At 72.8% G+C, this 57,311-nt stretch carries 43 protein-coding genes and 6 pseudogenes (2 of these 49 cut by a window edge); 18 read left to right on the plus strand and 31 right to left on the minus strand.

The genetic code is table 11. The annotated features are described in order from the left end of the window. On the minus strand, nt 1–789 hold the 5' portion of the coding sequence (locus tag ACZ7N4_RS26230; protein WP_471362090.1) for a CapA family protein. It extends 360 nt beyond the left edge of the window; only the first 789 of its 1,149 coding nucleotides appear in the window; it begins with the start codon at nt 787–789; the stop codon falls past the left edge of the window. Nucleotides 790–1,006: 217 nt separating this feature from the next. Between ACZ7N4_RS26230 and ACZ7N4_RS26235 the strand changes: the two genes are divergently transcribed. From ACZ7N4_RS26235 to ACZ7N4_RS26245, 3 genes are all read left to right on the plus strand, one after another. Further along, on the plus strand, nt 1,007–1,555 hold the full coding sequence (locus ACZ7N4_RS26235; RefSeq protein WP_471362092.1) for a sigma-70 family RNA polymerase sigma factor: 549 nt from the start codon (nt 1,007–1,009) through the stop codon (nt 1,553–1,555). Nucleotides 1,556–1,695: 140 nt separating this feature from the next. Beyond that, nucleotides 1,696–2,208, plus strand: coding sequence for a hypothetical protein (locus tag ACZ7N4_RS26240; protein WP_471362095.1), 513 nt, complete (start codon nt 1,696–1,698; stop codon nt 2,206–2,208). Between the two features lie 219 nt (nt 2,209–2,427). After that, nucleotides 2,428–3,081 carry a zf-HC2 domain-containing protein gene (locus tag ACZ7N4_RS26245; RefSeq protein WP_471362098.1) on the plus strand — a complete coding sequence of 218 codons (654 nt, stop codon included), beginning with the start codon at nt 2,428–2,430 and terminating at the stop codon, nt 3,079–3,081. A gap of 15 nt (nt 3,082–3,096) precedes the next feature. Here ACZ7N4_RS26245 and ACZ7N4_RS26250 read toward each other — a convergent pair whose 3' ends face one another. From ACZ7N4_RS26250 to ACZ7N4_RS26260, 3 genes are read right to left on the minus strand one after another with little or no spacing between them, the layout of a single operon-like run. Then, a complete protein-coding gene (locus ACZ7N4_RS26250; RefSeq protein ID WP_471362101.1) occupies nt 3,097–3,960 on the minus strand; it encodes an Fpg/Nei family DNA glycosylase in 864 nt (287 codons plus the stop codon). 57 nt (nt 3,961–4,017) lie between these two features. Next, nucleotides 4,018–6,087, minus strand: coding sequence for a SpoIIE family protein phosphatase (locus ACZ7N4_RS26255; RefSeq protein ID WP_471362104.1), 2,070 nt, complete (start codon nt 6,085–6,087; stop codon nt 4,018–4,020). Nucleotides 6,088–6,115: 28 nt separating this feature from the next. Beyond that, entirely contained in the window at nt 6,116–7,441 is a 1,326-nt protein-coding gene (locus ACZ7N4_RS26260) for a DUF6777 domain-containing protein (protein WP_471362107.1), read from the minus strand. Nucleotides 7,442–7,567: 126 nt separating this feature from the next. On the opposite strand from ACZ7N4_RS26260, the gene ACZ7N4_RS26265 reads away from it, so the two are divergent. Then, entirely contained in the window at nt 7,568–8,989 is a 1,422-nt protein-coding gene (locus ACZ7N4_RS26265) for a lipase maturation factor family protein (RefSeq protein ID WP_471362110.1), read from the plus strand. On the opposite strand, the pseudogene ACZ7N4_RS26270 reads toward ACZ7N4_RS26265, so the two are convergent. Beyond that, nucleotides 8,977–9,815, minus strand: a pseudogene (locus tag ACZ7N4_RS26270) (amidohydrolase family protein). The gene ACZ7N4_RS26265 and the pseudogene ACZ7N4_RS26270 sit on opposite strands and share 13 nt — an antisense overlap. Nucleotides 9,816–9,828: 13 nt before the next feature. Then, a pseudogene (locus ACZ7N4_RS26275) lies at nt 9,829–10,095 on the minus strand (aldo/keto reductase); the annotation flags it as partial. Between the two features lie 2 nt (nt 10,096–10,097). Between ACZ7N4_RS26275 and ACZ7N4_RS26280 the strand changes: the two are divergent. Next, nucleotides 10,098–10,346: pseudogene (locus ACZ7N4_RS26280) on the plus strand (FCD domain-containing protein); the annotation flags it as partial. Here the strand turns inward: ACZ7N4_RS26280 and ACZ7N4_RS26285 are convergent. Genes ACZ7N4_RS26285 through ACZ7N4_RS26310 form a run of 6 tightly spaced genes read right to left on the minus strand, consistent with a single transcriptional unit; the run spans nt 10,343 to nt 19,828 of the window. Then, a complete protein-coding gene (locus ACZ7N4_RS26285) occupies nt 10,343–13,369 on the minus strand; it encodes an alpha-mannosidase (RefSeq protein WP_471362113.1) in 3,027 nt (1,008 codons plus the stop codon). The pseudogene ACZ7N4_RS26280 and the gene ACZ7N4_RS26285 sit on opposite strands and share 4 nt — an antisense overlap. After that, the gene (locus tag ACZ7N4_RS26290) at nt 13,362–15,473 is read right to left on the minus strand and encodes an endo-beta-N-acetylglucosaminidase (RefSeq protein WP_471362116.1); all 2,112 of its coding nucleotides are present in this window, start codon (nt 15,471–15,473) and stop codon (nt 13,362–13,364) included. Before ACZ7N4_RS26290 ends, ACZ7N4_RS26285 begins: the two co-directional genes overlap by 8 nt. Beyond that, a complete protein-coding gene (locus ACZ7N4_RS26295; RefSeq protein ID WP_471362119.1) occupies nt 15,470–16,726 on the minus strand; it encodes a glycoside hydrolase 5 family protein in 1,257 nt (418 codons plus the stop codon). The genes ACZ7N4_RS26290 and ACZ7N4_RS26295 overlap by 4 nt, the downstream gene beginning before the upstream one ends. 26 nt (nt 16,727–16,752) lie before the next feature. Then, the gene (locus ACZ7N4_RS26300; RefSeq protein WP_471362122.1) at nt 16,753–17,658 is read right to left on the minus strand and encodes a carbohydrate ABC transporter permease; all 906 of its coding nucleotides are present in this window, start codon (nt 17,656–17,658) and stop codon (nt 16,753–16,755) included. After that, complete coding sequence (locus ACZ7N4_RS26305) at nt 17,655–18,542, minus strand: carbohydrate ABC transporter permease (RefSeq protein WP_471362125.1); 888 nt, start codon at nt 18,540–18,542, stop codon at nt 17,655–17,657. The genes ACZ7N4_RS26300 and ACZ7N4_RS26305 overlap by 4 nt, the downstream gene beginning before the upstream one ends. A gap of 5 nt (nt 18,543–18,547) precedes the next feature. After that, nucleotides 18,548–19,828, minus strand: a complete 1,281-nt coding sequence (locus tag ACZ7N4_RS26310) for an ABC transporter substrate-binding protein (RefSeq protein ID WP_471362128.1) — start codon at nt 19,826–19,828, stop codon at nt 18,548–18,550. 256 nt (nt 19,829–20,084) lie between these two features. Here ACZ7N4_RS26310 and ACZ7N4_RS26315 point away from each other — a divergent pair, with 256 nt between their 5' ends. Both ACZ7N4_RS26315 and ACZ7N4_RS26320 read left to right on the plus strand, forming a co-directional pair. Continuing rightward, nucleotides 20,085–21,155 carry a LacI family DNA-binding transcriptional regulator gene (locus ACZ7N4_RS26315; RefSeq protein ID WP_471362131.1) on the plus strand — a complete coding sequence of 357 codons (1,071 nt, stop codon included), beginning with the start codon at nt 20,085–20,087 and terminating at the stop codon, nt 21,153–21,155. 129 nt (nt 21,156–21,284) lie between these two features. After that, nucleotides 21,285–22,637: an amidase gene (locus ACZ7N4_RS26320; RefSeq protein WP_471362134.1), complete on the plus strand. Its 1,353-nt coding sequence runs from the start codon at nt 21,285–21,287 to the stop codon at nt 22,635–22,637. Between the two features lie 228 nt (nt 22,638–22,865). Here the strand turns inward: ACZ7N4_RS26320 and ACZ7N4_RS26325 are convergent, their stop codons facing one another. Continuing rightward, nucleotides 22,866–23,039: a hypothetical protein gene (locus tag ACZ7N4_RS26325; RefSeq protein WP_471362136.1), complete on the minus strand. Its 174-nt coding sequence runs from the start codon at nt 23,037–23,039 to the stop codon at nt 22,866–22,868. A 453-nt stretch (nt 23,040–23,492) separates the two neighbouring features. On the opposite strand from ACZ7N4_RS26325, the gene ACZ7N4_RS26330 reads away from it, so the two are divergent. Beyond that, nucleotides 23,493–23,888 (plus strand): hypothetical protein, encoded by a 396-nt coding sequence (locus ACZ7N4_RS26330; protein WP_471362139.1) that lies wholly within the window; start codon nt 23,493–23,495, stop codon nt 23,886–23,888. Between the two features lie 95 nt (nt 23,889–23,983). Here the strand turns inward: ACZ7N4_RS26330 and ACZ7N4_RS26335 are convergent, their stop codons facing one another. From ACZ7N4_RS26335 to ACZ7N4_RS26360, 6 genes are all read right to left on the minus strand, one after another. Further along, nucleotides 23,984–25,501, minus strand: coding sequence for an SDR family NAD(P)-dependent oxidoreductase (locus tag ACZ7N4_RS26335; protein ID WP_471362142.1), 1,518 nt, complete (start codon nt 25,499–25,501; stop codon nt 23,984–23,986). A gap of 496 nt (nt 25,502–25,997) precedes the next feature. Beyond that, entirely contained in the window at nt 25,998–27,329 is a 1,332-nt protein-coding gene (locus ACZ7N4_RS26340) for a wax ester/triacylglycerol synthase family O-acyltransferase (RefSeq protein WP_471362144.1), read from the minus strand. A gap of 147 nt (nt 27,330–27,476) precedes the next feature. Then, nucleotides 27,477–29,798 carry a GH92 family glycosyl hydrolase gene (locus ACZ7N4_RS26345; RefSeq protein WP_471362147.1) on the minus strand — a complete coding sequence of 774 codons (2,322 nt, stop codon included), beginning with the start codon at nt 29,796–29,798 and terminating at the stop codon, nt 27,477–27,479. Nucleotides 29,799–30,012: 214 nt separating this feature from the next. Then, on the minus strand, nt 30,013–31,233 hold the full coding sequence (gene glgC, locus ACZ7N4_RS26350; protein ID WP_471362149.1) for a glucose-1-phosphate adenylyltransferase: 1,221 nt from the start codon (nt 31,231–31,233) through the stop codon (nt 30,013–30,015). Between the two features lie 51 nt (nt 31,234–31,284). Further along, the gene (glgA, locus tag ACZ7N4_RS26355; protein ID WP_471362151.1) at nt 31,285–32,436 is read right to left on the minus strand and encodes a glycogen synthase; all 1,152 of its coding nucleotides are present in this window, start codon (nt 32,434–32,436) and stop codon (nt 31,285–31,287) included. A gap of 40 nt (nt 32,437–32,476) precedes the next feature. Further along, nucleotides 32,477–33,241 carry a (2Fe-2S)-binding protein gene (locus ACZ7N4_RS26360; RefSeq protein WP_471362154.1) on the minus strand — a complete coding sequence of 255 codons (765 nt, stop codon included), beginning with the start codon at nt 33,239–33,241 and terminating at the stop codon, nt 32,477–32,479. Between the two features lie 228 nt (nt 33,242–33,469). Here ACZ7N4_RS26360 and ACZ7N4_RS26365 point away from each other — a divergent pair, with 228 nt between their 5' ends. Beyond that, a complete protein-coding gene (locus tag ACZ7N4_RS26365) occupies nt 33,470–34,774 on the plus strand; it encodes a DMT family transporter (RefSeq protein ID WP_471362157.1) in 1,305 nt (434 codons plus the stop codon). A gap of 27 nt (nt 34,775–34,801) precedes the next feature. Here ACZ7N4_RS26365 and ACZ7N4_RS26370 read toward each other — a convergent pair whose 3' ends face one another. Next, entirely contained in the window at nt 34,802–35,956 is a 1,155-nt protein-coding gene (locus ACZ7N4_RS26370) for a transglycosylase family protein (protein WP_471362160.1), read from the minus strand. 272 nt (nt 35,957–36,228) lie between these two features. Here ACZ7N4_RS26370 and gndA point away from each other — a divergent pair, with 272 nt between their 5' ends. Next, a complete protein-coding gene (gene gndA, locus ACZ7N4_RS26375; RefSeq protein ID WP_471362163.1) occupies nt 36,229–37,668 on the plus strand; it encodes an NADP-dependent phosphogluconate dehydrogenase in 1,440 nt (479 codons plus the stop codon). Between the two features lie 1,012 nt (nt 37,669–38,680). Here the strand turns inward: gndA and ACZ7N4_RS26380 are convergent. From ACZ7N4_RS26380 to ACZ7N4_RS26400, 5 genes are all read right to left on the minus strand, one after another. After that, a complete protein-coding gene (locus ACZ7N4_RS26380; protein WP_471362166.1) occupies nt 38,681–39,025 on the minus strand; it encodes a GNAT family N-acetyltransferase in 345 nt (114 codons plus the stop codon). Nucleotides 39,026–39,074: 49 nt separating this feature from the next. Then, nucleotides 39,075–39,494, minus strand: coding sequence for an aspartate 1-decarboxylase (panD, locus tag ACZ7N4_RS26385; protein ID WP_014676382.1), 420 nt, complete (start codon nt 39,492–39,494; stop codon nt 39,075–39,077). A 691-nt stretch (nt 39,495–40,185) separates the two neighbouring features. After that, complete coding sequence (locus tag ACZ7N4_RS26390) at nt 40,186–40,428, minus strand: DUF5302 domain-containing protein (protein WP_471362169.1); 243 nt, start codon at nt 40,426–40,428, stop codon at nt 40,186–40,188. A gap of 211 nt (nt 40,429–40,639) precedes the next feature. Beyond that, entirely contained in the window at nt 40,640–42,055 is a 1,416-nt protein-coding gene (locus tag ACZ7N4_RS26395) for a DEAD/DEAH box helicase (RefSeq protein ID WP_471362172.1), read from the minus strand. Between the two features lie 351 nt (nt 42,056–42,406). Further along, entirely contained in the window at nt 42,407–43,504 is a 1,098-nt protein-coding gene (locus ACZ7N4_RS26400; RefSeq protein WP_471362174.1) for a metalloprotease, read from the minus strand. A 1,190-nt stretch (nt 43,505–44,694) separates the two neighbouring features. On the opposite strand from ACZ7N4_RS26400, the gene ACZ7N4_RS26405 reads away from it, so the two are divergent. Further along, nucleotides 44,695–45,144: a phage holin family protein gene (locus ACZ7N4_RS26405; protein ID WP_471362176.1), complete on the plus strand. Its 450-nt coding sequence runs from the start codon at nt 44,695–44,697 to the stop codon at nt 45,142–45,144. A 238-nt stretch (nt 45,145–45,382) separates the two neighbouring features. Here ACZ7N4_RS26405 and ACZ7N4_RS26410 read toward each other — a convergent pair whose 3' ends face one another. From ACZ7N4_RS26410 to ACZ7N4_RS26425, 4 genes and pseudogenes are all read right to left on the minus strand, one after another. Beyond that, the gene (locus tag ACZ7N4_RS26410; RefSeq protein ID WP_471362179.1) at nt 45,383–45,916 is read right to left on the minus strand and encodes a MarR family winged helix-turn-helix transcriptional regulator; all 534 of its coding nucleotides are present in this window, start codon (nt 45,914–45,916) and stop codon (nt 45,383–45,385) included. 201 nt (nt 45,917–46,117) lie between these two features. Continuing rightward, nucleotides 46,118–47,131 carry a YihY/virulence factor BrkB family protein gene (locus ACZ7N4_RS26415; RefSeq protein WP_471362182.1) on the minus strand — a complete coding sequence of 338 codons (1,014 nt, stop codon included), beginning with the start codon at nt 47,129–47,131 and terminating at the stop codon, nt 46,118–46,120. Nucleotides 47,132–47,787: 656 nt separating this feature from the next. Beyond that, nucleotides 47,788–48,357 (minus strand): annotated as a pseudogene (locus tag ACZ7N4_RS26420) (enolase C-terminal domain-like protein); the annotation flags it as partial. A gap of 355 nt (nt 48,358–48,712) precedes the next feature. Then, nucleotides 48,713–49,501 (minus strand): annotated as a pseudogene (locus tag ACZ7N4_RS26425) (SigB/SigF/SigG family RNA polymerase sigma factor); the annotation flags it as partial. A 291-nt stretch (nt 49,502–49,792) separates the two neighbouring features. Here ACZ7N4_RS26425 and ACZ7N4_RS26430 point away from each other — a divergent pair. The 5 genes from ACZ7N4_RS26430 (at nt 49,793) to ACZ7N4_RS26450 (ending at nt 53,465) form a co-directional block, all read left to right on the plus strand. Beyond that, entirely contained in the window at nt 49,793–50,164 is a 372-nt protein-coding gene (locus ACZ7N4_RS26430) for a sensory rhodopsin transducer (protein WP_471362185.1), read from the plus strand. A 97-nt stretch (nt 50,165–50,261) separates the two neighbouring features. After that, entirely contained in the window at nt 50,262–50,783 is a 522-nt protein-coding gene (locus ACZ7N4_RS26435) for an HPP family protein (protein ID WP_471362188.1), read from the plus strand. 102 nt (nt 50,784–50,885) lie between these two features. Further along, nucleotides 50,886–51,095 (plus strand): hypothetical protein, encoded by a 210-nt coding sequence (locus ACZ7N4_RS26440; protein ID WP_471362191.1) that lies wholly within the window; start codon nt 50,886–50,888, stop codon nt 51,093–51,095. Then, nucleotides 51,092–51,457, plus strand: a complete 366-nt coding sequence (locus ACZ7N4_RS26445; RefSeq protein WP_471362193.1) for a hypothetical protein — start codon at nt 51,092–51,094, stop codon at nt 51,455–51,457. Before ACZ7N4_RS26440 ends, ACZ7N4_RS26445 begins: the two co-directional genes overlap by 4 nt. A gap of 226 nt (nt 51,458–51,683) precedes the next feature. Continuing rightward, nucleotides 51,684–53,465, plus strand: coding sequence for a glycoside hydrolase family 15 protein (locus tag ACZ7N4_RS26450; RefSeq protein ID WP_471362196.1), 1,782 nt, complete (start codon nt 51,684–51,686; stop codon nt 53,463–53,465). Between the two features lie 331 nt (nt 53,466–53,796). Here ACZ7N4_RS26450 and ACZ7N4_RS26455 read toward each other — a convergent pair. Then, nucleotides 53,797–53,978, minus strand: a pseudogene (locus tag ACZ7N4_RS26455) (thiamine pyrophosphate-binding protein); the annotation flags it as partial. A 244-nt stretch (nt 53,979–54,222) separates the two neighbouring features. Here ACZ7N4_RS26455 and ctaD point away from each other — a divergent pair. Both ctaD and ctaF read left to right on the plus strand, forming a co-directional pair. Further along, nucleotides 54,223–55,941 carry an aa3-type cytochrome oxidase subunit I gene (gene ctaD, locus ACZ7N4_RS26460; RefSeq protein WP_471362198.1) on the plus strand — a complete coding sequence of 573 codons (1,719 nt, stop codon included), beginning with the start codon at nt 54,223–54,225 and terminating at the stop codon, nt 55,939–55,941. After that, nucleotides 55,938–56,330 (plus strand): aa3-type cytochrome oxidase subunit IV, encoded by a 393-nt coding sequence (gene ctaF / locus ACZ7N4_RS26465; protein ID WP_471362201.1) that lies wholly within the window; start codon nt 55,938–55,940, stop codon nt 56,328–56,330. The genes ctaD and ctaF overlap by 4 nt, the downstream gene beginning before the upstream one ends. A gap of 144 nt (nt 56,331–56,474) precedes the next feature. On the opposite strand, the gene qcrB is transcribed toward ctaF, so the two are convergent. Then, a protein-coding gene (gene qcrB / locus ACZ7N4_RS26470; protein WP_471362203.1) for a cytochrome bc1 complex cytochrome b subunit crosses the window boundary here: on the minus strand, nt 56,475–57,311 show its 3' portion. The gene runs 786 nt beyond the window's last position; only the last 837 of its 1,623 coding nucleotides appear in the window; its start codon lies beyond the right edge, outside the window — the gene reads right to left on this strand; the stop codon is at nt 56,475–56,477.

Raw genomic sequence — 57,311 nt, forward strand, 5'->3', positions numbered from 1 at the left:
GATCAGGTCGATGTCCCGGTGGCCGTCGGCGGCGGAGGCGGTGAGCCGCCGGGCGAGGGAGAGCTGGAGCCGGTCGGGCTCGTCCTGCCACTCCGTGCCCCAGTGCACCGAGAGCACGACCACGTCGGCGCCGGCCTTCCGGGCGGCGCGGGCGTCGGCGATCATCCGGTCGGCGTCGATGAGGCCGACCGCCCAGGGCTGCCCGGGCGGCATCGGGTTGCCGTTGGTGCCGAAGGTGTACGACAGGTGGGCGACCCTGGCCGAGCCGGCCCGCAGCATCGTGACCGTGTGGGCCTCCGCCTCGCTGCGGGCGGTACCGGCGTGCCGGAGGCCGGCCCGGTCCATGGCGTCGAGGGTGCGCCGGATGCCGGCGGCGCCGTCGTCGAGGGCGTGGTTGGAGGCGGTGGAGCAGCCGTCGTAGCCGGTGGCGGCGAGACCGTCGGCGATCTGCGGCGGGGACTTGAAGACGGGGTAGCCGGCGTAGTCACCGTCGGCGCCGTAGACGGTCTCCATGTGACACAGCGCCAGGTCCGCTCCGGAGACGGCCGGTTGGACGCCGGCCAGCATGGGACGGAAGTCGTGGCCGCCGCCGTCGGCGTCGTAGGCGGCCCGTTCGATGACGGAGGTGTGCGGCAGGACGTCCCCGGATGCGACGAGGGTGAAGCCGCGGGCCGCGGTGGGCCCGGAGTCTCCCTGGGCGCCGGAGTCCCGGTGCTGGTTCTGGCAGGCCGCCCCGGCCGCGAGGACGGCGGTCAGGGCCAGGGCCACCTGCTGTCTGCGTCCGATCATCAACTCACCCCAGGATTGTCGTATATACAGACGAAGCCGTGACGGGCATATGGGTATGAAGCTGATGAACCGGATAAACAGACCGGGTGGGGTCATTAGCCCGTCCGGTGCCTTTCCGTCCCGCTCGGCCGACCGTTCGCCGACGCGATCGACCGTCCGTCGCAGGGCCGGGACCGCCCTCTGTCCACCAACCGGGCCCCTGCGCTGCGATACGGCCATGACGGCCGGAACCACACTCACCCACCGGGCGACGACCGCCGAGCACGAGCTGGCCGCGCTCCAGCGCGAGCACGGCGGATTCCTGTTCGCCCTGCTGTTCAGGCTCTGCGACGGAGACCGGCAGCGCGCCGAGGACCTCGTGCAGGAGACCCTGGTGCGTGCCTGGCAGCATCCGGAGGCGCTGCACGCGGACGACTTCGACTCCGTTCGGCCCTGGCTGCTCACCGTGGCCCGGCGGCTCGCCATCGACGCCCGGCGAGCCCGGCAGGCACGGCCGCCCGAGACCGGCGACGAGGTCCCCGAGAACGCGCGGGTGACCGCCGACCACGCCGAACGGGCCGCGGCGATGCTCGACGTCCGGGAGGCTGTGAAGACACTCACGCCGGAACACCGTGACGTCCTGGTGCTCGTGTACTTCCTCGGGGCCAGTGTGGCGGAAGCGGCGCAGACCCTGGGGATCCCACCCGGTACCGTGAAGTCCCGCGCGTACTACGCGCTGCGCGCCCTGCGCCGGGTCCTCCCGGGGTACGCGGCCGACCTGCGGTGAAACCGGAGCCCTGGCAAAGCCTTCGCAAAGCGCCTTGCTGCGGACCCCGTTCGGCAATGGGCTGTCCTCATGCGCTCCGGTCGGGGGCCGGGTCCGGGGTTCGGGCGACGCGCAGGTACCGGAGGAAGGGCAGGAAGGGCATGCTGCACAGAGGTCACGACAGCACGGACGGCACCGACGGCGATGAACTGGCCGTCCCGATGGCCTGGTTGTACGCCGAGTACATCGCCGACGAGCTGCTGCGCACCGGCGATCTGATGCCGCCGACGTCCTTCGAGTTCCGGGCCGGCCGTGACGCGCTGGCGCTGACCGTCTTCCTGTCCGACACCGACGGGGAGCTGTCCGGCATCCGGGTGATCTCCCAGTTGGAGCACTGGCTGTCCCTGACCGCCTACGACCAGCCGTGGCGGGACTGGGTGCGCGAGCGGATGGCCGAGCTGACGGACCGGGCGGCCCGCTCCGGCGCCCCCGGCCCCGACCTTGCGCTGGCGCAGGACGCCTGGCGGTGGCTGGAGGAGACCGAGCTGCTCGCCCCGGACCTGGACGCGGTGCCCGGCGGCGGGGCGCTCGGGGAGGACGACGGGCCGAAGGTGTGGACCCCGGCGTGGCGGCTCGGCCTGCCCCTCGGCCATCTCGCGATCCACCTCTTCTGAACGTTCCGGACCCCGTCGGCCGCACACCGGACCCACGCTTCAGGACGTCCCGGCCCACGGCTTTCCGAAAGTCCGGGAATTCACACCAATCCGCGGGCCGGGCCGCTCCGAATCTCCTGACCGTGATTCTGCGCGCGGCTTGAGTGATTCGGCGGCCGGCTGCGTACGGGTGGGAGCAAGGAGTAACCCTTCCCCCACCCTTCGGCACGAGGATTCGGCATGAGGTCCCTGGAAAGGCATCGCGACGTCGGCGCGTACGCGCTCGGCGTGCTGGACGAGGCGGAGGCCTTCCGCTTCGAGGACCACCTCATGGAGTGCCCCCGGTGCGCGGCACACGTGACCGAGTTCGGGCCCACGACCCGGCAGTTGATGCTGTACCGCCGGGCCACGCCGCGTTTCGTGCACCCCATGGCACAGCCCGGTTCCCGGCTGCTGGACCGGCTGCTCGGCGACCTGGCGCACCGGCGGCGGGCGCGGCGCCGTCGGCTGCTGTACGGCCTGGCCGCCTCGGTGGTCCTGGCCGTGGCCGGTCCCGGGATCGTGGCCTTCGCCGGCCATGGGGAGCAGGCCGCCCGGGTCACGGCGGCGACCGATCCGCAGACCGGGGTGTGGGCGCGGGTCACCTCCGCCGACCAGGACTGGGGCAGCGATCTGCGGCTGGAGGTCAAGGACGGCTCCGGGGCCCACACCTGCCGGCTGGTCGCGGTCGGCCGCGACGGCACGGAACAGGTCGTCGCGGGCTGGACCAACCCCGGCGAGGGCTCCCGGCCCACCACCACGATGGGCGCCGCCGCGATGCACCCGGACCAGATCGCCCGCTACGAGGTCCGCACGGCGGAGGGGAAACTGCTGGTCACCGTAGGGTCACGGTGACGGCCCGGGCCGGGCTCACTTCAGCAGGCGGGACAGTCTGCGGTCGGCCAGGGGCTTGCCGCCCGTCTGGCAGGTCGGGCAGTACTGGAGCGAGGAGTCGCTGAAGGACACCTCCCGGACGGTGTCGCCGCACACCGGGCAGGGTTCGCCGGTGCGGCCGTGGACGCGCAGGCCGGTCTTCTTCTCCGCCTTCAGCCGGCCGGCCGCCACCCCCCGGGACCGCTCGACCGCCTCGGTCAGCGTGTCGCGCAGCGCCGTGTACAGCCGGTGCGTCTCCTCCGGGGTCAGGGAGGCGGCGAGTTTGAACGGGGACATCTTCGCGGCGTGCAGGATCTCGTCACTGTAGGCGTTGCCGACGCCCGCGATCAGCGACTGGTCGCGCAGGGCGCCCTTCAGCTGCCGCCGTTCCTCCCGGAGCAGGGCGGCGAAGCGGTCCTCGTCGAAGTCGGCGGCGAGCGGGTCGGGACCGAGGCGGGCGACGCCCGGGACCTCGCGCGGGTCCCGGACCACGTACACCGCGAGGCGTTTCTGGGTGCCGGCCTCGGTCAGGTCGAAGCCCTCGCCGGTATCCAGCGCCACGCGCAGCGCCAGCGGGCCCTTGCCCGGCTTGGGCGGGCCGTCCGGCAGCCGGTCCCTCCACTGGAGCCAGCCCGCGCGGGCCAGGTGGGTCACCAGATGCAGGCCGGTGTCCGTCGCGACGTCCAGGAACTTGCCGTGCCGGCGCACGGCCGTGACCCCGGCGCCCTCGACGGCGGTGACCGGGGGGTCGTAGGTCTTCAGGACGCTGACGGCGACCGGCAGCACCCGCACCAGCCGCCGTCCGACCAGGTGCTCGGTGAGGAAGTCCGTCAGCGCTTCTACCTCGGGCAGTTCCGGCATACGTCCAGAGTGCCATCCGGCACCGACAACGCCCCGCGGTCCCGCCCGGACCGGTGACTACGGCAGCCGGAACTCGCACCACACCGCCTTGCCGCCGCCGCGGGCCTCCACGCCCCAGACGTCGGCGAGCCGGTCCACGAGGAACAGTCCGCGGCCGGAGACGCCGTCCTCCCCGGCCTCCCGGCGGCGCGGCAGGGCGCTGGAGGAGTCCTCGACCTCGATGCGCAGCCGGCGGTCGCTGCCGACCAGGGACCGCAGGGTGACGATCGCGGAGCCCTCGGTGTGCAGCAGCGCGTTGGTGATCAGTTCGTCGGCGGCCAGCTCGATCTCGTCGGCGCGGTCACGGGCGCCCCAGGCGCGGACCGCGGCGCGGATCATGTGCCGGGCCTGGGTGAGCGCCTCGGGATCGCCGGGCGCGACGTGCTGCCGGAGCCGGCCGGCGGCGCGCGCGGTGCCGGGGGCGCTCCGGCGCAGCAGGAGGAGGGCCACGTCGTCGTCGCCGCCCTGTTCCTCGGACCGCTGGATCAGCAGGTCGGCGAGCTCGCACACCTCGTCGGGGCCGTCCGCGATGAGCGCGGCGAGGCCGCTCATGCCGTCGTCGAGATCGGTGCCGGGCTGTTCGACGAGGCCGTCGGTGCACAGCAGCAGGGTGTGCCCGGGGTCGAGTTCGAGGGTGGCGACCGGGTACTCCAGCCGGCCGAACTCGGCGGACAGGCCGAGCGGCAGCCCGCCCTCGACGGGGACCCGGACGCAGCCGCCGTCGCCGTGCCGGACCAGCGGGTCGATGTGCCCGGCGCGGACCATCTGCACGACCCCGGTGGACAGGTCGGCCTCCGCGTACAGGCAGGTGGCGAACCGGTCGGTGTCGAGTTCGTGCAGGAAGACCGAGGCGCGGGCCATCACGGTGGCCGGGGTGTGGCCCTCGGCGGCGTAGGCGCGCAGCACGATCCGCAGCTGGCCCATGACGGCCGCCGCGTGCGTGTCGTGGCCCTGCACGTCCCCGATGACCGCGCCGACCCGGCCCCCGGGCAGCGGGATCAGGTCGTACCAGTCGCCGCCGATGTCCCGGCCGAGGGCCGCCGAGCGGTAGCGGACCGCGACGTCGGCACCGCGGACCCGGGGGATGGTGCGGGGCAGCATGGCCTGCTGGAGGCCCTGGGCGAGGTCTTTGTCCTGCTCGTAGAGCATGGCCCGCATGAGGCTCTGCGCGATGGTGCTGCCCAGCGCGACCAGGACGGCGCGCTCCTCGGCGGAGAACCCGCGCCGGTCGTCGTAGAGCAGGCCCATCGCGCCGATCGGGCGGGCCTGGGCGATCAGGGGCAGATAGGCGGCCGAGGTGATGTGCAGGTCGGTGATGTGCGGCCAGAGGATCGGGTAGTCCCCGGCGAACTCCTCCGGGGACTCGATGAACCGCGGGGTGAGCGTGCGGACGACCTCGCTCATCGGGTACGGCTCGTCGATCCGGGTGATGCCGGTGCCGGGGACGGAGGCAGCCGCGGGCCCCTCGGCCACCATCCGGATCCGGCCCGCCTCCACGAGGCCCATCACCAGGCTGGCCGCGCCCAGATGGCGGACGCCGTGGGTGTCCTTGAGGACGTCGATGACGTCCTGGACGCTGCGGGCGTGGGCGAGGGCGGCGGAGATCACCTGGACGACACCGGTCTGCTGCCGGAAGGCCTGGTCCTGGGCGGCCCGCAGGCTGCGGGCCGAACCGTCGGCGAGTTCCTCGGTGGCGTCGCGGACGATGCCGACGACCCGGCGCGGACGGCCGGTGTCGTCACGCCGGATGTAGCCCTGGGTGTGTGTCCAGCGCATGGTGCCGTCACGGCAGCGGATGCGGAAGTAGGCGCCGTAGTTCTCGCTGCCGTCCTTGATCGCCCCGGCGATCACCGCGTCGAGCCGGGCGGCCTCCGGCGGCGGCACCCGGACGGCCAGGGTCTCGGGGCGCCCGTCGTATTCCTCGGGCCGCAGGTCGAACACCTCGAAGGCCTGGGCGTCCATGTGGAAGAGACCGGCGTCCAGGTCCCAGTCGAAGCTGCCCATGCGGTTGAGCGCGAGGATCGGGTCCGGGTGTGCGGGCCAGTCCTCCGGGAGGGACAGGGCGGCGCTCGCTCCCTGATGGGCCATGCGCCCCAGATTGCCAGGATCCGGCCGATTATTCGACCTGATCGGCGAGCCGGTCCGCGAGGGCTGTCCCGGCGGCTGTCCCAGGGGGTGTTCCGGCGGCTGTCGCGGTGGTCGTCCCGGCGGCTGTCCCGGGGGCGGCGAGCACGGTGCCGGCCGGACCCGTGCGGGTCGCGGCGGTGCCGGTCGGACCGGTGCCGGCAGGGCGGGTGCCGGTCGGGCCGGGGGTGGTGGCGGAGCCGGCGGGGGGCGGGTCGGCCGGGAGCGGGCCGGTGCCGTCGGAGAGGTCCGGGAGACCGGGCGGCCCGAACTCGTCGGTGGGGCCCAGGGACGGGCCGGGAGGGAGATCGAGCGCGGGGTCGGGGAGCAGCGGCTGTGGGGTGGTCGTGGTGGCGCCGTCCGCGAGGCCGGTGACGCGGTCGGTGGGAGCAGCCGGGCGGTCCGGTGCGCTGGGGGACGGAGGGGTGCCGGCCCGGTCCGGGGAGACGGGCGGTGTGCTCTCCCCCGGGCGGGCGGCGGTCGGGCCGGTGGTGGCCGGGGTGGTCGTGGCCGGGCGGGTGGTGGCCGGGGTGGCGGTGGCCCAGGCCGGCGGCGGCACGACCCGGTCCCGGCGCACGTCGGGGCCGATCCGGCGCTCGATCCAGGTGCGCCGGGCGGCGTCGACCAGGGTGATGCTGGTGACGGGCCGGGGCGCCGGGGTCACCACGACCACCTGGTTCGGCCGGTAGCCGGCCCACGGGGTACCGCGGGCGCCCGCCCCGCCGCGGGTCGGCGCGGGCGGCTCCAGCGGGTTGCCGCAGGCGCAGCGGACCCGGGGCAGACCCCGGTCGTCCACCAGGACGGCGGTCCCGGCCTGCAGCACGGCCTGGTAGCGGGCCGCCCGGCCGTCGCGGTAGCCGTGGCTGGTGACACGGGTGTCGGCGCCGAGCACGACCGGGGTCAGGCCGCGCACATAGCCGGGGAGCGCCGAGCGGGGGACGCCGGCCGCCTGGGCGAAGGCCTCGGCCCTGGCCTCGTCCGCCGCCAGGTACCGCACGTGCTTCTCGACGTCGCAGCCGGCGACGCGGGGGGTGCCCCGGTACAGGCCGGGTGTCGCGCCGGACAGGCTGCGGGTCGCGCGCAGGGGCGCCTCGACGTCACCGGGCTGGACCCGGGCGGTACTCCGGGGGGATCCGGTCCGGGATGCGCCGGTGTCCGTGGGTTCGGTGAAGGGCTCGGGCCCTCGCTCGCCGGCGGCCTGCAGCCAGACCAGCTCCCCCGTCCTGGTCTGCTTGACGCCCGAGCCGGCGCAGCCCGCGGCCGGCAGCGCCAGGATGAGCGCGCAGGCCGTGGGGATGGATCGGGTGGGTATCCGCACCGCACACTCCGCATCACTGTGGGTGATTACGCCCTATTGTTGGCATTGCCCTGCTTCGCCTGGCAACTCGGGGAACGTCGTGAGGACAGCCGCGCCGGTGTACCCGCACAGGAGGCACGCACAGCCGTGGACTGGTTCACCGCACCCGACTACTGGCTGAGCCGGCTGGTACTGCAGCGGGCTCTGGCGGCCGTGTACCTGGTCGCGTTCCTGACGGCGGCCCTGCAGTTCCGGGCCCTGCTGGGCGAGCGCGGGATGCTGCCGATCCCCCGCTTCACCGCCCGGGTGCGCTTCCGGCGCGCGCCGAGCCTGTTCCACCTGCACTACTCCGACCGCTTCTTCGCGGGCTGCGCCTGGACCGGCTGCGCGGTGTCGGCGGCCCTGCTGGCCGGGGCGGACTCCGCGCTGCCGCTGTGGGCGGGCGTCCTGCTGTGGCTGGTGCCGTGGGCGCTGTACCTGTCGATCGTCAACGTGGGCCAGACGTGGTACGCGTTCGGCTGGGAGTCGCTGCTGCTGGAGACCGGGTTCCTGGCCGCGTTCCTCGGCAACGACGAGGTGGCGCCGCCGGTCGTCGTGCTGTTCCTGCTGCGCTGGGTCCTGTTCCGGGTGGAGTTCGGGGCCGGGCTGATCAAGCTGCGCGGTGACGCCTGCTGGCGGAAGCTGACCTGCCTCGACTACCACCACGAGACCCAGCCGATGCCGGGGCCGCTGAGCTGGTTCTTCCACCGTCTGCCGAGGCCGCTGCACCGGGTGGAGGTGGCCGCCAACCACGTCACCCAGCTGGCCGTGCCGGTGCTGCTGTTCGCCCCGCAGCCGATCGCCTCGGCCGCCGCCGCCCTGATGATCGTCACCCAGCTGTGGCTGGTGCTCTCCGGCAACTTCTCCTGGCTGAACTGGATCACCATCGTGCTGGCCCTGTCCGCGCTCCGGCTGCCGGCGACCGCGCCGCCGGTACGGGCGGTCCCGCTGTGGTACGAGGTGCTGGTGCTCGCGGTCGCCGCGCTGCTGGTCTTCCTGAGCTACCGCCCGGTGGCGAACATGGTCTCCCGCCGCCAGGTGATGAACCGCTCCTTCGACCCGCTGCACCTGGTGAACACCTACGGCGCGTTCGGCAGCGTCAGCCGGGTCCGTTACGAGGTGGTGGTCGAGGGCACGCTGGACGACACCCCGCGCGCGGACTCAGACTGGCGGGAGTACGCGTTCAAGGGCAAGCCCGGTGATCCCCGGCACTGGCCGCGCCAGTTCGCCCCCTACCACCTGCGTCTGGACTGGCTGATGTGGTTCGCCGCGCTGTCGCCCGGCTATGCGGGGGAATGGTTCGGGGCCCTGGTGGAGCGCCTGCTGGAGAACGACCGGGACACGCTCAGGCTGCTGCGCGGCTCCCCGTTCCCGCCGGACACCCCGCCCCGCTACGTCCGGGCCCGGCTGTTCCGGTACCGGTACACGAGCCTGCGGGAGCTGCGGGAGACGGGGGCGTGCTGGGACCGGACGTTCGTACGGGAGTACCTGCCGCCGACACGGCTGGCGGGGGCGGCTCAGAGGCCGTAGAAGCGGGCCGCGGTGATCTCGAACAGCGCGGTGCGCTCGGCCGGCCCGAGCGCCGAGGTCGGCTCCCGTGCGACGTCGTGCACCCGCGCGTAGGTGGCGGCCGCCGTGCGCACGGGCCAGTCGGAGCCGAACATCAGGCGGTCGGGGCCGAAGGCCTCCAGGGCGGCGTCGGTGTACGGGCGGAGGCCGTCGGCCGTCCAGGAGGCGGGGGCGGCCTCGGTGACCAGGCCGGAGAGTGTGGCGACGGTGTCGGGGAGGGCGGCGAGGGCACGCAGGCCGGCGGCCCAGGGCTCCCGGTCCCCGGAGGCGATGGGAGGCTTGCCCAGGTGGTCCAGGACGAAGGTGAGCCGGGGCAGCGCCGCGGCCGCCTCCGCGCAGGCCGGCGGCTGGTGGGGCAGGACCACGAGGTCGTAGACCAGACCGGCGTCGCCACCGCGGCCAGGCCGCGCAGGACGTCGGGGCGCAGCAGCCACTCCGGATCGGGTTCCCCCTGCACCTGGTGGCGGACGCCCTTGAGGAAGGAACCGCCGGGGAGCGTGCGCAGCCGGGCGAGTTCGTCGGCGATGTCGGGCCGGGTGAGGTCGGTCCAGCCGACGACGCCGGCGACCAGGCCGTGCCCGGCGGCGAGGGCGAGGAGCTCGGGGGTCTCCTCGGGGACGGTGACGGTCCGGACGAGGACGGTACGGTCCACCCCTGCGGCCCGGGCCTCCGGTTCCAGGTCGGCGAGGGCGAAGTTCCGTCGCAGCGGGGTGAGTCCGGGTCCGCGGATCCAGTCCTGGTCGCGGACGGCGAGGTCCCCGACGTGATGGTGGGTGTCCACGGTCACGGCGGTGCGCCCCTCATGACGGTTCCCTCGGGGGCAGCAGGCCGGACTCGCGCAGTTCCCGCCAGAGCGTTTCCGGGACCGTCGCCTCGAACTGGTCGGCGCAGTCATGGACTTCGGCGGCGGAACGGGCGCCGGCCAGGACGCTCGCCACGGCCGGGTGGGCCTGGCAGAAGGCCAGGGCGGCGGCGCGCAGGGTGGTGCCGTGGCGTTCGGCGGCTGCCTCGATGCGCAGGGCGCGGTCGAGCAACTCCTGCGGAGCTCGCGTGTAGTCGTACGTCGACCGGCCGCGAGATCGCGTCCGCCGCCGGCAACGAGACCATGGCCGCCCTCCTGGACGGCCTGTCCTCGCGCACCTTCCGCGCCCGGGTCCGGCGCGGCGGCCAGGAAGAGGGGGCCTTCGCCCGCACCCGCCGTGAGCACACCGCCATCCACCGCGCCCTCGCCGCCCGCGACCCGGAGGCGGCGCGGGCGGCGGCAGCGGCCCATGTGGCCGAGGTGGAGCAGTGGCTGCGGACCCGGCCGAGCGGTTAGCGCCGGTCTCGCCGCAGCCGCAGCGTCATCAGCTCGAACGGCCGCAGCCGTACGCCGATGCGCTCCCCCTCGGCCCGTGGTGCCGGGGCGTCCTGCAGGGGGCGTTCCAGCAGGTCGGTCACGGTGACGCCGGCGACCGGGAAGCCGGCCGTCAGCGTGGCCCGGGCCCGGCCGCCGTGGGCCTCGTGGAAGCGGACGACCACGTCCCCGCTGCCGTCGTCGGCGAGTTTCACGGCCGTGACCACGACGGCGTCGTGGTCGACGGCGACCAGCGGGGCGACCTCCTGGGCGCCGGTCGTGTGCCGTTCCGGCAGGTTGATCCGCCAGCCCTCGCGGACCGCGTCGGCGAGGGCGGCGCCGGGGAGCAGGGCGTGCCGGAACCGGTGGACGCCCTGGTCGGTCTCGGGGTCGGGGAAACGCGGGGCGCGCAGCAGGGAGACCCGGACCGTCGTGGTCGTACCGTGGTCGCCGTCGGCCCGGACCGTGCGGGTGACGTCGTGGCCGTAGGTGGAGTCGTTGACGACCGCGACGCCCCAGCCGGGTTCCTCCAGGTGGACGAAGCGGTGGTTGCAGGCCTCGAACTTGGCCGCCTCCCATGAGGTGTTGGTGTGGGTGGGGCGGAAGACGTGCCCGAACTGGGTTTCGGACGCGTACCGTTCGGCGTGCAGGTCGAACGGGAAGACCAGTTTCAGGAACTTCTCCGTCTCGTGCCAGTCGACCTCCGTGTCGATGAGCAGCCGTCGTTCGCCGGGCGGCAGGGACAGCAGCTGGGTGACCCGGGAGGAGCCGAAGGCCCGGACGACCCGCACCGAGGCGCCGTCCTCGCCGGCCGTGACCGACTCGGCGCCGGTGAGGTCGGTGACGGTGTTGCGGTAGAAGGAGTCGACGTCCCAGGCGTCCCACATGTTCGGGAAGTCCGGGTGGAGCTGGAGGAGGTTCGCGGCCCGGCCGGGGGCGATCGTCTCGCGGTCGGCGGCGGGGTCGTAGGCGGAGACGACCAGGCCGCGGACGTCGACGGTGATCCGCAGCAGGCCGTTGTCCAGCGTGAACCCGCCGTCCTCGCGGGCGGCGAGCGTGGTGGCACCGGCCGCGGCCGGGGTGGCGGCGCCGCCGGCCGGGACGCCGTGGCGGACGTGCGGGGCCGCGTTGAAGGCCAGCGGGGTCGTGCCCGCGCCGGCGAGCGCGCGCTGCGCGGCCTCGGTGATCGCGGTCAGTTCGGCGGCCACCCGCTCGTACGTCGCCCGCGCCTCCCGGTGCACCCAGGCGATGGAGGAGCCGGGCAGGATGTCGTGGAACTGGTGGAGCAGCACCGTCTTCCAGATCCGGTCCAGCTCCTCGTACGGGTAGGGGAATCCGGTGCGTACCGCGGCGGTGGCCGCCCACAGCTCGGCCTCGCGCAGCAGGTGTTCGCTGCGCCGGTTGCCCTGCTTGGTCTTCGCCTGGTTGGTGAGGGTGGCGCGGTGCAGTTCGAGGTACAGCTCGCCCACCCAGACGGGGGGTTCGGGGTACTCGGCTTCGGCCTTCTCGAAGAACGCGCGCGGTGGTTCCCAGGTGACGGTGGGCGAGCCCTCCAGGTCGCGCAGCCGGGCCGCCTTGGCGACCATCTCGCGAGTGGTGCCGCCGCCCCCGTCGCCCCAGCCGGTGGGCGCGAGGGAGTGCCGGGCCCGGCCCTTGTCCTTGAAGTTGCGGGCCGCGTGGGCGAGTTCGCCGGCCTTCATGGAGCAGTTGTAGGTGTCGACGGGCGGGAAGTGGGTGAGGATGCGGGTGCCGTCGATGCCCTCCCAGTGGAAGGTGTGGTGCGGGAACGTGTTCGTCTGCGACCAGGAGATCTTCTGCGTCAGCAGCCACTTGGAGCCGGCCGCCTTGATGATCTGTGGCAGACCCGCGGCGAAGCCGAAGGTGTCCGGCAGCCAGGCCTCCTCGTTCTCGACGCCGAACTCGTCCAGGAAGAACCGCTTTCCGTGCACGAACTGCCGGGCCATCGCCTCCGAGCCGGGCATGTTGGTGTCCGACTCCACCCACATCCCGCCGGCCGGTACGAACCGCCCTTCCGCGACGGCCTTCTTCACCCGCGCCCACACCTCGGGCCGGTGTTCCTTCACCCAGGCCCACTGCTGCGCCTGGGACATGGCGAACACGAACTCCGGTTCGTCCTCGATGAGCGCGGTCATGTTGGACGTCGTCCGGGCCACCTTGCGCACGGTCTCGCGCAGCGGCCACAGCCAGGCCGAGTCGATGTGCGCGTGCCCGACCGCGCTGATCCGGTGGGCGGACGGCACGGCGGGCGCGGACAGCACGCCGGTCAGCCGCTGCCGGGCCCGGTCGGCCGTGCCGTTGACGTCCTGGAGGTCGACGGCGTCCAGGGCGCGTTCGACCGCGCGCAGGATGTCGTGCCGGCGCGCGGAGTCCACGGGCAGCTCGGCCATCAGCTCGCCCAGTACCTCCAGGTCCAGCACGAGCTGCCACACGGTGTCGTCGAGGACGGCGAGGTCCATGCGGGTGAGCGTGTACTGCGGTTCCTGGCCGGCGGTGTCCTTGTCGCCGAGCGGGGTGGGCCGGAAGGGGTGGTAGTCCAGGATGACCGGGTTGGAGGCGGCCTCGATGTGCAGCCGCACCTCCTCGCCGCCCGCGACGGGCGCGCCGATGCGGACCCACTGGTTGCGCGGGTTGAGGCCCTTCACCGGGGTGCCGTCGGGCCGGTAGACCAGGCCCTCGCACTGGAAACCGGGCATGTTCTCGTCGAAGCCCAGGTCCAGCAGCGCCTCGACGGTCCGCCCGGCCCACGCCTCGGGCACGGTCCCGGTCACCCGGAACCAGCTGGTGCCCCAGGGAGCACCCCACCGGGCGCCCACCTCGATCGGCTCGGGCTCGGCGGCGAGCCCCTCCGCGACCGGGACGGGCTCGCCGGGCGCGTGCCACACCGCTGCCCGGAGCGGCACGGACTCGGGGTACACGGCAGGGCGGATACGTTCGTCGAGGACGCGCCGGAGGCGGGCTTCCACCAGAGTGCGGTCGTCATGCATGCGGGGTGCTCCCTGCGGGTCCGGGTGATGACCAGGGGTGGGTGACGGTGGCGGGGGACGACGCGTTGTAGAGCTCCCCCACGGCGCGCACTTCGAACCGTGCGGCGCTCTCGCCCTGTTCGGGCCGGAGGCCGGCGACGCGGTACGCGCGCTGGCCGGTGGCGCCGAGGAAGCGGCGGGTGCCGTCGGGGAGGAGGCGGTGGAGGGTGTAGTGGCGGACGGGGCCGGGGGCGGCGGTCCAGGCGAGGCGGAGGTCGCCGCCGTCGGCGGCCGTGACGCGGGCGCCGGAGGGTGCGGCGGGCGCGGTCGGGGTGCCGTCGGGGCGGACGGCGAGGCCGCCCAGCCGCCAGCGGACCGGGCCGCCCCGGGCCGCGGTGAGCCGGACGCCGAGGGCGCGGAGGGTGCCGGACAGCCCTGTGAGCGGGACGGTCACCGTCTGCCAGCCGTTGACCGACCGCACCCGGGTGCCGCTGCCGACCGAACGCACCGCGCTGCCGCTGTGGACCGAGTTCACAGCGAGATACGTGTACGGCGGTGGCGTCCCCGGCGTACGCGGTTCGGCCGTCGCCACCGCCAGTTCGACGTTCACCTCCCCAGCGTCGCCCCGGAACGTCAGGTCGACAACGGTGTTCACACCGATCGGCAGCCGGGTCGCGTACACGTCCAGCACCGCCGGTTGATCGAGTTCACCCGCCACCAGCACACTGCTTCCGCCCCGCCAGGCGTCGGCGAAGTCGAAGGAGACGACCGGCCGCTCCCCCGCCGTCCGCACCACCCACCGCCGCGACGGCAGCCGGTCCTGGAGCCCGAGGTGGCTCCAGGGGGTCCCGGATGCGACGGCCCCCTCCTCGTACCACCGCAGCCCGTGCCCGGTGTTGAACACGCTCGCGAACGGCACCGAGGTCACGGTCGACCGGTCCGCCACGGACACCGCCGGTGCCCGCCACGGATCGCCAGGGTCGGGCCGCGACGGGTCCAGTGACCGACCGGTCCAGAACAGGTCGTCGGCGGCGTGGAAGTCCTCGGGGGCGCGCCGGTCGGCGGGCAGGTGGTCGCGGGTCCACTCGGGCCGGTAGAAGCCGATCGAGGTGACGTGCGGCGTGCCCGCCGGCACGATCGCGTCCCAGTCCACATACGTGCCGGACCCGTTCGACTCCACGTCGACACCGGCCCACAGCTCGTACCGGCTGCGCCCCAGCCGGTCCGCTTTCGTGCCGGACGAGGCGAGGGTGGCCGCGCTCCACCGGAAGTCCACGAACATGTCGTCGGCGGTCCGGAAGAACGCCTGGTTCTGGCTGTTCAGGGCACCCTGCCAGCCGACCGTGCCGTTCACGGTCATCGCGTCGTACCAGGTCACCCGCTGTCCCCTGGCCGCAGCCAGGGACTTCAGCTCCTTGACGAAGCCCAGCACGGCCGTGCCCAGCGCGGTGTTCCCGCCGCCGGTCTCCGCGTTCAGGAACCAGCCGTCGAAGCCGTACGCCGCCGCGACGGCGACGAGTTGCGCGGCGAGCGGATGGCGCCCGGTGGCGTCCTTCTGCACGAGGTCCCGCGTCCACCGCAGCTGTCCGCCGTAGGCCGCCGGCGGCAGGAAGACGTTCCCCAGGACGGGCACGCCGTGCCGGTGGGCGGCGTCCACGATCGGCGCGTTCGGCGCGAGGATCAGGCCCTCGCCGGCCGAGCCGCCCCAGAAGACCAGCTCGTCCAGGTAGGCCCAGTGGGTGAGGGCGTAGGTGTCGGCGGTGGCCGAGCCCTGGGAGGGGTTGCCCGCGGTCGGCCCGAAGGAGACGAGCGCCTGGACGCGGGCCTGCCCGGAGCGGGCGGTGGTGTTGGCGGGGGTCGGGATGAAGCGGGGGGCGAGCGGCACGGTCGCGGCGTTGAAGGCGAGGTCGGGGTCGTCGGCCGGGCGCCAGCTCTTGAGGCTGCGCCAGGTGATGCCGGGGCCGGGGCTGCCGGCGGGCAGTGTGTCCGGGTACCAGTAGGAGGCGAACGGCGGGGTCGCCGCGGTGGCGCGCGGGGCCGCGGCCGCGGGCGGTACGGAGGTCAGGGCGGGGGTGAGGACGGTGGCGCCGGCGGCGATCAGGACGGTGCGTCTGGTGGGGTTCACGAGCGGGTGCCTCCTTGGGGAGTGGGGAGTACCTGGTCGGGAGTGACGACGTCGGTGATGCCGCGCGCGGCGAGGTGGTCCTTGTCGTCGGCGCGCGTGTCGAGCACGGTGGTGGGGCGGGCACCGTCGGCGACGAGCCGGAAGAAGGCGTCGAACACGTCCCCGCCGGGCGCGCAGCGGGAGCGGTGCGCGGGCTCGGCGGGTACGACGAGGGCCGTGCCGCGCGCCGCGGGGGCGCGGTGGGTCCGGCGGGCCGCGTCGGCCAGGACCCGGGCGATGTCCTTGGCCCGCCGGTCGTTGGTCAGCAGGCCGAGGGAGTATTCCAGTGGGGGGAAGTCGGCGAGGGTGCGGGGGACGTCGTGGGAGCACCACCAGGTGACGCCCCACAGGTCCGGGCAGTCCAGGGCGTTCTCGACGGTCGCCTCGGCGAACGCGGCGGCGTGCTCGGCGGGCACCAGGGGCGCGGGGGCGCCGACCTCCTGGAGCCACACCGGCCGGTGCGGTTCGTCCGCCCAGGCCTTGCTCAGCTCGACCAGGTAGGCGGCGTGGTGCTCGGTGGGCACGGAGGTGCGGCCGTGGCGCTGGGCGGTGCCGTTGAACACCCAGGAGTGCACCGCGGTGAGGTCGCCGAGCCGTGCGGAGTGGCGCGGGGTGAAGGGCTGGTCGTCCTGGTACCAGGCGGCGTCGTACGAGGCGTGGAGGTGGAGCCGGCCGGGGGCGCCCTCGGCGCAGGCGGCGAGCATCCGGGTGAGCCAGCGCTCGGCCTGTTCGGCGGTGATCCGGTCGGGGTCGGGGTGGGGGCCGGCGGCGAACTGGTTGACCTCGTTGCCCACGGTCATGCCGAGGAATCCCGGCCGGTCGGCGAGGGCGGCGGCGAGGGTGCGCAGATAGGCGGCCTGGCCGGCGGTGACGTCGGGATCGGTGAAGAGGTTGCGGCGGTGCCAGGTGCGGGTCCAGGCGGGCAGGAAGTCGAAGCTGCTCACGTGCCCCTGGAGTCCGTCGACGTTGACGTCCAGACCGCGTTCGGCGGCCGCGTCGGCGAGGGCCACGAGCTGGTCGACGGCGCGGGGTCGGATCAGGGTGCGGTTGGGCTGGAAGTAGGGCCACAGCGGGAAGACCCGGATGTGGTCGAGGCCGAGCGCGGCGATCGCGTCGAGGTCGGCGCGTACGGAGTCGAGGTCGAAGTCGAGCCAGTGGTGGAACCACCCTTCGCTGGGCGTGTAGTTGACGCCGAAGCGCACGGCAGGAGGCATGCGGTGTCCTAGCAGTCGGGGGAGGTTCAGCCCTTGACCGCGCCCTCGCCGACGCCGCGGAAGAAGTACCGCTGGAGGCAGGCGAAGAGGGCGATGAGCGGCGCCACGGCGATCACGGTGCCGGCGGCGACGAGTCGTTCGTCGTTGGCGAACGTGCCGTGCAGGTAGTTGAGGCCGATGGTCAGGGTGAACCTGGACGGGTCGCTGAGCACGATCAGCGGCCACAGGAAGTCGTCCCAGGCGCCCATGAAGGCGAAGATCGCGACGACGGCGAGGGTGCCCTTCACCGACGGCAGGGCGATGCGCCGGAACCGCTGCCAGACGTCGGCGCCGTCGATGTAGGCCGCCTCCTCGATCTCGTAGGGCAGGTTGCGGAAGGCGTTGCGCATCAGCAGCACGTTCATGGCGCCGACGGCGCCGGGCAGGACGACACCGATCAGCGTGTTGTTGAGGCCGAGTTCGCGCATGGTGGTGAACTGGGCGATGACGATGCCCTCGACGGGCACGAGCATCGCCAGCACGAAGACGAGGGTGGCCGCGCCCCGGCCGCGGTAGCGCAGCCGGGCCAGGGCGTACCCGGCGAGCGCCGAACCGACGCAGTTGGTCACGACGTTGGCGGTGGCGACCTTCAGGGAGTTCAGGGCGTAGTCCCAGACCGGGACGGTGTCGGCGACCCGGGCGTAGTTGTGCAGGGTGGGGTGGCCGGGCAGGAAGCGGGGCGGGGAGCCGTAGATGTCCTCGGTGGGTCCCTTGAGGGAGGTGGACAGCTGCCAGAGGAACGGGCCGATGGCCAGGGCGAGGACGGCGAGGAGCAGCAGGTAGCGCCAGAGCAGTTCGCCGGCCCGGATCCGGTGGCCGTGTTCGTCGGTGACGCGCGGTTCACGGGCCTCGGTGGCCGGCCGCTCGGGCCGTGCCTTCTCCAGGACGCTCACGACTCCTCCCCGCGGTCGGCGCGGAGCACGAGCAGCATCAGGGCGACGGTGACGGCGAACACGACGACGGAGAGGGCGGAGGCGTAGCCGACCCGGCCGGTGAGGCCGGTGCCGGTGCGCTGGACGAGCATGACGAGGGTGGTGTCCTCGCCGGCCGGGCCGCCGCTCGGGCCGGCCATCAGGTACACCTCGGAGAACACCTTGAAGGCGGCGACGGACGACAGCGCGGCGACCAGGACCATGGTGGAGCGCACGGCGGGCACGGTGACCGAGAGGAAGCGGCGCACCGGTCCGGCGCCGTCCACGGCCGCGGCCTCGTACAGTTCGCGCGGCACGTTCGCCAGCGCGGCCAGGTAGATGATCATGTAGTAGCCGAGGCCCTTCCACACCGTGACCGCCATGGCGCTGAGCAGGAGCAGCCACTGGTCGCTGAGGAACCCGATGCGGCCGATCCCGATGGTCTCCAGCAGGGAGTTGACCAGCCCGCGTTCGTCCAGCAGCCACACCCAGATCAGCCCCACCACGACGATGGAGGCGACGACCGGGGTGTAGAACGCGGAGCGGAAGAAGGTGATCCCGGGGATGTTCTTCTGCACCAGCAGGGCGAGCAGCAGTGGCAGCAGGACCAGGGCCGGGACGACGCCCAGGATGTACAGCGCACTGTTGCGCAGGCCGGTCCAGAACATGTCGTCGTGCAGCAGTTCGCGGTAGTTGGCGAGGCCCACGAAGCGGCCGGGGAGGAGGGTGCGGCGGTCGGTGAGGGAGTTCACCAGGGTGGAGACGAACGGGTAGAGCACGAAGGCGCCGGTGACCAGCAGGCCGGGTGCGGCGAACAGCCAGGGGCTGTGCGGGAGCTGGCGTCTGATGCGCGGGGGCGCGGCCATCGCGGTCAGCCCTGCCGGAGCAGCCGGTCGGCGGCGTCGACAGCGTTGTCGAGGGCTTCCTTGGGGCTCTCCTTGCCCTGGAGCGCCTTGGCGACCTCGTTGCGCAGCGCGGTCTTCATCTGCTCGCTGAACAGCACGGGCGTGTAGTTGACGGCGTTCTTCAGGGACTTGGCGGCGGCGACGCGCACCCGCGTCTCGTCGGTGCCGTCCTCCTTGGTGAAGTACGGGTCGTCGAGGGAGCCGGCGGTGCTGGGGAAGATGGCGACCTTCTTCGCGAAGGACATCTGGTTCCGCGCGTCGGTGACGAAGTGGGCGAAGGCGACGGCGGCCGGGGTGTGCTTCGTGCGGGAGTTGACCATCACGCCCATGACGTACATGTTGACGTGCCCGGTGCTGGTGATCTGGTCGGTGATGCCGATGTTCCGGTACAGGCTCGGTGCGTTCTTCTTGAAGTTGCCGAGGTCCAGGGCGCTGCCGGGGTTCATGGCGACGGCGCCGGTGAGGAACTTCTTGCCGGCGGACTCCCCCGTGGCGGTGAGCGCCTGCGGGTCGAGGGCCTTGGCGTCGTACAACTGCTTGTACCTGCTGAGCAGTTCGACCCCTTTGGCATCGTTGAAGGTGAAGCCGGTGCCCTGTTCGTTCATGAGCGGGACGCCGTAGCGGCCGAAGTCCTCGATGGTGGGCACGTTGGCGAGGGTGGCGATCTTGCCGTGGCTCCTGTCGGCCATGCGCAGGGCGTCGGCGAAGAGTTCGTCGTACGTCCTCGGCGGCTGCTCCGGGTCGAGTCCGGCCTTCCTGAACAGCTCCTTGTTGTAGAAGAGCGGGCCGGTGTTGAGGTACCAGGGGAAGGCGTAGGTGCCCTTCATGCCCGGTATCCGGTGGCCGGCCCAAGCGCCCCGCAGGTACTCCGACTTGTACTCGTCGCCGGCCTTGTCGAGGTCGAGGGCAAGGCCGGCCGCGGCGAGCGGGGCGACGAGGTCCGGGGAGACGTTGACGACGTCGGGGAGGGTGCCGCCGGCCGCGTCGGCGCTGAGCTTGTCCGGGTAGCCCTCGGCGGGCTGGTCGACCCACTTCACGTGCGTACCCGGGTACTTGTTCTCGAAGTCGGCGATCAGGTCCTCGAAGTAGGACTTGAAGTTCGCGCGCAGGTTCCAGGTCTGGAAGGTGATGTCGCCCTCCACCTTGCCGGAGGCGTCGGTCGAGCCGCCGTCGTCACCGCCCGAACCGCAGGCGCTCAGCGGCAGGACGAGGGCGACGGCAGCGGCGACGAGGGCTGTGCGGGGCATGGGCACGGTGACACGGCTCCCTTGCGGTGTCGGGCGGCGAGTGGCGTCGAAGACCTTGCCCGCGGCCTTCCCGGGAAGTCAATGGATGCGTCGAGCTAAAGAATTACCGCACTTCATTAGTGCAGGTCAGAGATGGATTAACGGAAACTTGCCGCGTTGCACTAATGCGCTTTAGGGTCTTGACACTCAAGCGCATTAGCTCAATCGCTCCAGTTGCGAGAGCGTCAGCGCCGTCTGCTCCCGGAGGGGGAGAAACGTGCCGACCAAACGGTCCCCGGCCCGCCGGCCCACCATGAAGGACATCGCCCGGCGTGCCGGAGTCTCCGAGAGCGCCGTGTCCTTCGCGCTCAACGACCGCCCCGGCGTCTCCGAGGCCACGCGCGCCCGGGTCCGCCGGGTCGCCGACCAGCTCGGCTGGCGTCCCAGCACGGCGGCCCGCGCGCTGTCCGGAGAGGGCGCGGCGACGGTCGGCTTCGTCCTGGCCCGCCCCGCGCACACACTGGGCGTGGACTCCTTCTTCCTCCAGCTCGTCTCCGGCATCCAGGAGGTTCTGGCCGACCGGCACCTCGGCCTCCTCTTCCAGGTGGCCGGGGACGTGGCCGACGAGTGCGCGGTGTACCGGCGCTGGTGGGCGGAGCACCGGGTGGACGGGGTCCTGGTGGCCGACCCCCGCGCCGAGGACCCCCGGCCCGACCTGCTGGACGAACTCGGTCTGCCCGCCGTGGTGATCGGCGGCGCGCCCGACGTGCGCCACCCCGGCCTGTCCACGGTCTGGGCGGACGACGCGGGTGCGATGGCCTCCGTCGTGGACGAGCTGACCGCGCTCGGCCACCGGCGGATCGTCCACATCGCGGGCCTCCCCGACCTGGCCCACACCCGGCGCCGCATCGCCACGCTGCGCGCGGAGGCGGAGCGGCGCGGGCTGACCGAGGTCCACTCGCTGACCACGGACTACTCCGACGCGGAGGGCGCCGCGGTGACCCTCCGGGTGCTCGGCGGCTCACCGCCGCCGACGGCCCTCATCTACGACAACGACGTGATGGCCGTGGCCGGCGTGGCCGCCGCGACCGACTTGGGCTTCCGTGTCCCGCGGGACGTGTCGGTGGTCTCCTGGGAGGACTCGGCGCTGTGCCGCATGGTCACCCCGCGCCTGTCCGCCCTGTCCCGCGACAGCGCCGAGTTCGGCCGCACGGCGGCCCGGGAGCTACTGGCCCTGCTGGACGGCAGCCCGGCCCGGTCGGTGGGGGTGCCGGTGCCACGGCTGACGGGGCGGGGCAGCACGGGGGCGGCGGTACCGTCCGACGGCGGGAAGGCGCGGGGCGCGTGAGGGAGCGACGGCGGCTCCCGGCGTACCGCGGCTCCTCGACGTACCGCGGACGCCTCTCGACGTACCGCCTCCGACCGGGCACAGTTCTCCTACCCCTCTTCCGTACCGATGAGTAACGAGGAGCGTCACGTGAGCAGCTGGGTCGGCCGGAGTGCCGTCGAGATCGCCGCCGCCGTCCGCGAGAAGCGGGTCACGCCCCGGGAGGTGGTGGCCGGGCACCTCGCGCGGATCGAACGGCTCGACGGCCGGATCGGTGCCTTCCGGAAGGTCCGGGCCGAGGCGGCCCTGGCCGAGGCCGACGCCCTTGCCTCGCGTGCGGATCTGTCCGAACTGCCGTTCGCGGGCGTTCCGTTGGCGGTCAAGGACAACCTGGCGGTGCGCGGTGAGGCGCACCGCAACGGCTCCGCCGCCACCCCGGACGCCCCGGCCGCCGAGGACCATGTGACCGTGGCCCGGCTGCGGGCGGCCGGCGCGGTGGTCGTCGGGCTGACGAACGTGCCCGAGCTGTGCGTCTTCGGCACCACCGAGGGCCCGTACGGCACCGCCCGCAATCCGTGGGACCTCTCGCGCACGGCGGGCGGCTCCTCCGGCGGCAGCGCGGCGGCCGTCGCCGCGGGCCTGGTACCGCTCGCGCTCGGCAACGACGGCATGGGCTCGCTGCGCATCCCGGCCGCCAACTGCGGGCTCGTCACCCTGAAGCCGGGGCACGGAGTGGTACCCGCGGGGATCGGCAACGGCGACTGGTTCGGCATGTCGGAGAACGGACCCCTGGCCACCACGGTCGAGGATCTGCGGCTGATGCTGGCGGTCCTCGCGGACACGGAGTTCGAACGCCCGCGGGAACGGACCCCTCGGAAGATCGCCGCCGCGGTGCGCAGCCCGCTCGCCGGGGTGAGTGTGAGCCGTCCGTACACGACCGCCGTGCGGCAGGCGGCCGGCGTGCTGGCCCGGGCCGGACACCTGGTGCGGCGGGCCGAGCCGCCGTACCCCCTCTCCCTCGGCGTGACCGCGCTCCAGCACTGGACGGCGGGTACGGCGGTGGACGCCGCCGGCCTGGATTCGGCGCGGCTGGCCCGCCGGACCCGGGTGCACGCGGCGGTGGGCCGCCGGTTCGTCGGCCCGGTGCGTACCGGCGACGCCCGTGAGCGGCTGCGGGCCCGGCTGACACCGTTCTTCACCGAGTACGACGTGCTGCTCACCCCGGCGCTGGCCCGCCGCTCCCCGCAGGCCGGCCGGTGGCACGAACGCGGCTGGCTGCGCAACATCCTCGCCAACACCGCGTATTCGCCCTTCACCCCGGCCTGGAACCTGACCGGCTGGCCCGCGATGTCCGTCCCGGCCGGCACCCTGCCCTCGGGCGCCCCCTGCGCCGTACAGCTCGTGGGACGGCCCGGCACGGAGGCCGTACTGCTGGAGCTGGCGGAGGAACTGGAGCGGCTGAGCCCGTGGCAGCGGACGGCTCCCGGGACGGACCGGCGGTGAAGCCAGGGGCCGGCCGGGAAAGCCGGGGAGCCGACAGGGAAAGCCGGGAGGCCGGCGGGGAAGGCCGTGAGAGGCGGCCGGGGAGGTTCCGAAGGGCGGCCGGGGCGGCCCATGAGGGGCGGCCGGGGAGGGCCGTCAAGCCGGGGAGAACCGTTTGAAGAGGGGCCCGGCAGGGGCGTGAGGCCGTCACGCCCGTGCGGGCGGCGATCGCGAAGGGGCCGGACCGGGTCAGTCCACGCTCGGCAGGATGTGCGGCTCGGCGAGATCGTCCTCGTAGCCCGCGAGGCGGATCGGGGCGGACCGGGCCCAGACGTCCAGGCTGCCGAGTTCTCCGGGCCGTCGGCCCGCGCGCTCCGGGGGCTCCTCGGGGCGCTGATCGCGATTCGTCTTCTCCGGTGTCACCGCGCACTCCTTATGTGTCGGGCTCACCCTCGGGGCGTACCGGACAGCCTGTGCTCCGGTGCTCGACGCCCGCTCGGGTCTGGTTGGAAGGCCAGTTCGGGCGCGGTGGCGCCGGTACCTCTGTCGGAGCAGGCCGTTGTCGACCGGCTCACCCCAGGACGGACGATGGGTGTGGGTGGGACCCCTTGTTGCTGTCCGTCCACTCCAGGTTAACCAAATGAGCGGGCATCCGCTCGATAGGGAATGCAAACAACGGGTAACCGATACGCTTCCTGCGGCTCCTCAATACCCCCTAATATGGGGCCTTTTGAAACAAGACGCCCACTCGGGCGCCCCGGGGAATCACCCACCTGGCCTACAGGTGCGAACACCCCTTCAAGTGCTGTTGGCCGAGGCGCAAGCTCGCCATGGTCTGCTGACGCGGCAACGGCTGGCTCACGGAAGGACCGGCGCATGGAGCTGCGCAGCGTCGAGGAGCTGATGGACCTGCTGTACGCCGGCCGGCACCGGCACGCTCTGCGGACCGCCGCGTCGCTGCGCCGCGGGCGCCCCGCCGACAAGGAGCTTCAGGTGGCGGGACTGGTGCGGGGAATCGGGCCGGTGCTCTGCCAGGGGGGCGAGGCGGAGCGGGCGCGGGCCGCGGCCGAGGCGGTACGCGCCCTGCTCGGGGAGCGGGTGTCCCGGCTGGTGCGCGGGGACGCGGATCCGGGTGACGACGATGCGCTGCGGCTGCGCCAGGCCGACGAGGAGAGCCGCACGGCCGGTCTCGACGCGGGTGTGCTGGAGGACTGGCGCACGGTGCTGGAGCTGGTGGCGGCCCGTCACGCGCGGCTCGGCGCGGTCGACTGAGGCCCCGCCGCAGCCCCGCTTCTCGCCCCCGGCCTCTCGCCCCGCCGCCGCTCGAACCCCTCCCTCTCAGGTCCGTGCGTCACCCGTGCGGGGGTTCACCACTTGCCGGGCGCGTAGTCCTTGAGGAAGACGCCGTACACGTCCTCGCCGGCCTCGCCGCGCACGATCGGGTCGTAGACGCGGGCGGCTCCGTCGACCAGGTCGAGCGGCGCGTGGAAGCCTTCCTCGGCGAGGCGCAGCTTCTCGTAGTGGGGGCGCTCGTCGGTGATCCAGCCGGTGTCGACCGAGGTCATGAGGATGCCGTCCGACTGGAACATCTCCTGGGCGCTCGTCCGCGTCACCATGTTCATCGCGGCCTTGGCGGCGTTGGTGTTGGGGTGGCCCGCGCCCTTGTAGCCGCGGCCGAAGACGCCTTCCATGGCGGAGACGTTCACGACGTAGGCCCGTCCGCTCTCCGCCTTCCTCGCGGCGTCGGCCATGGCCGGGCGGAGCTTGCTGATCAGGATGAACGGCGACGTGTAGTTGCACAGCTGGGTTTCGAGCAGCTCCACCGGGGAGATCTGGTCGATGGTCTGCACCCAGGTGTTGCTCTCGACGACGTCGGGGACCAGGCCGCCCGCGTCGATGGCGGTGCCGTCGAGGTGCCGGGCGACGCTGGCGTTGCCCGCGACGAGGGCGAGGTCGGCGACCTTCTGCGCGTCGAGACCGCTGGTGCCGACGGGCAGTGCGGCCAGGCCGTCGACCGCGCCGGAGTTGAAGGCGCCGATCACGTGGTGGGCGGGCAGTTCACCGGCGGGCAGCGGGGCGCTCTCGCCCTCGACCAGGGCGGCGTAGGCGGAGGGCAGGCGGCGTACGGTCTGCGTGGCGTTGTTGACCAGGATGTCCAGCGGACCGGCCTCGGCGACCTGGTCGGCCAGTGCGACGGCCTGGGCGGGGTCGCGCAGGTCGATGCCGACGATCTCCAGGCGGTGCAGCCAGTCCGCCGAGTCCTCCATCGCCTTGAAGCGGCGGATGGCGTCCTTGGGGAAGCGCGTGGTGACGGTGGTGTGCGCGCCGTCCCGCAGCAGCCTCAGGGCGATGTACATGCCGATCTTGGCCCGGCCGCCGGTGAGCAGGGCGCGCTTGCCGGTGAGGTCGGCACGGGCGTCGCGCTTGGCCCGGTTGAGACGGGCGCAGTCGGGACAGAGCTGGTGGTAGAAGTAGTCGACTTCCACGTACCGCGTCTTGCAGGTGTAGCAGGAGCGCGGACGCTGGAGTATGCCCGCGATCCTGCCGGCCTCGACCTTGGAGGAGGGCAGGATGCCCTCGGTCTCGTCGTCGATGCGCTCGGCCGAGCCGGTGGCGGTGGCCTCGGTGACGGCGCGGTCGTGGGCGGTCTTGGCGGCGCGGCGCTCCTGGCGGCGGCGCTGCTTGACCACGCGGTAGAGGTGCGAGGTGGCCCGGCGCACCGTGATCGCGTCGGGGTGGTCGACCTCCAGCCGGTCCAGTTCCTCCAGCACGCTCAGGCAGACGGCCAGGCGCTCGGGGTCGATGCCGGGCCCGTGGACCACCTCGTCCACGGAGGTGTCCGTGGGCATGTCCATGGACGCCGAGCCGTCCTCTGTCACCGTCATCGCGCTGCCGCTTCCCTGATACCGCGCAGCGCTCCGACTCGCGCCCGCTTTCGAACAGCGGATTTTACGGACCTCCACCCCGGGGAACCAAACCGCTGGCCCGAGGGCAGGCGGCTCCCACCGCCGACGGGCGGGGACGGCCTGCCCGGAGCGTGCGCGCCGGTGCGACCACTGCGGCGCACGAGCGGGGAGGGGCCGCCGTGGCGAGGCCGGGGGCGGCACGTGGGACGAGGTGGGCCGCCGCGGTGGGACAGCCCCCTCACCGGGCGGGATCCGCGCCCCGTACGGCGAGGTGGGCCGCCGCGGTGGGACAGCCCCCTCACCGGGCGGGATCCGCGCCCCCCACGGAAGGCCTGCGGCGCACTACGAGGGCCCCGGGACCCGGCGCCCGCACCCGCCGCCCCTCCCCCACACACCCGCGGGCCGACGACGGCGAGCACGCCCCACAGGGGCCGCCCGCACCCGGGTGGGCGGGTGGGCACCGTGGCCCCGGGGTTCAGCCCTCGCACACGGTCAGCAGGGTCCGCACCTCCGTCGACACCGCGTGCGCGAACCGGTCCAGGTCGGGTACGGCCTCCGCGTCGGCGACCAGGCCGTAGTGCACGCGTCCGCGGTACGTGGAGATCGCGACCGCCAGTGCCTGGCCGGGGGCCAGGGGAGCCAGGGGGTACACCTCGGTCAGCTCGTGGCCGCCGAGGCGCAGGCCGAGCCCGGGCAGGGGCACGCTGGTGACGAGGATGTCGAACCAGAGCCGGGCCGCCTGGCCGACCAGCGGTCCGCCGAGCCGGTGGCCGAGCGCCGGTACGTGGTCGGCGAGCAGCGCGACCGCGCCGGCGCCCCGGTTCGGCCCCGCGTCCTTGTTGCGGAGCATCGCGGTCCGCACCGCTTCGAGGCGGCCGAGGGGATCGGGCTCGTGGACCGGGAGCCGTATCAGGTAGCCGGAGAGCCGGTTCCCCGGTGGCTGGGCGGTGTGCGGGCGGCGCCGGGAGACGGGGATCAGGGCGCGCGGCGCCACTCCCTTGCTGCCGTCGCCGCGCTCGTCCAGCCAGCGGCGCAGCGCACCGGCGACGACGGCGATGAGGACGTCGTTGACGGTGCCGCCTGCGCTCTTGCGCACCCGGTGCACGTCGTCGATGTCGAGTACGACCCCGGCGGTGCGGCGGGTGCCGCTGGGCGCGGAGGTCAGCGCGGCGGTCGGGCGCATGCCGAGGGTGGACAGGGCGAGGGAGGCGCCGATGTCCAGGGCGCGGCCCATGTCGGACAGTGCTCCCCGGACCAGCCCGGGGACCAATGCGGGCAGCCGGCGGACGTCGGAGAGCCTGCTCTGCGGCGGCTCGGCGGCACGGGGCGCGCGCTCGGGCAGGTCGACGGGGTCCAGGATCCCGGCGGCGAGCCTCAGGGCGCGCAGCCCGTCGGCGAGGGCGTGGTGGAACTTGAAGAGGACGGCGAAGGACAGCCCGTCCTCGCCGGGCAGGACGTGCGCCTCCCACGGGGGCCGGCCGCGTTCCAGCGGACGCTCCATCAGCCGGCCGGCGGCCGCGTGGAAGTCGCCGGTCGGGGCGTGCAGCCGTACATGGTCGAGCGGGTCGAAGTCCGGGGCCGTCTCGCGGGCGGCGCCGCCGAAGGCGAGCGGCTGCCAGAGGTCCCGGATGCGCATGCGCAGGCCGGGGACGGCGGCGGCGCGGGCGGCGAGCAGGTCGGCGGCGTGGGCCCCGGCCGTGGGCGAGTGCGCGGCGAAGACGCCGAGCGCGCCGAGGTGCATCGGGTGCCGGTCGGACTCCATGTTCCAGAAGGCCAGGTCGAGGGGAGTGAGCAGGTCGGAAGTCAAGGGCTTGCCTCACGCGTCGACAAGGGGTGGATCAGCAGTCAATCCCCGCTGGGCGATTACGGTCAAGTACGATCAGGCTACGCTCAGTTAAGGGCAGGTTAAGTCCCGCCGCCGGTGACGGGGACGGGACGCAGGCGACGGCTGTGGTCACCTCAGGACGGGGGGCGCCGCTTCGGGTGACGTACCCCACTCCGACGGGCGCGGGCCGACCGTGAAGGCGAGCGAGCGCACGGAACGTAGGGCGCCGGTGGTCAGGTAGGTGCGGCCGTTCGGTCTGCCGTCCGTGTGGACGGACTGGACGTAGCGGTCGGCGGCCGAGGTACCGGGCGCGGTCACCGTCAGCCGGCCGGCGGGCCAGTAGCGGCGGTCCAGGGTCAGGTCGACGCGGTCGAAGACGGGGGTGGTCAGGCCCCAGGTGTCGTAGCCGGGCTGGACCGGGAAGAGGCCGATGGACGACAGGACGTGCCAGGCGGACATGGTGCCCAGGTCGTCGTTGCCGGTCATGCCGGCCGGGCTGTCGGTGAACAGGCCGAGCGCCGCGTGCACCACGTCCGTGGTCTTCCAGGGCTGGCCGGTGGAGAGGTAGGTGTAGGGGGCGATGAGGTCCGGCTCGTTCATCGGGTTGTACACGGCGGCGTTGTAGTAGGCGTACGGGTCGCCGTGCACCCACACCTCGCGGGCGGTCCTCACCGGGTCGGCGAGCAGCCGGTCGTAGGCGAAGAAGGCGTCCAGACGGTCGTTGGCCGCGCGGGTCCCGCCGATCAGGCCGACCATGCCGGGGATGTCCTGCGGGACGAGCCACTGGTACTGCCAGGCCGTGCCCTCGTGGAAGCCGGTGCCGCGGGCCGGGTCGGGCGAGCCGGTGAAGGCGCCGGAGGCGTCGCGGGCGCGGAAGAAGCCGGTGGCGGGGTCGAAGACGTTCCGGTAGTTCCGCGAGCGGGCGGCGTACCGGGCCGCGTCGTCCCGGTGCCCGAGGTCGCGGGCCATCTGGGCGAGCATCCCGTCGGCGAGCGCGTACTCCAGGGTGACGGAGGCGCCGTGGTGGTAGTCGGAGTCGCCCATCTTGGCGTACGGCCGGTCCTTGACGTACGGCGCGAAGCCGTCGGCGATGTACTCGGCGTTGGCCTCCCGCCCGATGCCCGGGTACGCGGCGGGCGGCACGCCGTCGGCGTTCTTCCGCAGCGCCCGGTAGGCCCGCTCCTCGAAGCCCTTCAGCAGCCCCATCCGGTGGGCGGTGGTCAGGAACGGGGTGACCGGGTCACCGCTCATGATGTTCGTCTCGACCGGCCCGTAGCCCCACTTGGGCAGCCACCCGCCGTCCTCGTCGACCGCGACCACCGACCGGGCCATGTCCCGTGCCTCGCGCGGGGCGAGCAGCGCGAGCAGCTGGGCCTGGGTGCGGTAGGTGTCCCACAGCGACCAGTTCTGGTAGTAGGTGAAGCCGCGGGCGCGGTGGGTACGTCGGTCCCAGCCGAGGTAGCGGCCGTCCGCGTCGCTGCCGATGTTGGGCGCGAGGTACGACCGGTACAGCGAGGAGTAGAAGGTGCGGCGGAGCGTGGGCGTACCGCCGCGCACCCGGACGGCGGCGAGCCGGCGCTCCCACTCCTCGCGGGCCCGCCGGCGTACGGCGTCGAAGGACCGGCCGCCCTCGGCCCGCAGGTTGGCCGCGGCGCCGCGCGCGTCGACGTACGACAGGGCCGTGGTCGCCTCCACCGTGCGGTCCCGGGTGGTGTCGAAGCGGACGTAGGCGCCGCCGGACCCGCTGCGGGCGCCCGGGGTGACGGTCCCGCCGTCCCAGGTGCCGTAGGCGGTGAAGGGGCGGCTGAAGCGGGTGATCGTGTGGACCGTGTAGGGGCCGGTGTCCCGGCAGAAGCCGTGGCCGGTGATCTCGGTGAGCACGGTGCGGTCGTCCAGGACGCGCACCGTGCTGCTCACCGGCTTGTGCAGCGACTGGGCGGCGTTCAGCAGGACGTTGGCCCGGTCGGTGGCCGGGAAGGTGTAGCGCTGTACGCCGGTGCGGGCGGTCGCGGTGAGCTCGGCGCGGATGCCGGAGTCGAGGCCGACCCGGTAGTAGCCCGGGCTCGCCTCCTCGTCGTCGTGCGAGAAGCCCGCCGCGTACCGGGCGTAGTCCGTCCGGGTGACGTCGCCGGTGGTGGGCAGCACGGGCAGGTCCCCGCCGATGCGGCAGCCCACGCCCGAGAGGTGGACCAGGGAGAAGCCCCGGACACGGTTCTGCGCGTAGTCGTAGCCGGTGCTGTGCCCGGTGTCCGGGGAAAGCTGCACCATGCCGAAGGGCACGGCCGCGCCGGGGAAGGTGTTGCCCTCGTTCTGGCTCCCGATGAACGGGTTGACCAGGTCGGTGAGGTGGCCGTCGGTCCGCTCGGCGGCTCGTGCGGCGGGGGTGGCGATCAGCGCCGACGCTGCCATCACCCCGGCCAGGCAGAGCCGCGTGCGCCGGGTCCCTCTCATGTCGGATGACCTCCGCAGGTTGGACATCGTTGGCTGCATCCTGAACGGCGGAGGCCGAAAACCCGGGCATTCGTGGATATTTCCATGGAACGCGTCGCGCGCGAGCGTGAGGACACGGGCTTGAGGGGAGGTCAGAAGCCCTTGAGGCCATGCTGGTCGCCGGGGACGGAACACGAGTGCGAAGGCAGCGGACGCGCCGTCGGCCCCAAGTCCGCTACGGCACCCGCTGCCCCTTGCCCAGCGCGATGACACCGCCCTTGGAGACGGTGTACAGCTCGGCGTCGCGCTCCGGGTTGACGCCGATCGTCGCGCCGGGCGGCACCTCGACGTTCTTGTCCAGCACGGCACCACGCACGACCGCGCCCCGGCCCACGTGCACGTTGTCGTGCAGCACCGAGCCCTGCACGACCGCGCCCGGGTCGACCCGTACGCCCGGCGACAGCACGGACCGGGTGACCTGGCCGCGGATCAGGCAGCCCGCGCTGATGATGGACTCGCTCGCGATGCCGCCCGCGTTGAAGCGGGCCGGGGACAGCTGGTAGGAGTGCGTGTAGATAGGCCACTGGCGGTTGTAGAGGTTGAACGCGGGACGCTCGGCGATCAGGTCCATGTGCGCCTCGTAGTAGGCGTCCAGGGTGCCCACGTCCCGCCAGTAGCCCTGGTCGCGGCTGGTCTCGCCGGGCACGTGGTTGTCGCTGAAGTCGTACAGCTGCGCCTCGCCGCGCGCGGTCAGCCGGGGCAGGATCGAGCCGCCCATGTCGTGCACGGACTGGCTGTCCTCGGCGTCGCGGTGCAGCGCCTCGATCAGGGCCTTGGTGGTGAAGACGTAGTTGCCCATCGAGGCGAACACGCACTCCGGGTCGTCCGGCAGGCCCGGCGGGTCGGCGGGCTTCTCCAGGAAGCGCTCGACGGTACGGCCGTCCGTGCCCGGTGTGATCACCCCGAAGGAGGAGGACTCCGCGCGCGGCACCCGGATGCCGGCCACCGTCACCCCCGCACCGCCCTCGATGTGCTGCGCGAGCATCTGCCGCGGATCCATGCGGTAGACGTGGTCGGCGCCGAACACGGCGACGTACTCGGGCTGTTCGTCGTGGACCAGGTTCAGGGACTGCAGGATCGCGTCGGCGCTGCCCAGGTACCAGCGCGGGCCGAGGCGCTGCTGGGCGGGGACCGGGGTGACGTAGTTGCCGAGCAGGCTGGACATCCGCCAGGTGGTGGTGATGTGCCGGTCCAGCGAGTGCGACTTGTACTGGGTGAGCACACAGATGCGCAGCACGTCGGCGTTGACGAGGTTGGACAGGACGAAGTCGACGAGCCGGTAGGTGCCGCCGAAGGTGACGGCCGGTTTCGCCCGGTCCGCGGTCAGCGGCATCAGGCGCTTGCCCTCGCCGCCCGCCAGCACGATCCCGAGTACGGAAGGCCCTCCGCGACGCATGGCCCGCTCCCCTCACCGTGGTTGAACCATGGTTGCCCCGAGCAGACCGGACTAAGCCTGCTTGAGCACCTCCTCGTACAGCCCCGCCGTACGGCGGGCCACCGCGTCCCAGCCGAACTCCCCCACCGCGCGCGCCCGTCCGGCCTCCCCCATCCGCCGCGCCGCCTCCGGATCGGCGAGGACCGTGTCCAGCGCGCGGGCGAGCCCGGGGACGAAGTCGTCGTCCGCCTCGACCAGCAGACCGGTACGGCCGTCCGCCACGACCTCCGGTATGCCTCCCACCCGGGACGCGACGACCGGTGTGCCGCAGGCCATCGCCTCCAGGTTGACGATGCCGAGCGGCTCGTACACCGAGGGGCAGACGAACACCGCTGCCCGCGTGAGGAGTTGGATCACCTCCGTGCGCGGCAGCATCTGCGGGATCCAGAACACGCCCTCCCGGGCCCGGCGCAGTTCCTCGAACAGCTCCTGGAACTCCCGGTCGATCTCCGGGGTGTCGGGCGCGCCCGCGCACAGCACGACCTGGGCGCCGGGGTCGATGTCCCGTACCGCCCGCAGCAGATGGGGCACGCCCTTCTGCCGGGTGATCCGGCCGACGAACAGGACGTACGGGCGGTCGGGGTCGATGCCGTGCCGGGTGAGCGCGTCGGTGCCGTGGTCGGGCCGGTAGAGCCGGGTGTCGATGCCGTTGTGCACGACGTGCACCCGCGCGGGGTCGAGGGCCGGGTAGCAGGCGAGGATGTCCTCCCGCATGGCGCCGGACACGGCGATCACCGCGTCGGCGGCCTCGATCGCGGTGCGCTCGGCCCAGCCCGACAGCGCGTATCCGCCGCCGAGTTGCTCGGCCTTCCAGGGGCGCAGCGGCTCCAGCGAGTGGGCGGTGACCACGTGCGGGATGCCGTACAGGAGCTTGGCGACATGGCCGGCGAGGCCCGCGTACCAGGTGTGGGAGTGGACGAGTTCACGGCCTTCGAGGGCGGCGGCCATGGCGAGGTCCACGGAGAAGGTGCGCAGCGCGTCATTGGCGCCGTCGAGGACGGACCAGGGGCGGTGGCGTACGACGCCGACCCCGCGGCCTTCGCCCCAGCAGTGCACCTCCAGGTCCACCAGGGCGGTCAACTCGCGGGCGAGGAACTCCACATGGACACCCGCGCCGCCGTACACGTCCGGGGGGTACTCCCGGCTCAGCAGTCCCACTCGCACCCGGCAACCCCTTGGTTTCGGCGGCAGGTCCCCTTCATGGTCACCCAGATGCGCCGCCCGGGGAAGAGCGCGGGAAGGGGCGGGGCGGGCGGGTCAGGCAGCAATCGCCGCAGAGCCCGCCGCCGGGGACGCGGTAGTACAGGCAGCAGCTGCGGCGCCGGAAGGCGGTGCCGGTGCGGGTGCCGGTGGCGTTCAGCAGGGGGTGCGCGAAGAGTTCGGCGGTGAGGGCGCGGGCACGGGCCGCGACGTCGGTACGGCCGTGGGCGCGGGCCCAGCGGCCCAGCTCCCGGGCGGTCGCGGCGAGCGCGGAGCCCGCGTTGCCCCACAAGAGGCCCGCCGCGACGCCGTAGCGTGCGCCCAGGGTCGCGGCCAGCGGCTCCAGATGGGCGTGCAGCACGGTGGCGGTGAGGGCGGCCGCGTCCCCGGACAGCGGGCGCAGCTCGGTGAGCCACAGGTCGTCGGGGGCGGTGGCGCGGGCGTCCCAGCGCAGCAGGCGCGGATCCAGGTCGGGCAGCCGGCCGTACAGGACGGCGCAGCCGAGGGCCACCGACCAGAGCCGGGCGGCCAGTCCCTGGTGGGCGAGGGAGGCGGCGACCCGCGGCTCGGCGGTGCGCAGCCGTTCGGCGACGGTGGCGACGCGCGAGGCCACCGGATCGCTCTGACCGTCCGGGGCGTCCCCGGCATAGCCGTCCGCGAGGGTGGGCAGCCGCGGTGGCCCGGCGGCCGCGGCCGTGTCCGGGAGGGTGCGCAGGACGAAGAAGCCGCCCAGCGGGCGCAGCGCTGCGAGTTCGGGGTCGAGGTCCACGACAGGTACTCGTACCAGGCGCTTCGCGGGGGCGGCCGGGCGGGTGCCCGCCCGACGTCCCCCCTCCAGGGGATGATCACCTGGCCGGTGTACTCCATCGGCAGTAGGACGCATTGCGTGCTCAGGTACGACGACGGGGAGTGCGCGGGCGGGCAGAGTGGTGACCATGGAAGCCGACCGCACGCCGCACCGGGCCCGGGACGCCCGGCGCACGCAGAGGAGACACCGATGAGCGCCGTGGCGTTGTCCGTGCTCCTGTCGTTCGTCTCCGCCCTCGCCTACGCGGGCGGAGCGATCGTGCAGGAGCAGGTCGCGGTCTCCGGCCCCGACGGCGGGTACCTTCCGCTGCACCGGCCCGGCTGGTGGGGTGCGCTCGCACTCAACGGTCTCGGCGGTGTGCTGCACGTCGTGGCACTCGCCTACGGGCCGCTCAGCCTGGTCCAGCCGCTCGGCGCGCTGACCATCGTCTTCGCTCTGCCGATGGCGGCGCTGTGCGTGGGCCGCCGGGCCGGCGCGACCGCTTGGCGGGGCGCCCTCATGGCCACGGCGGGGCTCGCCGGTCTGCTCTCCCTGGTCGGCTCCTCCTCCGCGCACTCCCTCGACCCGGCCCAGCGGCTGGTGGTCGCGCTGGCCACCGGCGGAGCGGTGGCGGCGCTGATGTGCGCGGGCCTGGCCGTGCACCGGCATCCCGCGGTGCGCAGCGTGCTGCTCGCCACCGCCTCCGGCATCGCCTTCGGCATGTCCTCCGTGTTCACCAAGACCGTGGCCGTCGACTGGACCGAGGGCATCGGCCTGGGCGGTCTCTCCTCGCTCGCGGTCATCGGCGTGTTCGCGGCGGCCGGCGTGCTGCTGTCCCAGGCCTCCTACCGTGGCGGCGGCCTCGCCGCCCCGCTGGCCACGCTGACGGTGGCCAATCCGGTGCTGGCGGCGGCCGTCGGCATCCTCATGTTCGGCGAGACGTTCCGCTACGGCACCACGGGCACGGTCCTCGCACTGGGCTGCGGAGTGGTGGCGGCGGGCGGCCTGGTTATGCTGACGACGGAGCGGATGGAGCCCACGGCGACGCCGGCCACCACCGCACCGGCCCCGGCGGCGGCGGAGGCCGGCCCTGCCTCAGCCACACCGGGCCCGGTCACCCCGGCGGCCGCACCCGTCTCGGCCTCGGCGCCTGCCGTGCTCTTCCCGGCCGGCGCCTTCGCCGTAGCGGAGGGGCCGGCGGTTGCCGAACCGTCGGCCACCCCGGGCGCGGCGGCGGGGCCACGCACCGGCGTGCCCCGGCAGCGCGGGGCCGCGCACGGCACGGCGGGCCGGGCGGGGGGTGCCGAGGCCGGCGTCGAGACGGGCGTGGAGGCGGGAGCCGGGTCGGCCGCGACGGTGCTCGGCGAGCTGCTCCTGCCGGCCCCGGCCGGGAGCGGGGCGGGCACGGGAGCGCCGGCCGGCGGAGCGCTCCCCGCCCCGTACATGCCGCTGTCCGCGAGCTTCCACGTACCGCTGCCGGTCCGGGACCGGCAGCGCGCCCGCGTCAGATCCTGACGCCGCCGTCAGATCCTTTCCCCGCCGTCAGATCCTGACGCCGCCGGCCCTGAGGTAGGCGAGCGGATCGACGTCCGAGCCGAACCCGGGCCCCGTCCGCACCTCGAAGTGCAGGTGCGGGCCCGTGACGTTCCCGGTGGCACCGGAGCGGCCTATGCGCTGGCCCGTGGCGACGGTCTGGCCGGCCCGCACGGCGATGGCCGAGAGGTGGGCGTACTGCGTGTAGCGGCCGTCGGAGTGCCGGATCACCACCTGGTAGCCGTACGAGCCGCCCCAGCCCGCGGCCACCACCCGCCCGGCCGCCGCCGCCTTGACGGAGGTGCCGGTCGGCACGAGGAAGTCGACGCCGGTGTGGTACCCCTTCGACCAGTGGGATCCGGCGACGTGGTAGCCGGTTCCGACGGACGCGGTCACCGGGGCGACGAGGGCGTGCCGGGCCGGGGGCGCCGTGCGGTGCGTGGTGGGGTGCTCCGAAGGGGCTTTCCGCTTCGGCGACTTGGGGGGCGCGGTGTGGGTGTGGCCGCCGCTCAGGCTGAGTCTCTGACCCGGCAGGATCATGTCGGGATCGGCGCCGATCGTGGCGCGGTTGCCCGTGTACAGCGCCCGCCAGCCGCCCGGCACACGGTGGTCGCCGGCGATGCCGGAGAGGGTGTCGCCGTGCACCACCGTGTACATCTCGGCCCGGCCGGCCCGGGACTGCGGGGTGGTCTGCGGCTGTACGTCCTTGACCGAGCGGGACCGGGCGGGCGCGGATTGCGCGGGGCGGGTGGCGGCGGTCTCGGTGTGCACGTCCGGGTCGCCGCCGCCCCGGGCCAGCCCGGCCCGACCCGAGCACACCGGCCAGGCGCCCGGCCCCTGCCCGTCCAGGACCTTCTCGGCGACGGTGATCTGCTCGGCGCGGGTGGCGAGGTCGGCGCGCGGTGCGTACCGGGTGCCGCCGTACGCCTCCCAGGTGGACTGGGTGAACTGCAGCCCGCCGTAGAAGCCGTTGCCGGTGTTGATGCTCCAGTTGCCGCTGGACTCGCAGGCGGCGACCTTGTTCCAGGTGGCCGCGTCGGCGGCGTCCGCGGTGCCGGCGGCGACCAGCGGCAGCGCCAGGCCGGCGCCGCCCGCCGTGACGGTGAGTGAGGCGCGGTTGATCCTGTTCGGCTGGTACCGGCGATGCCGGCCGCGTACGGCCATGTCCGAATTCCCCTCGGCATGCGTCAGGAGCGGCAAAAGTAAGCGCCACGAACAGGCCATGACAAGACAGGAAACCGGCCTGGCACCGAAGCCAGTTGGCCGGAAGCGGCCCCTGCCCGAGCCGGCGGGCCGGTGACTGAGGCGGAAGGCGGTCGCGCCGCGTACTCATGCGTGGCGGGTCGGATGTGCGCTCGCCGTAGCGGCACGTCAGGATGGGCGAGGACCCGTACTGACGGAGCCGTAGTACACGAGGCAACCAGGGAGCAGGCGGTATGAGCACTTCAGCGCAGATCGGCGTCACGGGCCTCGCGGTCATGGGCCGCAACCTCGCCCGGAACTTCGCGCGCAACGGGTACACGGTCGCCGTCCACAACCGTACGGTGTCCCGGACGAAGGCGCTGGTGGAGGAGTTCGGGCACGAGGGCGACTTCGTCGCGGCCGAGACCGCCGAGGAGTTCGTGGCGGCCCTGGAGCGTCCGCGCCGCCTGGTCGTCATGGTCAAGGCGGGCGGCCCGACGGACGCGGTGATCGAGGAGTTCGCCCCGCTGCTGGAGCCCGGCGACATGATCATCGACGGGGGCAACGCGCACTTCGCGGACACCCGTCGCCGGGAGCGGGAGCTGCGCGAGCGGGGCATCCACTTCGTCGGCGCGGGCATCTCCGGCGGCGAGGAGGGCGCGCTGAACGGCCCGAGCATCATGCCGGGCGGTTCTCCGGAGTCGTACGACTCGCTGGGCCCGATGCTGGAGAAGATCTCCGCGAAGGCCGCCGACGGCGCGCCGTGCGTGACGCACGTGGGCCCCGACGGTGCCGGGCACTTCGTGAAGATGGTCCACAACGGCATCGAGTACGCCGACATGCAGCTGATCGGCGAGGCGTACCAGTTGCTGCGCGACGTCGCCGGGTACGAGCCCGCGCAGATCGCGGACATCTTCCGCAACTGGAACACCGGCCGGCTCGACTCCTACCTGATCGAGATCACCGCCGAGGTGCTGTCCCACGTGGACGAGGCCACCGGCAAGCCGTTCGTGGACGTGGTGGTGGACCAGGCCGAGCAGAAGGGCACCGGCCGCTGGACCGTGCAGATCGCGCTGGACCTCGGCGTTCCGGTGTCCGGAATCGCGGAGGCGGTCTTCGCCCGTTCGCTGTCCGGCCACGCCGAGCTGCGGGCCGCGTCGCGGGACCTGGCCGGGCCGAAGCCGGCCCCGCTGGGCGAGTCGGAGGCGGCGGCCTTCGCGGACCGGGTGGAGCAGGCCCTGTACGCGTCCAAGATCGTGTCGTACACGCAGGGCTTCCACGAGATCGCCGCGGGCAGCGAGGAGTACGGCTGGGACATCGACCTCGGCGCCGTCTCCTCGATCTGGCGCGGGGGCTGCATCATCCGCGCGGCCTTCCTGGACCGCATCCGCGCCGCGTACGACGCCCGGGGCGACCTGCCGAGCCTGCTGTCGGACGAGACGTTCGCACGGGAGATCGCCGACGCGCAGGACGACTGGCGCGAGGTCCTGATCGCCGCGACCCGCCAGGGGGTACCGACGCCCGGCTTCGCGGCGGCGCTGGCCTACTACGACGCACTGCGGGCGCCGCGCCTGCCGGCGGCCCTGACGCAGGGCCAGCGGGACTTCTTCGGGGCGCACACCTACCGGCGGGTGGACCGGGAGGGTTCGTTCCACACGCTGTGGGGCGGGGACCGCTCGGAGGCGTCCGCCTGACGGTACGTGGCGAGTCTCCGACGGGCACCTTGGCGGGACCTGGTGGGGACCTGTCGGGGACCTGTTGGGGGCTTGATGGGGACCTGACGGGCGCGACGGGGGAAGGCCCCGGGGGCCGGAGGCGTCCGACCGGCCGGGCCTCGCCCGACGGAGCCCCTTCCGGGGCGTAGTGGGGTGCGGGGCGGGCGCGGCCGTTCGTGTCACGCGGCGGAAGCGCTCACCGGCCCTTCATCGCCCCCCTTTCGTGCGTGCCGGTCGCCCCGGCGAGGGGGGCAGACCCGGCCGAAGGTGTGCGCCGCCGGGGCCGCGGTGGGGCGCGGGGCGGGGCGCCTGTTCGTGTCACGCGGCGGAAACGCTCCCTGGCCCATCATCGCCCCCCTTCCGTGCGAGCCGGTCGTCTCGACGAGGGAGGGCAGACCCGGCCGAAGATGTTCGCCGACGGGCCGCCGGGGCCGCGGTGGGGCGCGGGGCGGGGCGCCTGTTCGTGGCACGTGACCGAGCCGCGCATCGGCACTGCACCGTGCCCTCTTTCGAGCACGTCGAGCACCCGGGCCGTCTCAGGTGAGGGGCGGGCCCGGTTCCGGATCGGGTACGGGTTCGGGGCCCGGCGGGATGGGTGAGGGAGAGGGCGAGGGCCCCGGCGGACCGGGGTGCGGCGGGGCCGGTGGCGGGGTCGGGGTGGGGCCCGGCGGGGGCGGGGTGGGCTGCGGTCCCGGTTCCGGCGGCGGGACCGGCGAGGGGTACGGGTCCGGCGGGGTCGGCTGCGGGCCCGGGCCCGGTGTCGGGCCCGGCGGGACCGGGTCGGGGTGCGGGTTCGTCATGGTGTCCTCCGGGCAGTCACGAGACGTTCACGGGACGTCGCCTCTGGACTACTCCCCCGCCTACCCTTCGGCAGCGCGGCCACTCACCCGACGGCAGCACCGAAGGGGTCCGGGCGGGTGGCCCCGTGTGGGCCCGGCGACACGGGGCCGCATGGGGCGGAGGCCGGGGCCCGGGAGCAGCGTCTGCCCGCTCAGAACCGTTCCGGGTGGGCCCGCAGCCAGTCCTTGGCGGCCGACAGCAGGCCCGGTTCGGCCGGCGGGGCCACTTCGGGGTGGCGTTCGGCCCACTGCACGACGTACGGGCACAGCGGGGCCACCGGGACGCCCTCGCGCTCGGCGAGGGCGTACAGCTCGCGGGCGAGCGACCCGGCGATGCCCCTGCCCTCGTGGGCGGGCTCGACGACGGTGTGGACGGGGACCAGGGCGCGCGCGGGCGCCTCCAGCACGAAGTACTCGATGCGACCGACGACTTCACCGCCGCCGACGGCCTCCAGACGGCCCGCCGCGCGGTCGTCGCGGATCTCCGTTTCGCTCATGGCACCCACGCTCCTGGTCCTGTCGCCGCTCCGCCGGCCGGCCGGCCGGTCAGGCCCCTACGGCCTGCGGGCTGCGCTGCTGGTCCGACCCGGGCACCGGCTCGGACGGGTCGGCGCCGAGGGACACGATCCGGTTGCCGGCGTCGACATGCACGACCCGGGGCCGCAGCGCGCGGGCCTCCGCGTCGGTGACCTGGGCGTAACTGATGATGATCACGAGGTCCCCGGGGTGCACCAGGTGGGCCGCGGCCCCGTTGATCCCGATCACCCCGGACCCGCGCTCGCCCTCGATGACGTACGTCTCCAGCCGGGCCCCGTTGGTGACGTCGACGATGTGCACCAGTTCCCCGGGCAGCAGGTCGGCCGCGTCGAGAAGGTCGGCGTCGATGGTCACGGATCCCACGTAGTGCAGGTCGGCCTGGGTGACGGTGGCGCGGTGGATCTTGGACTTGAACATGGTGCGCAGCATGTTGGACTCCTGGAAGACGGCTCCCTGCCTGCTTTGTACAGGTCAAGGGCGGTCTTCACTGTACACTGAGCTGTTTCACGTCCGCTGCTCGCGGATCGTCCTGATCGACGCGATGGCGAAGGGTAGTTGCCTGGTGGCGCCCTGCCCCTCCGCAGCAGCCACTCACGGAGCCGGCCGTGAACGGGCGAGCAGACGTACGGGATCTTGATGGTGCACCGGCGCCTGGTCCGCGACCGCGAGCACAGCTGTCCTCCTCCGCGAACGACCGGGGGGAGCCGTACCGCGCCGGCGCCAGGCCGCCGGGGTCTGCCGGGCGCAGGGCGGGCGCGGGGCGCGGGTGAGTGCCCTCGGACGAGGCAGGGCACTCAGCCCGGAACGACCAGTGATTCGGGCGCTCCGGTCATGACGGCGACGGGGACCGCCAGGTGCGCCTGCATCGCGCCGGGCCGTCCCGTACGTCCCTGCCACCGTGCAACGTCGGCGGCCGGAGGTGCTGACCGGTGATGCCGGTGCGGCGGTGCCACCGACCCGCGCCGGCCGCGGTGGGGCCCGCCCGCAAGCGAGACCGCCGGCTACGCCTCACCCGCAACGCGCACATGGACATGCGCGCGTTGCGGGCCACGGCACCGGACGCGCCAGTGGACAGGGCGCGGAGTGCCGGTGAGGCGGCCGGAGTGCGGGACTGATCGACTCAGCCGCCGCTCTTGCGCCTGAACGACCGCTGGCTCGCGGCCGGGCCGTGCGCCGCACGCACCTTGGACGCATCCGGGTTGGCGGCGACGTCTGCCGCCTCCGCCTGCGCACCGCGCTTGCGCGCCAGGGCTTCACGGAACTTGCGCTTGAGGTCGTAGTTGCCGTCGCTGTCCGGCGACAGAGGGGACGTCTCGGGGGCAGCCGGCTCCGAACCTTCCGTGATGACGGGCTCTTCAGTCATGGTGACCTCCTGGGTTCGGGGGTGGGCCAGCACAGCTTGTCATGCCGGGCGAGGTGCGGGACGCCGGCATCGTCATCCTGCTCCGCTTTGTCGGGTTTCCTTCTCGAGGCCGGGGGCGTTCGCTTCGTGAGGGAAACGCGGGACGGGATCAGGGCCTGGCCGCGGGCTGTCGATCCCGTGGCCAGGAGAACCGCTGACGGGGCCACGGCTCTCAGCCGTTGCGTCGTACGAGGGCGGCCTTGCGGGCCTCGGCGAGCTTGCGTGCCTCGCCGGCCTTTCGGGACTTGCCGCCGACACCGCGGGAGGTGCCCTTGCTGGTGCCGAGGCCGCGGAAGGGGGCGTTGCTGTTCTTGGGCCGGGGGACGGCGGGCCCGCCGTCGAGCGGGGTGCCGGAGGGAGCCTTGGCGCCGGTGATCCGGCTCAGTTCCGCCTCGCCCGAGCGCACCTTGGTGACGGTCGGCTCGATGCCGGCCTCGGCCATCACGCGGCTCGTCTCGCGGCGCTGGCCCGCCAGCACGAGCGTGACCACGCTGCCCGTCTCACCTGCGCGGGCGGTGCGGCCGGCCCGGTGCACGTAGTCCTTCGGGTCGGTGGGCGGGTCCACGTTGACGACGAGATCGAGGTCGTCGACGTGCAGGCCACGGGCCGCCACGTTGGTCGCCACCAGAACCGTGATCTGACCGCTCTTGAACTGCGCCAGGGTCCGCGTGCGCTGTGGCTGGGACTTGCCGCTGTGCAGGGCCCCGGCATGCACCCCGCTGGCCCGCAGATGGCGGGTGAGCTGGTCGACGGCGTGCTTGGTGTCGAGGAACAGCAGTACGCGGCCGTCACGGGCGGCGATCTCCGTGGTGACGGCGTAACGGTCAGGGCCGTGGACGACCAGAACGTGGTGCTCCATCGTCGAGACCGTGCCCGCGGACGGGTCGACCGAGTGGACGACGGGATCGTGGAGGTAGCGGCGGACCAACTGATCGACGTCACGATCCAAAGTGGCCGAGAACAGCATCCGCTGACCGTCGGGGTGCACCTGGTCGAGCACGTCGACAACCTGCGGCAGGAATCCCAGGTCGCACATCTGGTCGGCCTCGTCCAGCACGGTGACCCCCACCCGTCCCAAGCGGCAGGCGTTGCGCTCGATCAGGTCGTGCAGGCGTCCGGGGGTGGCGACGAGCACCTCGGCTCCCTCGCGCAGCGCGGAGACCTGCCGGCCGATCGACATGCCGCCGACGACCGTGGCCATCCGCAGCCGCAGCGCTTCGGCGTACGGCGCCAGCGCCTGGGTGACCTGTTGGGCCAGCTCCCGCGTGGGCACGAGGATCAGGGCGAGGGGCTGCTTGGGTGCCGCGCGCCGCCCGGCCGTGCGTGTCAGCAGCGGCAGGCCGAAGGCGAGTGTCTTGCCCGATCCGGTGCGTCCGCGTCCCAGGACGTCGCGGCCCTTGAGGGCATCGGGCAGTGTGGCGGCCTGGATCGGGAAGGGTTCACGCACCCCGAGTCCGCTCAGTCTCCGCAGCACTTCCGCCGGCAGCTCAAGATCGGCGAAGGAGAGGGCCGGCGGCAGCGCCGGAGTCCTGACTCCGGCCTGGGCGGGGACGCCGTCAGCGATGCCGGAGTCGTCGGGATGCTTCATGAACAGCCTTCCGCAGGGAAACGTACCGAGGAAGGCCCGGCAGGAGGGAACAGCTCGCGCACAAGCGGAACCGAACAAGCAGAATCGCCCACCGCGACGACCACGCAAACGCATGACAGTAACACAAGGCACCACGTCACGTCGGGACACCGATCACTCCTCCTGCCTCGCCGACCCGACGCGGCCCGACGAGTTCTACGGCGCAGGCTGTGGGTTCCCGTCACTGGACCGGTATCACCCAACGCCTCCCCTGGCCGACTGGCCCCCTGCCGCAGCCCTGGTCTGCCAGGGACCGGGCGTCGGCAGGCAGGCCAGGGCAGTCCGCGGCCGATACCGTGGACGGTTACCGCTTCAGTAGTCGATGGTGTGGCCGGTGATGATGCCCTTGGCTGTTCCCGTGGTACTCAGGGGAGGCGAGGCGGTGGGCCGGTCGGTCAGGAAGTACTCGCGGAAGTCCGTGCTGGTGTTGCCGGTCATCAGACGGATGGTGCGGTCCCAGTTGCCGCCGTCGGGTCCGTTCGCCGCCCACAGGTCGAGCAGGGAGCTGCCGACCCGGCCCTGAACGGTGTCACCGGCGTCCCAGCCGGAAGTGGAGCGCCCGTTGGCGAAACTGGCGGAATTGCCGTCGGGGTAGACGAAGCGGTAGTCGCCCAGGACGTAGGCGGCCACCGCGTCGGCGAATCCCTCGGTCCAGGCGCAGGTGGTGGAGCTGCTCCTGTTGATGTAGTGCGGGTTGCAGTTGGTCACCCGGGGGAACCAGCGGTTGTACAGCTGCCACTGCAGCCAGTGGCCTGCCTCGTGCAGGACCAGGTGGTGGGAGTCGGGCATGTCGCCGGCGAGGATGACGTAGTTGGTGTTGCCGTAGTCCCAGTAGCCACCGTCGCTGGTGTTCGGATCCCAGACCACGGTGAGCTGTTCGCAGGCACCGTTCGCCTGGTGGCTGGTCCAGCATCCGGAGACGGGGTTGCTGCGCTTCCAGTACAGCAGGTTGAGCGTGTCCTCCACGTTCCAGGCACCCTGGATCGAGCCGGGCACCTTGACCGTTCCCAGGTCCCGGCTGGTGGAGACGCCGGTCAGTGATGCGGTGGTGAACGAGTACGGAGTGGTCGACCGGCGGTCCGGAATGACGCGCCAGGTCTGTGTGCTGGCGGAGAGGAACCTCATGTGGAGCTCGGGAAGGGGGCCGGTGGCCTGGTAGCAGGCGTTGAATTCCCCACCGCCGACGCCGGTGAGTCCCGACGTCAGCAGGCGCGAGGCGGCACCTGGCGAAGTCTGACCCCACAGTTCCCAGTTGGCATTGCGTGCCCGTGAGGTGACCCAGGGCTTGGCGGTCCCGGCCTCGGCGTCGCGGTGGTCGAACGCCAGCGACCCGGTCAGGCAGATGGGGGACGCGGCAGCGCTCGCTCGCGAGGTGGCCAGAGGGGCGATGGCCAGGAGCAGGCCCACCACTGCGGGAGCCAAGCCACGGGTGAGGGCCCGTGTGCTCCGACGCCGGGTGTCGGAGGGAAGGGATCGGTGTGCGGCGTGGGGCGCGGGGCTTGGTCGCGGTCTCCGAGGGGGCAGCAGAGCGGCGATCCACGAAGAAGAGGACAGGTGCGGCATGTGGTCCCTCCTTGCAGTTGAGGAACGGAAGGCGGTGCGTACCTGCACGCAGGCGGCACGCGTCGAGCGGACAAGCGGAGGTGCACGGCCTGCCGGTCATCGATCACAAGGGCGAGGTACGGCCCGGACGGGCAGGCAGGCAGGCAGGCAGGCAGGGGTTGTCTGCTCGCTGAACGGCGCACTGTCGAGCGGGCCCATGAAGCGGTCGCGGGAGCGTGCCGGCACATTGCCCGGAGCTGTCATTCAGCGAAGTGGTTCGGTGCGGAATGGAGACGAAGTGCGGCTGTCTACCTCCTTGTGGCCGCCGCGCCGGGGTTGCACAGATGTGGCCCGGACGACTCCGGCAGGGAGAAATCACAGCGCACGCGAAGAACCAGGCAAAGTGCCTCGTTGCACATCCTGGCCAATCGTGCGTGACCGGTTTACCTGGCACATGCCTGAAACCGGAGCGAACGCCGACCCTGTGCACCCCCGCCCGCACACCACTCGGAACGCACATGCCCCGGCACGACCGGCCGCCTCACCGGGAACGGCCGGAAGACCACCTCCGAAGCGTCTCGTTCATCATCCCCAGGAGGGAACAGTCGCTCTACGAGTTGACGAACGCCCAGGGGTCAGATCGCGCGCAGGTCATGGTCGAGCAAGTGCCAGGGCGGCGCCGAACCTACAGAATCCTGTTCCTACCGCGCGGTGCGCCCGAGATGTCGGCGCTTTCTTGCCGGACGCGCTGCTGATGTGGCGGGGCTGCGCTGGGGCCGGGACCGATCATCGCGGGGGTTCTGCAGCGATTCGTGGGCGGGGTGCCCTCGCTCCTCGGGCGCGTTCCACATCCGGCGGCGCTCACCGATCAGCTGAGCACCCACTCGGCCGGGGGATGAGGCAGGGCGAGTGCGGCAGGATCTGTCACCAACGAGACCTCGAGACCGACGAGTTGATCCGGCGAGCAATTCTCAGCGCAACGAAGCCTCGGCCCTTGTGAGCAGGTGACGGTCCCCTGGCCGCTGCACAGCTCGTGCCATGGCAGACAGGAGAGTGCGATGTACCCGCGACGTGACGGTGAGGAGTCGGCCGGTGGCCCTGTGGCGGACGCGGCGAACCGGCCGGCCGAGGACACCGCAGGCCTCGCCCGGCGGAAGGTCAGGGCGATCCAGCAGGAGGCCCTGAGCGCTCTCAGGCGGTTGGGTGCCGGTGGAGCGCTGCTCGCCGGCGCGGGCACGTGCGGTGTACTGGCTCTCCGGGCCGCGCACGAGGCAGTGCTGCGGGGAGCCGGATCCGTGATGCCGAGGGGACGGGCCGCCGTGACGCCGACCTGCCTTTACGCCTCCGCTGCCGCCGCGCTCGGCAAGGCCGCCCGGAACCGGCTCCGCTCCGCCGCTGAGGCCACCGCAGACACCATGGCCGAGGAAGCCCAACCGTTTGAGCAAGGGCAGTCTTGCCCGGCTCCCGGCCCCGCCGGCGTCGACCGGGACACGGACGACCTGGAGTGACCGGTGCGCCGCGTGACTGTGGTGGGCCGGCCATCCACACGATCACGCAGAGAAGGCGACGACGGAGCTGTCGGTCATTCGCACGCCGGGCAGAGACCGGACTGCCCCGGAGGATGGCTCAGCACCCCTCCGGCTGTGCCCGGCACGCGGCTGGGCACTCCCCAATCGTCAGGCCTCGCGATCGTGGAGGGCCGACCGCGAAGGCAACCGGCGTCACGGGCCGGCAGCGCTGCACCGGTCATCCCTCCCGACCCGCGGGAAGGTCCAGCGCCCAGCCGAGTGGGTGCGGATCCACCCCTCCAGTCGACGCGGGCGGTTCACCGCCGGCCTCGTTGAAGGCGCCCAGCGCCTCCACGAGCGCCAAACGCTGCGTCGGCCGTAGGCGTTGGACGATGGCGGCGATCTCAGCCCTGCGCCGAGCCATCGCCGTCTCGACCGTGCGCCGTCCTTCCTCCGTCAGCCGCAGCATGGTCTCCCGGCGATTGGCGGGATTGTGCTGCCGGTCGGCGAGCCCCGCCGCGATCAACCGGTCCACCATGCGCATGGCCGTCGACGGCGCGACCTGCAACAGCTCGGCCAGGTCGACCAGCTTGGTGGCGCCACGGCTCGCCAGCACGACCAACATCCTGAACTGCGGCAGGGTGACCCGCTCCTCGACCTCGGCAAGCGAGCGGGCGGAGACCGCCACAAGCAAGCGGGAAGCGGTCAGCACCGCTCGCGTGACCGCGTCCACGTCGTCCAAGTCCCCCATCGGGGTTCCACCCTCCGCCATAGCTCCTTTCTATCGCGCCAGGCCGCAGCCCCGACCACTTCGGAGCAAGTTCCTGCACAAGGCCCCGTACCAACCGCTTCCCCAGCCCCTCCCCGAGGCCGTCGGTCCCCGCCTGGCATCTGCGGAGGGCGCACCGCCCTGCCACACCCAGTGGCGGCGCCCCCGCCCGGAGGTGGGCGGGACGGACGGGAAAAGTCTCCTTCAGGACGTGTCGTCCGGCGGTTCCCCGTGCACGGGCTTCGGTGGTTCGTCGAAACGCACCTTGATCTTCTGGAAGCCCTTGAACGCCTCGGTGGCGGCGTACGACCTGTAGGCACGGCGGTCCCCGGCGCTCAGGTACACCCGGTCGGTGAACGGAGTGAGCAGACTGCGCGGCCACAGGCTCATCACCCGGACGGCCGCCACTTCGGCCGCCGTGACGAAGATGAGCGCACCGACGTACAGCCAGGCGAGCAGGCCCAGGACGATCCCGAACATCCCGTAGGTCGCGGTCGCGCCGCGCAGGACGTGACTGACGTAGTAGGAGCCCGCCCACTGAACCACCTCCCAGGCGCAGGCCCCGCCCAGTGCGACGCCGGCCAGCCGGCGCAGCGGGAGCACCCGGTGGGTCAGCAGCCGGTACCCCAGGAGGAGCAGAACGGCGTTCAGGCACACGGACGCCACGGTGGCGAAGATCCGGTTCGCGCCCTTCAGCGGCGCCCCGAACAGGTAGCTCTGCGAAGCCGCCACCGACAGCAGGGTGAACGCGGCCAGTCCGAGGGCGAGGAGCAGCAGGAACAGCAGGCCTTTCACCCGCGAGTGGAAGGGGTCGGGACGTGCGTGCCGGGGGACCGCCCAGATCTTGTTGAGCGCGTACTGCGCGGCCTGTGCCACGCCGAGGGACCCGTAGAGGCTGCCCGCGATGCCCACGGCGAGCGCGGCCCCGCTGCTGTGGAAGGAGTGGATGTTCTGTCCGAGCTGGTCCCCGATGACCGGGAACTCGCCCAGCGCCGAGTCCGTGATCCGCTGGCGCAGAGCGGGATCGTCGCTCAGGACGGTGCTCAGGACGGCGAAGAGGATCAGGAGCAGCGGGAAGAGGGAGAGGAAGCCGTAGTAGGTGAGGAGGGCCGCGAGGTAGGCGGCCTGATCGTCGTAGAACTTGTACACGACGGCCACCGGCAGCCCGACCCAGCGGTGCCGTCTCTGGAAGGCGTCGACGCGCCTGAGGAACATCATGGCCGGTGCTTGCGGGGTATCGGTCCGGAAGACTGCGATGGCATGGGAAGAGGTCCCTCCGACGGGAGCATCATCATTGCGGCGTCCGCCCCCCACCGTGTTCGCTGTGCCAGGCGACGGCGCGTCCGATCTCCGTCTCGTCCAGGCCGGTCCGGCACTCCGGCTCTACGACAGTGAGGGCCGGCGGGCCACTGGTCAGGACGCGGTCGACCTTCGCCGCCCCGGGTTCCTCTGGGGTGAGAGGCCGACACCGGCAGGTCTCCCTCAGCGTGGCGAAGACGGACCGCGCGGACCCGCTTCTCCCGTCGCTTCGTCATCCCGTCTCGCCTCCCCGGGAATCGCGTGTGCTGGACGATGTCATATCCGTTCCTTCAGCCCGGCCCTTACCAGCCTGCTCGAGGAACAGGCCTTACCCGGAAGGCGACGATCGAAAGGGTGTCGGCCCTGATCGCGGCAGGGATTCCTTCCGACCACAGCGAGTGTCCAGGCGAAGACGATCCACTCACTCGCGATGTCACCGAGCGCGCAGCCGGCACCATAGTGACTGACCGCTCGCGGTGCTCCGGGGATCTGCGGGAGGGGCGTGGCCGGGATGTCGCGGGTCGTCCGGCGGGACGGCTTCGGCATCGGTGTCGACTCTCCTCAGACAGCCCGGGTCAGGCGGTCCGTGTCCCGTGGACGCGGTAGCGCTCGGCGTCGGACCACTTGACCTCCAGGCCGTGGCCGGGCCGGCCGGTGTCGGGACGCAGGGCGCCGCCGTCCGGTGACAGGGTGCCGTCGAAGAGCAGGCTCTCGACCCGTACGTGGTCGTGGAAGTACTCCAGGTGCCGCAGCCGGCGCACGGCGCAGAACGCGTGGGCCGAGACCGCCGGCGCGCAGTGGGCGGACAGGTCCGGGTGATGGGCCGCCGCCAGGCCCGCCACCTCCAGTACGCCGGTGATGCCTCCGCAGCGGGTGACATCGGCCTGGAGACAGTCCGCGGCGGGGCCTTCGACGAGATGGACGAAGTCCCGTGTGGTGTAGGCGTACTCCCCGGCCGCGATCTCCAGCCGCGCGGGGCCCCGCTCGCACAGCAGGCGCAGACCCTCCAGGTCCGCGGAGCCGACCGGCTCCTCGAACCACCGCACGTCCCACTCGTCGTGGAACCTGCGGGTCCAGTACAGCGCCTGCTTGCGGCCCAGTGCCCCGTCGGCGTCGGTGAAGATCTCCGGCTCGTCGCCGATGGCCTCGGGGGACTCCTCGCCCCGGGCGGACGGCCCGCTGCCTCCCGGCGCCGCCTCCACACGACCCGGAGGCGGCGCTCCGCTGCCCCTGGCCGTGGACGACTTCCCGGGCAGGCCGCTCGTCCCGGGCACGGTCGTGGCTGTGGCTGTGGCTGTGGCTGGGGCCGTGGCGGCCGTGTCCGTCTCCGTGGCCGCCGTCGGCCTGCGCGGGAACGTGCCCGGCCCCCATTGCCGCGACCTCCGGGCCGGCGCGCTCCTCGGCAGGGGCTGAGGGGGCGGGGGTTGAAGGAGCGAGGGCCGACGGAGCGAGGGCCGCAGGGTTGAGGGGAGCAGGGTCGAGATGCCCGAGCATCTCGCGCAGTCGGGCCAGGCACCGGGCGAGCAGGCGGGACACATGCATCTGTGAGATGCCCACCGTGGCCGCGATCTGCTGCTGCGTCTGGTCGTGGAAGAAACGCAGCACCAGGATGCGACGCTCCCGCTCCGGGAACCGCCGCAACGCCTCGACGAGTTCCACGCGTTCGGCGACGGTCTCGATCCGGGCGTCCCGGTCGCCGAACACCTCGCCGAACGCGGGCAACATCCCCTCCCGGCCCTCCAACGGCGCGTCGAGCGAGCGGGGCCGTGCCGCGTTCCGCGAACGGATGGCCTCGGCCACCGCGTCCTCGGACAGGCCGCAGGCCCGGGCGATCTCCCCGAGTGACGGCGGGCGACCGCCACCCGTCTGTTCGAGCTCCCGCCGGACGCGCCGGACCTGTTGTCCGGTCTCCTGCACGGCACGGGGCAGTCGTACGAGTCCGGTCCGGTCCCTGAAGTGGCGTTTCAGCTCACCGGTGATCGTCGGCACCGCGTACGACAGGAAAGCGTGTCCCTGGCCGGGGTCGTAGCCGTCGATGGCCTTGACCAGGCCCACGCAGGCCACCTGGAAGAGGTCGTCCTGTTCCTCCACACCGGTGTTGCGGTACTTGGCGGCGATCCGGCGGGCCACGGGGATCAGGGTGCGGATGGCTCGTTCCCGGGCCGCCTCCCGCTCACGCCCCGGAGGGTGCGAACCGATCCGGCCGACGATCTCGTCGATGCGCAGAGACGTGAGCGCGCCGTCTGTCTCGTGCTTCCCCGGCGGACGGAGGGTGGTCGGCGGGTTCATGTGAGCCTCTGCGCTGGAGGGTCTTTGCTGGGCTGCACCATGGGTCCCCCCGACTCCTTTGGCCTTTGCAAAAATCACCCGCTCGGCGATGACTTCGGGTGGAGTCGCGGGTGGAACGGGTCATTCTGGTTTCGCGTGCGGTGACGATGTCGTGCGCAGTGCCCCCGCCGCGGAGAGACGTCCGTGTGCCTGGTGAGGGCCGAGGGCGTGCGGCACGTTTCACGCCCGGTCGGCCTGGTGACTCAAGCAGCGAGCCGGCCCGGCCGCCCTGCCGTCCAAGGAGACAGAAGCATGGAACACATCGGCAACCGCGTGTGGGCGATCCCTGAAGGGTTCATTCCGGGGTCGAGTACCGGTCCGGAGTCGATGGCCAGTCACGAGACGGCATGCATCCTCAACACCGGGGACGCGGACGCCCACGTGGAGATCACCTTGTTCTTCCCGGACCGGGAACCCTCCGGACCCCACCGGGTCACCGTGCCCGCCCGGCGCACCCTGCACCAGCGGTTCAACGACCTCGCGGACGACGGGCTCGTCCCGGTCGGCGGCGACTACGCCTCGGTCCTGGTCAGCGACGTACCGGTGGTCGTCCAGCACACCCGCCTCGACAGCCGGCAACCCGCCAACGCGCTGCTGTCGACCATCGCCTACGCCGTGAACTGACCGGTCGCCCCGACAGGACCGCCGGGTGTACGGCGGCGGCAGGAGGCTCGTACGACCAGCCCGTGCCTCAGCGGCGAACGTTCCCTCGGAGGCCACCATGACCCACGCGGACATACGGTCGCATGTGCCCGGCGCCGTGCGCCTCATGCTGCTGTCCGCCCTGCTGCTCGCCGGCGTCGGCGCGATCGGCGGTCTTGTCGGACTGGTGGCCCTGACCACGACCCTCGGCCCGACCGCCTACCTGCTGCCGGCCCATCCGGAATCGGTGACCGCGCGCCTGCGCACGGCGGTGGCCGGCCATGCCCTGGCCATCGCCGTGGCCCTGGGGTCCCTGGCCGTCTTCGGCCTGTGGAGCCACCCTTCCGTCGCCGAGCAGCACCAGGACACCGTCGGACAGGTCGGCGCCCAGGCACTCGCGGTCGGCCTCACCCTCTTCCTCCTCCACCTATGCGAGGCCCATCACCCGCCGGCCGCCGCCACGTCACTGCTGATCACCTCCGGCATCTGCCGGCCCGGACCCGCGCTGTACGGGCTGCTCGTCGGTCTCGCCCTGGTGCTGGCCCTCGCCCCGCTGCTCGCCGCGGCGACGTCCCGCGCCGCTGGGAGCACCGATGGCTGACATCCCCTCCGCCAACGGTGTCCCTGCCGTTTCCCGCCGACCGCGGCGGCGTACTCACGTCCGAACCGGGAGACCGGGCACCGTGGAGCGGGAGGAGCACGTATGACCAGCGGGAGCGGCCCGGCCGTGCCCGCGTTCCCGGTGACCGGCGCCCAGCCGGACACGGGAGCGGCCGGCAACGGCCCGCCGCCGGAACGACGCACCCAGAGCCTGCCGCAGGCCGAGACCCGCTGGGACCGCGCCGAACTCACCGCACACGCGGTACGTGTCGAAGCCGGCCCCGCGGTGTCCCCATCGGGGAGCGCCGGATGAGGAAGTCGACGATGGCCGCCATGACCGCGGTCCGCATCGCGTGGGGCGCCACCCTCACCGTGGTCCCCGGTGCCGTGCTGCGTCGGTGCCCGCGCACGCGGGCGAGTACGGCCGCGAACACCGTCGTACGGCTGCTGGGCGCCCGCCACGTCGTGCAGGGGCTCGCCACGGCCGCGGGAATCGTACCGGCCGCGTGGGCCGTCGTGCCCGACGCCCTGCACGCGGCCACGATGGCCGGCCTGGCGCTGGGCAGCGAGGAGTGGCGCACGGCGGCCTGCTTGGACCTCGCGGTCGCCGCGGCCTTCACGGCAGGCGGGCTGCGCGCCGCCCGGACGGCTGCGCCGTCGGCGCCCTCGGCGTGACGCGCGGCTCGCCGTCGGCCGTTCGGACCCGTGCCGCCCCGCGCGGGCGGCCGGCGTTCAGCCACGGAGTCCACGGGAAACACGGCACCGGGTGAAGAGCCGAACGGCGACCGTGGAGTACCGGTGCTGACGGGCCGTCCGACGACGGCGCTGACCGACCGAGCGACGCACCTCTCGTTTCCCGACAAGTCGTTTCCCGACAAGGTGGCCGGGAAACTCCCGTGCCATGACTGAGAAAGCCGGCAAGCAGGCAGAGCTGGCGGAGGGCGTGTGCCCGCCGTGGGTGCTGCGGGAGTACGGGATCCTCGCCGACGGCGAACGCGGCGCCGTGGTGGATCCGGAGGGGCGGATCGTCTGGCTGTGCGCTCCGCGCTGGCACAGTGACGCGGTGTTCTCCGCCCTGATCGGGGGCGACGGGTATTTCGGCGTCGAACCGGTGGACCGCTGGCACGTGTGGGGTGGCTACTACGAGGACGGCACGCTGATCCGGGTCAGTCGCTGGGTGACCACCGACGCCGTGATCGAGTGCCGCGACGCGCTGGCGATGCCGGCCTCCGTGGACCGGCTGGTCCTGTTGCGGCGGATGCGCGTCGAACGGGGGGAGGCCGCGCTGCGGCTGACCCTCGACCCGCGGCCCGGCTTCGGTGCCGGCCGGGTGCGCGACCCGCGTCTGGAGGGTGACGTGTGGACCGCGGACGCGGACGGTCTGCGGCTGCGGCTCGTCGGCGCCCACGAAGCCCGGTGGAACCCCGAGTCCGGCCTGCGCGGGGAGTTCCGGCTGCGCAAGGGCGAGCACCACGACCTCGTCCTGGAGCTGTCGGAGCGGGAGCGCACCGAGCGCCTGGAGCCGGACCGGCTGTGGGAGGCGACCGAGGACGCCTGGCGGCGGGCCGTGCCCGACTGCTCCGCCCTGGCCGCACCGCGCGACGCCCGGCACGCCTACGCCGTCCTGCGCGGCCTGACGAGTTCCTCCGGCGGCATGGTCGCCGCCGCCACCACCTCGCTGCCGGAGCGCGCCAACGCCGGCCGCAACTACGACTACCGCTTCGCCTGGGTCCGCGACCAGAGCTACGCGGGCCTCGCGGTCGCCGCCCACGGCCCGCACGACCTGCTCGACTCCGCCGTGCGCTTCACCGCCGAACGGATCCTGGCCGACGGCGAGGGGCTGCACCCCGCGTACGACGTCGGCGGCGGACGGGTCCCGGGGGAGCGCGGGCTGCCCTACCCCGGTTACCCGGGCGGCTACGACCGGGTCGGGAACCGGGCGGCCGAGCAGTTCCAGCTCGACGCGTTCGGGGAGGCGCTCCAGCTGTTCGCCGCCGCCGCGCACCACGACCGGCTCACCCCCGAGGCCGAGGAGGCGGTCACGGTCGCGGTCGACGCGGTGGAACGCAACTGGAAGCGGCCCGACGCCGGACTGTGGGAACTGGACGAGCGCTGGTGGACCCAGTCCCGGCTGGCTGTGGTCTGCGGTCTGCGCCGGGTGGCCGGGGTGTTCAAGGGGCGGACCGCGCGGAGCAGCGCCGACCTCGCCGAGGCCGTCTTCGCGGAGACCCGGCGCCGATGTCTGCGCGCCGACGGCCGCTGGCGCCGGGCCGCGGACGACGACGGGCCGGAGGCCGCGCTGCTGATGCCGCTCGCCCGGGGCTGCCCGTCCGCCGACGACCCGAGCAGCGCGGTCACCCGCCGCTTCATCGAGGACGAGCTGGCCGAGGACGGCTACCTCTACCGCTTCCGTCGCCCGGGCGTCCCCCTGGGCGAGTCGGAGGGCGCGTTCCTGCTCTGCGGGTTCACGATGGCGCTGGCCACCGACCACCTCGGCGACCGAAGCGGCGCGCTGCGCTGGTTCGAACGGACCCGGGCGGCCTGCGGGCCGTCCGGGCTGTTCGCGGAGGAGTACGACGTACGTCAGCGCCAGCTGCGCGGCAACCTGCCCCAGGCCTTCGTCCACGCCCTGCTGCTGGAGTGCGCCGTGCGCCTCAACGACGCGTCGACGCTGCCCCGGTGAGCCTGGGGACGCAGCCCGCGGCGATCACCGTGCCCGCCACCCCTCGGCGGCGCCCGGCGCGAGCCGACGCCGGTGCCAGGCCGGCCCGCATCCGGAGGCCGCGCCCGTGCGCCTTGTCGTCGAAGACGCCGTGCGGGCCGTGGTCGGCACCGTGCGTGTCGTCGACGGGCTTCCACGGGTTGGCGGGACGCGCGGGGCCGAGGGGTGCGTCCCTCTGCTGGGAGTCCCTGGCCGGTCCTGGCCGGGTACCGGTCCTGGCCGGGGACCGGTCCAGCGGACCCGCGGCGATCCGCCGGCCGAGCAGGGGGCGACCGTGGGACCGCCGGTCCAGAGCGTGCGCGCAGGCCATGAACGCGGCCATCTCCTCGTGCCGCGTCTGGATGAACTCCGGTTCCCCGTTCGCCCGGTCGAAGGCGCCGAGCAGCCCGTTGATGCCGTCTCCGGGATAGCCGTACACCCGTCGTACGCCCCATGCGGTGAGGCGTTGCAGACGTAGTCGGCGACTTGGGTCATGGGGGCTTTCCGAGCCGGGTTTGCGGTAGGCCGGCCCGGGGAGTTGCCTCGGCGCCCAGGAGGTGAACCACGCGCACGCGCGTCCACGCCGGTGACCTGCCCGCCGAGCGGCCCTCCCCCACCCGGTCGAACAGCGGGCGGCACAGTGGGTGAGGCGGACAGGTTTACCGACGCCGTGTGGCGGCTAACCCGCTCGGGTTCGTCACGCATGCCGACTCGTCGGCGCACCGCCTGGAGGGCGCTCATGTCGAAGACGCACCCGGGGCCGGGGCAGGAAGAAGGCACCGCCCGCGGCCCCCGCGTGCAGACGGGTGAAAGGATCAGGGACTACCTGACGACCACCGACCACAAGAAGATCGGCCATCTCTACTTCGTCACGTCGTTCGGCTTCTTCCTCGTCGCCGGACTGATGGCGATGCTGATGCGCGCCGAACTGGCGCGGCCGGGTCTTCAGATCGTCACCGAGCAGCAGTACAACCAGCTGTTCACGATCCACGGCACGATCATGATGCTGCTCTTCGCGACGCCCACCTTCACCGGTTTCGCGAACGCCATCATGCCCCTCCAGATCGGCGCCCCCGACGTGGCGTTCCCCCGGCTCAACGCCATGACCTACTGGCTGTTCCTCTTCGGAGGCCTCACGGTTCTGTCCGGATTCCTGGTGAGCAACGGTCCGGCCGATTTCGGCTGGTTCGCCTACTCCCCGCTGAACGACTCGGTGCACAGTCCCGGCCACGGCGGTGACCTGTGGGCGATGGGGCTCGTGCTCTCCGGCGTGAGCACCACGCTGGGGGGCGTCAACTTCATCGCCACGATCATCTGTCTGCGCTGTCCGGGCATGACGATGTTCCGGATGCCGATCTTCACCTGGAACGTGCTGTTCACCTCCATCCTCGTGCTGCTCGCCTTTCCCCCCTTCACGGCTCTCCTGCTGGCCCTGGTGGCCGACCGGCAGTACGGCGCGCACATCTTCGACTCGGCCACCGGCGGAGCCCTGCTGTGGCAGCACCTCTTCTGGTGGTTCGGCCATCCGGAGGTGTACATCGTGGCGCTGCCGTTCTTCGGCGTCGTCACGGAGATCGTGCCGGTGTTCAGCCGCAAGCCGGTGTTCGGCTACGTGGGCATGGTCAGCGCGACCATCGCGATCACCATGTTGTCGGCCACCGTGTGGGCCCACCACATGTTCGCCACGGGGGCGGTGTTTCTGCCGTTCTTCTCCTTCATGTCCTTCCTGATCGCCGTGCCGACCGGCGTCAAATTCTTCAACTGGATCGGGACGATGTGGTCCGGCAGTCTCTCCTTCGAGACACCCATGCTGTGGGCGCTCGGTTTCCTCGTCACCTTCCTTCTCGGGGGACTCAGCGGTGTCGTCATCGCCTCACCCGCTCTGGACTTCCACCTGACCGACACCTATTTCATCGTCGCCCACCTGCACTACGTCCTGTTCGGAACGATCGTCTTCGCCATGTTCGGCGGCTTCTACTTCTGGTGGCCCAAGTTGACGGGCCGGATGCTCGACGAGCGCATCGGCAAGATCCACTTCTGGACGCTGTTCGTCGGCTTCCAGACCACGTTCCTCGTCCAGCACTGGCTGGGCGAGGGCGGAATGCCGCGGCGTTACGCCGACTACCTGGCCGCCGACGGGTTCACCGCCCTGAACACGATTTCGTCGATCGGTGCCTTCCTGCTCGGGCTGTCCACCCTTCCGTTCCTCTACAACATCTGGAGGACCGCCCGGTACGCGCCGAAGGTGGACATGGACGATCCCTGGGGGTACGGCCGGTCACTCGAATGGGCCACCTCGTGTCCCCCGCCCCGGCACAACTTCACGGCGCTGCCCCGGGTGCGGTCCGACTCACCGGCCTTCGACCTGCACCACCCGGAGTTCATGGAACAACTGCCCCGGCAGCAGCACGGAGCCGTCGAGGCGACCCCCGACCCCGAAGGGAACCAGAGCGAATGAAGTCCGAGTCGTACCTCTTCGCCGGCGTGGCCCTCTTCTTCCTGGTCACCGACGTCGCCTACGCCTGGGTCGCACGGGAGCCCGTCGGTATCGCGGCACTCGGCGTCTCCTTCCTCATGGCGTCGGTGATCGCGTTCTTCTCGATGATCAACCACCGGCGCAAGGGCTCTCGTCCCGAGGACCGTTCCGACGCGGAGATCCGGGAGCGCAGCGGCCGTATCGACTTCTTCGCACCGCACAGCCGGCACCCGGTGGTGACCGCCGCCGGCGCCGCGCTGGTCGCCAACGGGATCGTCTACGGTGACTGGCTGATCCTGATCGGTCTCGGGGTCCTGGGCCTCGGCGTCTTCGGCCTGGTCTTCCAGTACGCCGGACGCGAGAGCGAGTAAGGCGGGCGGCTCACCGGTGGTGCCGTGCCCGGCAAAGCGGGTGGCTCACCGGCAGGTACCGTGCCCGGTGAGCCACCCCTTCACGCGGCGGCGAGGGATCCCTGCCGCCTTGCCGTCCCGCGGGTACGTGGTACCCGCCGCGGCTCAGCCCGTCTCTTCCTCTTCCCCGATGCCGCCCGCCACCGGATCGGCGGTGCGGGCGCCGGCCTGGAGGCGCTCCTCCGCCGTGGCCGGCATGTCGACCCGGTCACCGTAGTACCACGAGCTGAGGGACGCCTGGATCCTGTCCCGCAGCGGCGCCCGCTCCCCCGGGTGTTCCACCGGCCGCGGGATGTCCCGTACCAGCAGCTTGTAGCGCTCCTCCGCGTCCAGGGGTTCATGCCGCTCACTGATCCCGCCCGCCACGTCCTGGTACACCTGACCGGTCTCCTCCCCCTCCTCCAGCAGCTGCCGGTCATGCCGTTGCAGCGCCAGGCAGACACGCTTGGTCACCAGGAAGGAAAGGACCGGGAGGACGAACAGGCCGACCCGGAAGATCCACGTCAGCGCGTTGACGGAGACGTCGAACCAGACGGTCATCACGTCGTTGCCCCCGGCCATGAGCAGCACGGCGTACCAGGCGATGCCCGCCACGCCGAGCCCGGTCCGGGTGGGCCGGTCCCGGGGCCGGTCGCACAGATGGTGCTCCACCATGTCACCGGTCACCCAGCGCTCGAAGAAGGGGTACAGGTAGAGCAACAGGAACAGCACGGCCGGCAGCACGACGGCGGGCAGCAGGACGTTCCACATGAACGTGTGGCCGGCGACGTTCCATTCGGCACCGGGCATCAGCCGCAGGGCCCCTTCGAGGAACCCCACGTACCAGTCGGGCTGGGCGTCGGTGGAGACCTGGTCGGGCACGTAGGGGCCGAAGAGCCAGACGGGGTTGATCTGCGCGATCGCTCCCATGAGGGCGATGACGCCGGCGACCATCAGCGACAG

It is taken from the genome of Streptomyces sp. NPDC107654 (assembly GCF_055639035.1).

Bases quoted from the DNA above. Each gene is read 5' to 3' on its own strand.
- ACZ7N4_RS26235 (WP_471362092.1), top strand. From the start codon at position 1,007: ATGACGGCCGGAACCACACTCACCCACCGGGCGACGACCGCCGAGCAC.
- ACZ7N4_RS26240 (WP_471362095.1), top strand. From the start codon at position 1,696: ATGCTGCACAGAGGTCACGACAGCACGGACGGCACCGACGGCGATGAA.
- ACZ7N4_RS26245 (WP_471362098.1), top strand. From the start codon at position 2,428: ATGAGGTCCCTGGAAAGGCATCGCGACGTCGGCGCGTACGCGCTCGGC.
- ACZ7N4_RS26250 (WP_471362101.1), bottom strand. From the start codon at position 3,960: ATGCCGGAACTGCCCGAGGTAGAAGCGCTGACGGACTTCCTCACCGAG.
- ACZ7N4_RS26255 (WP_471362104.1), bottom strand. From the start codon at position 6,087: ATGGCCCATCAGGGAGCGAGCGCCGCCCTGTCCCTCCCGGAGGACTGG.
- ACZ7N4_RS26285 (WP_471362113.1), bottom strand. From the start codon at position 13,369: ATGCATGACGACCGCACTCTGGTGGAAGCCCGCCTCCGGCGCGTCCTC.
- ACZ7N4_RS26295 (WP_471362119.1), bottom strand. From the start codon at position 16,726: ATGCCTCCTGCCGTGCGCTTCGGCGTCAACTACACGCCCAGCGAAGGG.
- ACZ7N4_RS26305 (WP_471362125.1), bottom strand. From the start codon at position 18,542: ATGGCCGCGCCCCCGCGCATCAGACGCCAGCTCCCGCACAGCCCCTGG.
- ACZ7N4_RS26310 (WP_471362128.1), bottom strand. From the start codon at position 19,828: ATGCCCCGCACAGCCCTCGTCGCCGCTGCCGTCGCCCTCGTCCTGCCG.
- ACZ7N4_RS26330 (WP_471362139.1), top strand. From the start codon at position 23,493: ATGGAGCTGCGCAGCGTCGAGGAGCTGATGGACCTGCTGTACGCCGGC.
- ACZ7N4_RS26335 (WP_471362142.1), bottom strand. From the start codon at position 25,501: ATGACGGTGACAGAGGACGGCTCGGCGTCCATGGACATGCCCACGGAC.
- ACZ7N4_RS26345 (WP_471362147.1), bottom strand. From the start codon at position 29,798: ATGAGAGGGACCCGGCGCACGCGGCTCTGCCTGGCCGGGGTGATGGCA.
- glgC (WP_471362149.1), bottom strand. From the start codon at position 31,233: ATGCGTCGCGGAGGGCCTTCCGTACTCGGGATCGTGCTGGCGGGCGGC.
- ACZ7N4_RS26365 (WP_471362157.1), top strand. From the start codon at position 33,470: ATGAGCGCCGTGGCGTTGTCCGTGCTCCTGTCGTTCGTCTCCGCCCTC.
- ACZ7N4_RS26370 (WP_471362160.1), bottom strand. From the start codon at position 35,956: ATGGCCGTACGCGGCCGGCATCGCCGGTACCAGCCGAACAGGATCAAC.
- gndA (WP_471362163.1), top strand. From the start codon at position 36,229: ATGAGCACTTCAGCGCAGATCGGCGTCACGGGCCTCGCGGTCATGGGC.
- ACZ7N4_RS26380 (WP_471362166.1), bottom strand. From the start codon at position 39,025: ATGAGCGAAACGGAGATCCGCGACGACCGCGCGGCGGGCCGTCTGGAG.
- panD (WP_014676382.1), bottom strand. From the start codon at position 39,494: ATGCTGCGCACCATGTTCAAGTCCAAGATCCACCGCGCCACCGTCACC.
- ACZ7N4_RS26390 (WP_471362169.1), bottom strand. From the start codon at position 40,428: ATGACTGAAGAGCCCGTCATCACGGAAGGTTCGGAGCCGGCTGCCCCC.
- ACZ7N4_RS26395 (WP_471362172.1), bottom strand. From the start codon at position 42,055: ATGAAGCATCCCGACGACTCCGGCATCGCTGACGGCGTCCCCGCCCAG.
- ACZ7N4_RS26405 (WP_471362176.1), top strand. From the start codon at position 44,695: ATGTACCCGCGACGTGACGGTGAGGAGTCGGCCGGTGGCCCTGTGGCG.
- ACZ7N4_RS26410 (WP_471362179.1), bottom strand. From the start codon at position 45,916: ATGGCGGAGGGTGGAACCCCGATGGGGGACTTGGACGACGTGGACGCG.
- ACZ7N4_RS26415 (WP_471362182.1), bottom strand. From the start codon at position 47,131: ATGATGTTCCTCAGGCGCGTCGACGCCTTCCAGAGACGGCACCGCTGG.
- ACZ7N4_RS26430 (WP_471362185.1), top strand. From the start codon at position 49,793: ATGGAACACATCGGCAACCGCGTGTGGGCGATCCCTGAAGGGTTCATT.
- ACZ7N4_RS26435 (WP_471362188.1), top strand. From the start codon at position 50,262: ATGACCCACGCGGACATACGGTCGCATGTGCCCGGCGCCGTGCGCCTC.
- ACZ7N4_RS26440 (WP_471362191.1), top strand. From the start codon at position 50,886: ATGACCAGCGGGAGCGGCCCGGCCGTGCCCGCGTTCCCGGTGACCGGC.
- ACZ7N4_RS26445 (WP_471362193.1), top strand. From the start codon at position 51,092: ATGAGGAAGTCGACGATGGCCGCCATGACCGCGGTCCGCATCGCGTGG.
- ACZ7N4_RS26450 (WP_471362196.1), top strand. From the start codon at position 51,684: ATGACTGAGAAAGCCGGCAAGCAGGCAGAGCTGGCGGAGGGCGTGTGC.
- ctaD (WP_471362198.1), top strand. From the start codon at position 54,223: ATGTCGAAGACGCACCCGGGGCCGGGGCAGGAAGAAGGCACCGCCCGC.
- ctaF (WP_471362201.1), top strand. From the start codon at position 55,938: ATGAAGTCCGAGTCGTACCTCTTCGCCGGCGTGGCCCTCTTCTTCCTG.